Source organism: Streptomyces sp. NPDC000151, from assembly GCF_040301705.1.
Taxonomy (GTDB): Bacteria; Actinomycetota; Actinomycetes; order Streptomycetales; family Streptomycetaceae; genus Streptomyces.
The window spans coordinates 1-43,229 of sequence record NZ_JBEPFC010000050.1 but is presented as its reverse complement, the minus strand read 5'-3'; the positions used below and the strand labels follow the sequence as shown (position 1 = coordinate 43,229).

At 72.4% G+C, this 43,229-nt stretch carries 33 protein-coding genes and 1 pseudogene; 20 read left to right on the top strand and 14 right to left on the bottom strand.

The window, feature by feature from the left end; all coding sequences use genetic code 11:
- Positions 1-1,285, bottom strand: a pseudogene (locus tag ABT381_RS16645) (hypothetical protein); the annotation flags it as partial.
- A gap of 239 nt (positions 1,286-1,524) precedes the next feature.
- Between ABT381_RS16645 and ABT381_RS16640 the strand changes: the two are divergent.
- The 5 genes from ABT381_RS16640 to ABT381_RS16620 all read left to right on the top strand — a co-directional run bounded on the left by ABT381_RS16640 (position 1,525) and on the right by ABT381_RS16620 (position 7,945).
- Positions 1,525-2,286, top strand: coding sequence for a GOLPH3/VPS74 family protein (locus tag ABT381_RS16640; protein WP_351594014.1), 762 nt, complete (start codon positions 1,525-1,527; stop codon positions 2,284-2,286).
- An 834-nt stretch (positions 2,287-3,120) separates the two neighbouring features.
- On the top strand, positions 3,121-3,987 hold the full coding sequence (locus ABT381_RS16635; protein WP_030261813.1) for a helix-turn-helix domain-containing protein: 867 nt from the start codon (positions 3,121-3,123) through the stop codon (positions 3,985-3,987).
- 266 nt (positions 3,988-4,253) lie between these two features.
- Positions 4,254-4,463: a DUF397 domain-containing protein gene (locus ABT381_RS16630; protein WP_351594011.1), complete on the top strand. Its 210-nt coding sequence runs from the start codon at positions 4,254-4,256 to the stop codon at positions 4,461-4,463.
- Positions 4,464-4,816: 353 nt separating this feature from the next.
- Positions 4,817-6,034: an aminotransferase-like domain-containing protein gene (locus ABT381_RS16625; protein ID WP_351594009.1), complete on the top strand. Its 1,218-nt coding sequence runs from the start codon at positions 4,817-4,819 to the stop codon at positions 6,032-6,034.
- A 357-nt stretch (positions 6,035-6,391) separates the two neighbouring features.
- Positions 6,392-7,945 carry a sodium:solute symporter family protein gene (locus ABT381_RS16620; RefSeq protein WP_351594007.1) on the top strand — a complete coding sequence of 518 codons (1,554 nt, stop codon included), beginning with the start codon at positions 6,392-6,394 and terminating at the stop codon, positions 7,943-7,945.
- A 49-nt stretch (positions 7,946-7,994) separates the two neighbouring features.
- Here the strand turns inward: ABT381_RS16620 and ABT381_RS16615 are convergent, their stop codons facing one another.
- The gene (locus tag ABT381_RS16615) at positions 7,995-9,116 is read right to left on the bottom strand and encodes an ADP-ribosylglycohydrolase family protein (RefSeq protein WP_351594004.1); all 1,122 of its coding nucleotides are present in this window, start codon (positions 9,114-9,116) and stop codon (positions 7,995-7,997) included.
- A 235-nt stretch (positions 9,117-9,351) separates the two neighbouring features.
- Between ABT381_RS16615 and ABT381_RS16610 the strand changes: the two genes are divergently transcribed.
- Positions 9,352-9,609: a hypothetical protein gene (locus ABT381_RS16610; RefSeq protein ID WP_030261803.1), complete on the top strand. Its 258-nt coding sequence runs from the start codon at positions 9,352-9,354 to the stop codon at positions 9,607-9,609.
- A 56-nt stretch (positions 9,610-9,665) separates the two neighbouring features.
- Here the strand turns inward: ABT381_RS16610 and ABT381_RS16605 are convergent, their stop codons facing one another.
- Both ABT381_RS16605 and ABT381_RS16600 read right to left on the bottom strand, forming a co-directional pair.
- Positions 9,666-12,320, bottom strand: coding sequence for a bifunctional FO biosynthesis protein CofGH (locus ABT381_RS16605; protein ID WP_351594000.1), 2,655 nt, complete (start codon positions 12,318-12,320; stop codon positions 9,666-9,668).
- A 153-nt stretch (positions 12,321-12,473) separates the two neighbouring features.
- Positions 12,474-13,298, bottom strand: coding sequence for an LLM class F420-dependent oxidoreductase (locus ABT381_RS16600; protein ID WP_351593997.1), 825 nt, complete (start codon positions 13,296-13,298; stop codon positions 12,474-12,476).
- A gap of 163 nt (positions 13,299-13,461) precedes the next feature.
- On the opposite strand from ABT381_RS16600, the gene ABT381_RS16595 reads away from it, so the two are divergent.
- Complete coding sequence (locus ABT381_RS16595) at positions 13,462-14,985, top strand: CehA/McbA family metallohydrolase (RefSeq protein ID WP_351593994.1); 1,524 nt, start codon at positions 13,462-13,464, stop codon at positions 14,983-14,985.
- A gap of 174 nt (positions 14,986-15,159) precedes the next feature.
- On the opposite strand, the gene ABT381_RS16590 is transcribed toward ABT381_RS16595, so the two are convergent.
- From ABT381_RS16590 to ABT381_RS16560, 7 genes are all read right to left on the bottom strand, one after another.
- Positions 15,160-16,728 carry an APC family permease gene (locus ABT381_RS16590; protein ID WP_351593991.1) on the bottom strand — a complete coding sequence of 523 codons (1,569 nt, stop codon included), beginning with the start codon at positions 16,726-16,728 and terminating at the stop codon, positions 15,160-15,162.
- A gap of 247 nt (positions 16,729-16,975) precedes the next feature.
- On the bottom strand, positions 16,976-18,433 hold the full coding sequence (locus tag ABT381_RS16585) for an aldehyde dehydrogenase family protein (protein ID WP_351593988.1): 1,458 nt from the start codon (positions 18,431-18,433) through the stop codon (positions 16,976-16,978).
- A 59-nt stretch (positions 18,434-18,492) separates the two neighbouring features.
- Positions 18,493-20,232 (bottom strand): N-acyl-D-amino-acid deacylase family protein, encoded by a 1,740-nt coding sequence (locus tag ABT381_RS16580; protein ID WP_351593985.1) that lies wholly within the window; start codon positions 20,230-20,232, stop codon positions 18,493-18,495.
- Positions 20,233-20,291: 59 nt separating this feature from the next.
- The gene (locus ABT381_RS16575) at positions 20,292-21,416 is read right to left on the bottom strand and encodes an LLM class flavin-dependent oxidoreductase (RefSeq protein ID WP_351593982.1); all 1,125 of its coding nucleotides are present in this window, start codon (positions 21,414-21,416) and stop codon (positions 20,292-20,294) included.
- A gap of 119 nt (positions 21,417-21,535) precedes the next feature.
- Complete coding sequence (locus tag ABT381_RS16570; protein ID WP_351593980.1) at positions 21,536-22,321, bottom strand: SDR family NAD(P)-dependent oxidoreductase; 786 nt, start codon at positions 22,319-22,321, stop codon at positions 21,536-21,538.
- A gap of 30 nt (positions 22,322-22,351) precedes the next feature.
- Positions 22,352-23,302 (bottom strand): LLM class F420-dependent oxidoreductase, encoded by a 951-nt coding sequence (locus tag ABT381_RS16565; RefSeq protein ID WP_351593977.1) that lies wholly within the window; start codon positions 23,300-23,302, stop codon positions 22,352-22,354.
- On the bottom strand, positions 23,302-24,570 hold the full coding sequence (locus ABT381_RS16560; RefSeq protein ID WP_351594020.1) for an amidohydrolase family protein: 1,269 nt from the start codon (positions 24,568-24,570) through the stop codon (positions 23,302-23,304). The genes ABT381_RS16565 and ABT381_RS16560 overlap by 1 nt, the downstream gene beginning before the upstream one ends.
- A 197-nt stretch (positions 24,571-24,767) precedes the next feature.
- On the opposite strand from ABT381_RS16560, the gene afsR reads away from it, so the two are divergent.
- The 9 genes from afsR to ABT381_RS16515 all read left to right on the top strand — a co-directional run bounded on the left by afsR (position 24,768) and on the right by ABT381_RS16515 (position 35,723).
- Complete coding sequence (afsR, locus tag ABT381_RS16555; protein WP_351593974.1) at positions 24,768-27,713, top strand: SARP-family global regulator AfsR; 2,946 nt, start codon at positions 24,768-24,770, stop codon at positions 27,711-27,713.
- Positions 27,714-27,938: 225 nt separating this feature from the next.
- A complete protein-coding gene (locus tag ABT381_RS16550; protein ID WP_351593971.1) occupies positions 27,939-28,166 on the top strand; it encodes a hypothetical protein in 228 nt (75 codons plus the stop codon).
- Between the two features lie 220 nt (positions 28,167-28,386).
- Entirely contained in the window at positions 28,387-29,994 is a 1,608-nt protein-coding gene (locus ABT381_RS16545; RefSeq protein WP_351593968.1) for a class I adenylate-forming enzyme family protein, read from the top strand.
- Positions 29,995-30,185: 191 nt separating this feature from the next.
- Complete coding sequence (locus ABT381_RS16540) at positions 30,186-31,760, top strand: ATP-binding protein (RefSeq protein ID WP_351593965.1); 1,575 nt, start codon at positions 30,186-30,188, stop codon at positions 31,758-31,760.
- Complete coding sequence (locus ABT381_RS16535) at positions 31,757-32,185, top strand: roadblock/LC7 domain-containing protein (protein ID WP_351593962.1); 429 nt, start codon at positions 31,757-31,759, stop codon at positions 32,183-32,185. Before ABT381_RS16540 ends, ABT381_RS16535 begins: the two co-directional genes overlap by 4 nt.
- The gene (locus tag ABT381_RS16530; protein ID WP_351593959.1) at positions 32,182-32,541 is read left to right on the top strand and encodes a DUF742 domain-containing protein; all 360 of its coding nucleotides are present in this window, start codon (positions 32,182-32,184) and stop codon (positions 32,539-32,541) included. The genes ABT381_RS16535 and ABT381_RS16530 overlap by 4 nt, the downstream gene beginning before the upstream one ends.
- Before the next feature lie 70 nt (positions 32,542-32,611).
- Positions 32,612-33,184, top strand: coding sequence for a GTP-binding protein (locus ABT381_RS16525; protein ID WP_351593956.1), 573 nt, complete (start codon positions 32,612-32,614; stop codon positions 33,182-33,184).
- Positions 33,181-34,575 (top strand): cytochrome P450, encoded by a 1,395-nt coding sequence (locus ABT381_RS16520; protein ID WP_351593953.1) that lies wholly within the window; start codon positions 33,181-33,183, stop codon positions 34,573-34,575. Before ABT381_RS16525 ends, ABT381_RS16520 begins: the two co-directional genes overlap by 4 nt.
- Positions 34,500-35,723, top strand: a complete 1,224-nt coding sequence (locus tag ABT381_RS16515; RefSeq protein ID WP_351593950.1) for a cytochrome P450 family protein — start codon at positions 34,500-34,502, stop codon at positions 35,721-35,723. The genes ABT381_RS16520 and ABT381_RS16515 overlap by 76 nt, the downstream gene beginning before the upstream one ends.
- On the opposite strand, the gene ABT381_RS16510 is transcribed toward ABT381_RS16515, so the two are convergent.
- Complete coding sequence (locus ABT381_RS16510) at positions 35,710-37,416, bottom strand: FadD3 family acyl-CoA ligase (protein ID WP_351593947.1); 1,707 nt, start codon at positions 37,414-37,416, stop codon at positions 35,710-35,712. The two genes, ABT381_RS16515 and ABT381_RS16510, sit on opposite strands and share 14 nt — an antisense overlap.
- Before the next feature lie 309 nt (positions 37,417-37,725).
- Here ABT381_RS16510 and ABT381_RS16505 point away from each other — a divergent pair, with 309 nt between their 5' ends.
- From ABT381_RS16505 to ABT381_RS16495, 3 genes are all read left to right on the top strand, one after another.
- Positions 37,726-38,877, top strand: a complete 1,152-nt coding sequence (locus ABT381_RS16505) for a lipid-transfer protein (protein ID WP_351593944.1) — start codon at positions 37,726-37,728, stop codon at positions 38,875-38,877.
- A 111-nt stretch (positions 38,878-38,988) separates the two neighbouring features.
- On the top strand, positions 38,989-39,459 hold the full coding sequence (locus tag ABT381_RS16500) for a Zn-ribbon domain-containing OB-fold protein (RefSeq protein WP_351594017.1): 471 nt from the start codon (positions 38,989-38,991) through the stop codon (positions 39,457-39,459).
- On the top strand, positions 39,456-40,232 hold the full coding sequence (locus tag ABT381_RS16495) for an enoyl-CoA hydratase/isomerase family protein (RefSeq protein ID WP_351593941.1): 777 nt from the start codon (positions 39,456-39,458) through the stop codon (positions 40,230-40,232). Before ABT381_RS16500 ends, ABT381_RS16495 begins: the two co-directional genes overlap by 4 nt.
- Before the next feature lie 5 nt (positions 40,233-40,237).
- Here ABT381_RS16495 and ABT381_RS16490 read toward each other — a convergent pair whose 3' ends face one another.
- Positions 40,238-40,753: a hypothetical protein gene (locus ABT381_RS16490; RefSeq protein ID WP_351593938.1), complete on the bottom strand. Its 516-nt coding sequence runs from the start codon at positions 40,751-40,753 to the stop codon at positions 40,238-40,240.
- 127 nt (positions 40,754-40,880) lie between these two features.
- On the opposite strand from ABT381_RS16490, the gene ABT381_RS16485 reads away from it, so the two are divergent.
- Positions 40,881-41,723 carry a hypothetical protein gene (locus tag ABT381_RS16485; protein WP_351593935.1) on the top strand — a complete coding sequence of 281 codons (843 nt, stop codon included), beginning with the start codon at positions 40,881-40,883 and terminating at the stop codon, positions 41,721-41,723.
- A gap of 56 nt (positions 41,724-41,779) precedes the next feature.
- Here ABT381_RS16485 and ABT381_RS16480 read toward each other — a convergent pair.
- Positions 41,780-43,229, bottom strand: a 1,450-nt coding sequence (locus tag ABT381_RS16480; protein ID WP_351593932.1) for an outer membrane protein assembly factor BamB family protein, incomplete at its 5' end; no start/stop codon positions are given.

Sequence of the window (43,229 nt, the reverse complement as noted above, 5' to 3'; positions counted from 1 at the left end):
CGGCCGGCGGGAGCGGGGCGGACGCGGCGGCGGCGCCCGGGGCCTTGCCCGGGGCCTTGGGGATGTCCGAGGCGGCGCCGGGCTTACCGGCAGCCGGCTTCGGCGGCTTGACCGGCCGCTCGTCCGCCGACTTCAGCGCGACGAACTGACTGGTCCGCTCGGCGTCCCGCTCGGGGGCCGCCTTGCCGGACTTCTCGTCGTCCTTGGACTTCTCGGCGCCCTTGGCCTCCTCGGCGCCCTTGCTGTCCTTGCCGCCCTTGCCGCTCTTGCTGTCCTTGCTGTCCTTGCTGTCCTTGCTGCTCTCGGACGCCTTGCTGTCCTCGGCGTCCTTCTTGGCGCTCTCCCCGTCGCTCTTCTTGGCGCCGTCCTCCTTCTTGGCGCCGCCCTCGTCGCTCTTCTTCTCGTCCTTCGTGACGTCCTTCTGGGCGCTCTTCTGCGCGCCCTTCTCGGCGTCCTTCTCGTCCTCGCTGCCGCCGGGCTCGGCGTCCTTGGGCGTGGCGGCGGCTGCGGCCTTCTTCGCGGTCTCCGACCGCTTGGGGATGGCGGCAGCCGTGGCCTTCCGGGCCTCCGCGTCCTTCTCCGCGTCCTCCTTGGCGCCCTTCTCGGCGTCCTTGGTGGCGTCCTTGGCGGGAGCCTTCTCTTCACCCTTCGGCTTTACGGCAGCAAACACTCGGGTGGCGTCATCAGCGGGGGCCGACTTCGGGGTCACCGTGCCGAAGACGGCCGTCGGCTGGTCCGGCTGACCGGCGCCCTTCTTGGCCTTGCCGCCCGGCTTCCGTACGGGCAGCGCGGACTCCGCTTCGGCGTCGGCGTCGCCTTCGGCTTCGGTGTCGGCCTCGGCCGCGCCACCGGTCTCCGCGTCGGCCTCGCCCTCAGTCACGTCGCCCTCGACCTCGTCCTCGGCCACGTCGCCGCCCGCAGGGGCCTCCGAGGCGCCAGAAGGGGCCTCAGGGGCTTCCTCACCCGCCTCCACGCCCTGCGCGCCGTCCGTGGCGTCCTTGCCCGCCACCCAGGCGGCCACCGCCGCCTTGAGCCGGGCATCGCCGCCTTCGCCGTTCCCGGAACCGTCCTTCTCCCCGGCCGCCGCAACCGAATCCGGCTCCGCGGGCGTCTCCGTGGACGTTTCCGTGGATTCGTCCTCGGTGGCCTCCTCGGCTGCCTCCCCGGACGTCTCCGTATCCGTCGGTGCAGCACGGAAGACCGCGAGCCGCGGATCGCGTTCGCTCTCCGCCGTCTCCCCCGACGACTGCTTCTGCTCCGACCTGTCGGGGGACTCGCCCGCCACCGGTGTCTCCTTCATACGTCGCGCTGCTGATCTGCCCAGTGTTGCCAAGTGTCCTGTGTGCGAGAAGCGCGGCTGCGTCGCCGCGCGGTCCGGGGCTCGCGCCCCGCTCTCAGAGGCTGTCGCCCACGCGGTAGACGAGAACGACATACCTGCCGGTTCCCTGCCGAATCACCCACGCACTCTCGACAGATGAATGTGAGAGGGGTCACCCTGTCATTCATCCACGCGGGGAGGCATGGATGGGCAGGAGCCGCAGAACAATTCCGGAGGAGCTTCTGCTGCTCGCTTTGGACCCGGCCACGGGAACCACAGCGCAGCCGCAGTCGCTCGACCTCGGTCTTGCCGGGGCCCAGCTAGTGGAGCTGGCTCTGGCGGGACGGATAGCCCCTGACGGGGATCGTATCGCCGTGGTACTGCCACGGCCGACTGGAGATCCGACACTGGATTCGGCGCTCGAGTTGCTGCGACGGCGCGGCAGCCCGGTGCGCGCGGTCCACTGGATCGGCGGGCCCCGGCTGGGGCTGCGCCAGACCTACCTCACGCATCTGGAGCGGTGCGGCATGGTGCATGCCGTGGCGGGTCAGATGTGCGGGGTGCTGCCGACGACTCGCTACCAAGCGACGGACACGGCCATCAGCCGGGAAATCAGGACCCGGCTGGACAACGCGATCCGCACCGGCGTACCACCGGACCCGCGGACCGCGGCGCTCGCCGCACTGGCCCACGCGGTCGGCCTCGGCAAGCATCTCTACCCCGGGAACGAAGGGCGTTCATCGCGCTCCCGCCTCCGGGACCTCATCCGGCACGACCCCATGGGCGGGCTGGTCGCGCACGCCGTCATGGACGTGCAGAACGGCGCCGCGGTGCAGCCGAGGCGCGCAACGGCAGCGGGGCCGGGCCCCGGAGCCGGCCGACAGCCGGCCGCCCGGGCCACGGACGGGACGCCAGGCGTTCCGGCACAGCCACTGCGGGGCAGCATGGCCCGCGTCGGCGCCCGTTAGCCGGACGGACAGTACCCGGGCGGACAGCACCCCGGGACGGACAGGACCGGGACGGACAGGAACCGGACGCACTTCACAGGACGGGACAGCAGCAGGACGCCGCCGACCCCAGGGCGGCACCGGCAGGAGCAGCACTCGCGCGGCAGACAGCGCGCGACGGCTGCCTGACCGGACCCACCCCGTCCGCAGCAGCATCCCTCACGCACGACCGCAGTACCGACAACGTAGCGCCCGGTGACGAACCGGCTGCCGACAGGCAGTACCCGGCGGCCGAACAGCCGGCAACGCAGCACCCGGCGACACACCGCAGCACCGACCCCAGGTCCCGTCCGGGAGCCGCAGTAGGCGCGGGGTGGTGGATCTGCCGTTCTGGACGACGGCGGGCCCGCCACCCCGCGCCCCTTTTCCGGCCGCCCTCGGCCCGGGCCAGTTTCCCGGCCCTCGGCCGCCTGTCGGGCAGGTACCGGTACCGGTGCTCCGACGGCGCTCCGCGCCCCCAGCAGGCGCGCACGCCCGCGCGCCTGCTTCCGCTTACCGCCGGCGCCCGGCAGAGCCCGTACGCCCGCGTACAGGCCCGCACACCGCCTTCCAGGCCCCGGCCCGGGCGCGGGCGCACCGATCCCGGCACCGGGCGCGGGCGCCGGTTCCGCTTCCGTACGCGCTCCCGGTATCCGCCCGTACGTCGCAGCGGGCGCCGTCCGGCCCGCCGCATCCCGTAGGGCCTCTCGTACCCGTGCCCACCTTGTCCGGCCATTTCCCAGCGCGGCGCCGACCGGTGGTGGCAATCTGCTGAACAGGAAAAAACAGCAGTCCGGAGCCGGAGGTGCACGTCCCGTGGCGTCCAATGTGAATCCCACCGTCAGGCGACGCCGGTTGGGCCAGGAGCTGCGCAGGCTCCGGGAGCTCAAGGGCATGACCGCGGAGGAGGTCGCCGAGCGGCTGCTGGTCTCGCAATCGAAGATCAGCAGGCTCGAGAACGGCCGCCGCAGCATCAGCCAGCGCGACGTCCGCGATCTCTGCGGGGTGTACGAAGTCGAGGATCACCGCATCGTCGATTCGCTGATGCAGATGGCGAAGGACTCGCGCCAGCAGGGCTGGTGGCACGCCTTCGGCGACATCCCGTACAGCGTCTACATCGGCCTGGAGACCGAGGCCGCCTCGCTGCGGGTGTACGAATCGCTGCTCGTGCCGGGCCTGCTGCAGACGCCCGGGTACGCGGAGGCGGTGATCCCGGGGACCGTCCCGGAGCTGGCGCCGGACCAGCTGGAGAAGCGCATCCAGGTGCGTATGCGGCGGCAGGAGCGGGTCAGCGATCCGCACACCCCGCTGCGGCTGTGGGTCGTGCTGGACGAGAGCGCGCTGCGCCGCGTCGTCGGCAGCCACCTCATCATGCGCGAGCAGCTGGAACACCTCGTGGAGATCAGCAAGCTGCCGCACGTGACGGTCCAGGTGCTGCCGTACGACACGGGCGCGCACGCCGGGATGTCCGGCACGTTCTCGATCCTGGAGTTCGACGACGCGGCCGACTCCAGCGTGGTCTACATCGAGGGCGTCACGAGCGACCTGTACCTGGAGAAGACCAACGACGTGCACAAGTACACGATCATGTACGAGCATCTGCGGGCCCAGGCGCTCAACGCCGATCAGAGCCGGGAGTTCATCGCCGAGGCCGCCAAGCAGCACGCCGACAGCACGAGGTGAGACGCGGGCCGGGCGCCGGTCGAGCCGGCCGCCGGACTTGAGCTGCGGGGCTTCAGCTGGCGGGAAACGGCCCGTAAGGCGTCCGAATACCGAATTCCGGAAGGGAAGCGGGCACGGTACACCGGCGCCGGTTTCTTTGAAAAGGGATCAAGGAATATGCCATACGAATGAGTGACACCCCTCTGGCGTCGGTGATGTTGGCGCGTAGCGTCATGCATACCGAATCCGCGCCAAGTCGCGGCAACCCAGAGTGAGTCGGAGTAAACATGGCAACCCAGCCCAATTCCGCACTGTCCTGGACGAAGTCCTCGTACTCCGGTGGCAACGGCGCCTGCGTCGAGATCGCCGTGCCGACGACCGAAGCCATCGCGGTGCGCGACTCCAAGAACCCCGATGGCCCCCGTCTGACGTTCGACACCGCCGCCTGGAGCACGTTCGTGACGGAGGTCGGCGCCGGTACGTACGACGTGGCCTGAACGGCCCGTCGTCCAGCCCCTCAGAAGTCCGCGTTCTGCACCCACCAGAAAGCACCACCCGATTCCACAACTCCATATCCGCCGCTCCACAACTTCATTGCCTCACCACACCGCACCACCGCAACGAGCCCTCTCGACTGGATCGCCGTCCCGGCCGAGGGGGCTCGGCCTTCTGCCCATCCGGCGTCCCCCTCCCCCGACGCCGCCCTTCTGGAACAAGGCCGAGCGCGCGGAAGTGCCCACCATGCGGATAGCCGCGCGAGACGCACGTCCGGAGACATAAGCTCCATGCACCTTGCAGCTAACGTCGGTTAACGGCGTGAGCGCGAAATGAGCGATGGGAGCCAGCCGCCATGTCCGGAGCCGCGTCCGCCACTGTCACGACCGCCGTCCCCGCCCCCGTTCCCGGGCTCGCCGGGCGGGCGTCGCGGACCGGGGCCTCGCCCGTGCGGGAGATTCTGGCGCTGACCGCGCGGCCCGAGGTGATCTCGTTCGCCGGCGGGCTGCCCGCTCCGGAGCTGTTCGACGCGGACGGCATCGCCGACGCCTTCCGGCATGTACTGATGGACCGCCCGCGGCAGGTGCTGCAGTACTCGACCACCGAGGGCGACCCGGCGCTGCGCAGTATCGTCGCCGAGCGGGCCACCGCGCGCGGCCTGGCCACCGCCCCCGACGACCTGCTGATCACCACCGGCTCGCAGCAGGGCCTCACCCTGCTGTCGACCGCGCTGCTGGAGCCGGGCGACACGGTCGTGGTAGAGGCGCCCTGTTATCTCGCGGCGCTGCAGATCTTCTCGTTCGCGGGCGCCCGGGTGGTGCCCGTGCCGTGCGACGACGACGGGCTGGACCCCGAGGCGCTGGACGAGATCGTCGTGCGGGAGCGGCCGAAGCTGCTCTACACCGTGCCGACGTTCCAGAACCCGACCGGGCGCACGCTGCCCGCCGAGCGCCGGGCCGCGATCGGCGCGGTGGCGGCGCGCCGCGGGCTGTGGATCGTGGAGGACGACCCCTACGGCGAGCTGCGCTTCGAGGGCGAGCCGGTGCCGTGGGTGGCGACCTTCCCGGGCGCCGAGGACCGTACGGCGCTGCTCGGTTCGTTCTCCAAGATCATGGCGCCGGGGCTGCGGCTGGGCTGGCTGCGCGCGCCCGGCTCGCTGCGGCGCGCCTGCGTGATCGCCAAGCAGGCCGCCGACCTGCACACCTCGACCGTCGACCAGGCGGCCACGGCGCACTACCTGGCGCACGCCGACCTGGGCGCGCACCTGGACCGGGTGCGGGTCGCGTACCGCGAGCGGCGCGACGCGCTGCTCGCGGGGCTGGGCGACGCGCTCCCGGAGGGCTCGCGCTGGAACCGGCCCACGGGCGGCATGTTCGTGTGGGCGCAGCTGCCGGCCGGGTACGACGCGACGGAGCTGCTGCCGTCGGTGGTCGAGCACGACGTCGCGTACGTCCCGGGGGCGCCGTTCTTCGCGGGCCGGGCCGACGCGGCGACCATGCGGCTGTCCTTCGTGACGCACTCCCCGGAGGAGATCCGGGAAGGTCTGCGGCGGCTGGCCGCGGCCCTCCGCTGACGCCCTTCCGTATACGCCCCGTCGCACGAACTGTCATGTGACTCCGTATACGCCCTCCTCTCTGCACCGCACGGGATCCCGCTCCCGTGTGGTGCTTTTTTCTGTGCGGAGCCTGGCGAAGTGTCCGCTCATGGTGCGGGCGCCGTCGCGGGCACGACAACGAGGCGTGAGGTCAAGAGACAGTAAAATCGTTCGGTTAGGTGACTAGCGTTCACATCTGTGACCTACGAACCCTCTTGACCAGCCTCCGTACGAACGATTCAATCCCCGAAGTCCCCACTCCCGCACGGGGACACCGCCTGGGCGAAGTGCTGTTGCGTTCTTGCACGTTCACAAGGCGGACCCCTTGGAGGGGGCATGAACGGTCTCGACTGGACTGTGCTCATCGGATACTTCGGCGTCATGGTCGCCATCGGCGTGTGGTCGCACAAACGCGTCGACAACGTGAGCGACTTCTTCACCGCGGGCGGCCGGATGCCCTGGTGGCTGTCCGGCATCTCGCACCACATGTCCGGGTACAGCGCCGTGATGTTCACCGGGTACGCGGGCATCTCCTACCAGTACGGCATCACTTCGTACGTCACCTGGTCCTTCCCCATCGCGATCGGCATCGCGATCGGCGCCCGGCTGTTCGCGGGCCGGCTGAACCGGCTGCGCTCCCGGCTGCACGTCGCTTCGCCGCTCGAATACCTGAAGACCCGCTACAACCTGCCCACGCAGCAGGCGCTCGCCTGGTCCGGCGTACTGCTGAAGATCGTGGACGTGGGCGCCAAGTGGGCCGCGATCGCGACCCTGTTGTCCGTCTTCACCGGCGTGTCGCTCAACCAGGGCATCCTGATCACGGGCGTGGTCACGGCCGTGTACTGCACGGTCGGCGGGCTGTGGGCGGACGCCCTCACCGAGCTGGGGCAGTTCGTGATCCAGCTGCTGGCGGGCCTGGCGATGCTGGTGACCGTGCTGTCCGAACTGGGCGGGGTCAGCTCCCTGTGGACGGTGTGGGACCGGCTGCCGGCCACGCACACCCAGCCGACGGTCGGCCCGTACACGCTGACGTTCCTGCTGGCGTACCTGTTCATCAAGACCTTCGAGTACAGCGGCGGGATGTGGAACCAGGCGCAGCGCTACATGGCCACCAGCAGCGCCCGTGAGGCGCAGCGGTCGGCGCGACTGTCGGCCGTGCTGTGGTTCGTCTGGCCGGCGGTGCTGTTCTTCCCCATGTGGGTCGCGCCGCTGCTCGTGAAGGCGGAGAAGCCGGACGCGTCGGACTCGTACGCGCTGCTCACCGAACGCCTGCTGCCGCACGGGCTGCTGGGGCTGGTCATCGTGGGGTTCTTCTCGCACACGATGGCGATGTGCTCCTCGGACGCCAACGCCATTTCGGCGGTGTTCACACGGGACATCGCGCCGGCCGTCTCGGCGAAGGCACGCGGCTGGTCGCACCGGGCGGGCCTGGTGGCCGCGCGGCTGTCCACGCTGGCCTTCCTCGGCCTGTCGATGGCGATCGCGACGCAGGTCGACTCGCCGGCCTTCGCCGGCATCATCTCCGTGGTGATCAAGTGGGTGGCCGGGCTGGTCGGGCCGATCTCGATCCCGTTCCTGCTGGGCATGCTGCCGGTCTTCCGCCGGTCCGGGCCGGTCGCGGCGCTGGTGTCCTGGGCGGCGGGCCTGTTCGCCTTCTGGCTGACGAACTACGGGGTCACCGGCCTCTCGCTGCAGATCCAGATCGTCTCGCCGGTCGCCGTCTCGCTCGTCCTGTTCATGCTGATCGGGCTGGTGAAACCGGAGGACACGCCGGAGCGGGACGCGGTACTGGCCCGGATCAACTCCGACGGGGACGACGAAGGTCCCGGTGCGGCGGCGCTGACCGTCCCCGGGCAGTCCGCTCCGCAGGACCAGAAGAAGCCCGTGTAACCGCCGCACCCGGGAGGGGCCGCTGTGCCCGTAAGGGCAGCGCTACGACTCAGGCCCTCGGGTACCGCGCCAGCCACCCCGGTGCCGAGTTGCCGGGGCCGTGGAGCGCGGGCCCCTGGGTCATCTCCATGGCGAAGTCGTCGGCGAGCTGGAGGGTGGTGGCGCGTCCCTCCAGCTCGACCAGCCAGACCGGCGGCAGCGCCGTCTCGCCGTGCAGCGTGCCGAGGAGGTTGCCGCACATCGCGCCGGTGAGGTCGGAGGCACCGCCGTGGTTGATCGCGAGCAGCAGCCCGTGCCGGATGTCCTCGGCGACCAGCGCGCAGTACACGGCGATGGCCAGCGCGCTGCCGGCGTGTCCGGCCTCGCCCAGCGACTCGACCCGGGCGGGGGTCGGCATGCCCTGCCGTACGGCGCCCAGCGCCCGCTTGAGCGCGTCGGTGGTCTCGTCGTGGCCGGGACGGGTGGCCAGGTGCGCCAGCGCCTTCTGGACGGCGCTGTCGAGGTCCTCGCCGCGGGCGAGGGAGTGGGTGATGACGGCGAGCGCGCCGGCCGCGAGGTAGCCGGTGGGGTGGCCGTGGGTCTGCGCCGCGCATTCCACGGCGAGCTGGAAGACGAGCTGCGGCTCCCAGCCGACCAGCAGCCCGAAGGGGGCCGAGCGCATCACCGCGCCGCCCCCGTTCGCCTGCGGGTTGCGAGGCGCGTCCAGGGTGCCCATGACGCCGTCGCCGAGGCCGGCGAGGCACTCGCGGGCCGGGTCGCGGCGGGCGTACAGCCACTCCTCGCGGGCCAGCCAGCCGTCGTCGGTACGGCGCTCGTCGGGGCCCCAGTCGTGCTGCGTGACGGCCCAGCGCCGGTACGCGCGGTACAGGTCGGTGGGCGGGTGCCAGGCGCCGGTGTCGCGGCGCACCTGGGCCCGTATGAGGCCGTCGACGGTGAAGAGGGTGAGCTGGGTGGCGTCCGTGATGGCACCGCGCCGGCCGAAGACGACGGCGTAGTCCGTGAGCCCTTCGGTGCCGTGTGCCTGGCGGAGGTCGTCGAGCGAGGCGTGCGCGGCGCCCGCGCCGAGCGCGTCGCCGATCGCCCCGCCCAGCAGGCAGCCGCGCACCCGGCTGCGGAAGTCCTGCTGCTCGGCGCGGCCCCAGATGGCGTTCCCGCCGCCCGCTGCGCTCACTGTGTCCCTCCTGGCACTGTGCCCTCCTGGACCCGTGCTGCCGCTCCCGACGCCCTTCTGACGCTCGCTGACGCAGGGCACTGTAATCGACAGGGTTTCGGCCACTAGTGGGCAGGAAGGGAATGCGAAGAGGCGACCATGAGGCGGCTTTTGATCGTTACCGGAACTTTCCGGTCACCTGCGCAATATCGGCGCAGGAGTCATCCTCCGCCCCTGGTGTGGGCATGCTCCGACCATGTCCGAGTACGAGTGGGACCGCACGACCATGGCCGTCGTCGCGTGCGCGCTGGCGGGGGACAGCGAGGGGGCGGTGGAGCTGCTGCGCCCGCTCCCCCAGCGCGACACCTGCCACATCGCCGTACGGCTCGCGGCGATGGCCGCCGACGCGCTCATCACCGCGGCGGAGGACGCCGGGGGCGACCGGGCCGAGGCCCTCGCACGCTGGCAGCAGTGCATCCTCCAGCACGAAACGGAGCACAGCGGGGAGGGATGAGAACGGGCCGTCGGGGGCCTCCGGAGACGCTCCGGAGGCCCCGTACCGGCTCCGGGCTAGTCCAGTACCGGCAGCAGCTCCGGCAGGTGTCCGTCGGAGCGGCGGGCCGCGTCCTGGCGCTCCTGGGGCACCGCGCCGTACGTGGTGGTGCGCGCCCGGGCCGGCCGCCCGGCCTCCTCGGCGATGGCGACCAGGTCGCGCACCGACCGGTACGAGCCGTAGCTCGACCCCGCCATCCGGGAGATCGTCTCCTCCATGAGCGTGCCGCCCAGGTCGTTGGCGCCCGAGCGCAGCATCTCGGCCGCGCCCTCGGTGCCGAGCTTGACCCAGCTGGTCTGGATGTTCGGGATGTACGGGTGCAGCAGCAGCCGCGCCATCGCGGTCACCGCACGGTTGTCGCGTGAGGTCGGCCCCGGTCGGGCGATGCCGGCGAGATAAACCGGCGCGTTGGTGTGGATGAACGGCAGCGTCACGAACTCCGTGAACCCCTCGACGTTCTTCTCCAGCGCCGACCGCTGGATCTCGGCCAGCAGCCGCAGGTGGCCCAGCCAGTGCCGGGGCTGGTCCACGTGCCCGTACATCATCGTCGAGGACGAGCGGATGCCCAGCTCGTGGGCGGTCTTGACGACCTCCACCCAGGTGGCGGTGGGCAGCTTCCCCTTTGTCAGCACCCAGCGCACCTCGTCGTCGAGGATCTCGGCGGCCGTACCGGGAATGGTGTCCAGGCCCGCCTCCTTGGCGGCCGTCAGCCACTCGCGGATCGACATCCCCGTACGCGTCGCGCCGTTGACGACCTCCATGGGCGAGTACGCGTGCACGTGCATCCCCGGGACGCGCTCCTTCACCGCCCGCGCGATGTCGAAGTACGCGGTGCCGGGCAGGTCGGGGTGGATGCCGCCCTGCATGCACACCTCGGTGGCGCCCACCTCCCACGCCTGCTGCGCGCGGTCGGCCACCTGGTCCAGCGAGAGGGTGTACGCGTCGGCGTCCGTACGGCGCTGCGCGAAGGCGCAGAACCGGCAGCCGGTGTAGCAGACGTTGGTGAAGTTGATGTTGCGGGTGACGATGTACGTGACGTCGTCGCCGACCGTCGCCTTCCGGAGGTCGTCGGCGATGCCGCAGAGCGCGTCCAGGGCGGGCCCGTCGGCGTGCAGCAGGGCCAGCGCCTCGTCGTCCGTGAGCTTCGTCGGATCGTCGGCCGCCTGCCGCAGAGCGGCCCGTACGTCGGTGTCGATGCGCTGGGGCACCATCCCGGGGGCCGCCGCCTCGCGCAGCGCCTCCCAGTCGCCGTACACCTCGTCGAAGTCGTTCCTGCGGTCGCCGGTGCGGCCCTCGGTGTCGATCGTGCGGTGCAGGTCCGTCCGGCCCGAGCCGTGCAGCGAGAACTCCTCGTCCGGCTCCTGCCAGGGGTGCCCCTCGACCACCGCGTCCTCGCGCGCGAGGCCCGTCTCCGGGTCGGCGAGCGCCCGGACGTGCGGCAGCAGCCGCGGGTCCAGCCAGGGCTCGCCGCGCACCACGAACTCCGGGTAGACCGCGAGGCGTTCCTTCAGCTGGAAGCCGCACTCGGCGGACCGCTCGGCCAGCTCCTCGATCTGAGGCCAGGGGCGCTCGGGGTTGACGTGGTCCGGGGTGAGCGGCGAGACGCCGCCCCAGTCGTCGATGCCGGCCCCGATGAGCCGCCCGTACTCCGCGTCCACCAGGTTGGGCGGCGCCTGGAGGCAGGCGGACGGGCCCAGGATGTGCCGCGCGACGGCGACCGTGGCGACCAGGTCGTCCAGCTCCGCGTCCGGCATGCCGCGCATCGCGGTGTCCGGCTTGGCGCGGAAGTTCTGGATGATCAGCTCCTGGATGCCGTGGTACGCCCGGGAGACACGGCGCAGCGCGAACAGCGACTCCGCGCGCTCCTCGTAGTTCTCACCGATCCCGATGAGCAGCCCACTGGTGAACGGTACAGAGCTGCGCCCGGCGTCCTCCAGGACGCGCAGCCGTACGGCGGGCTCCTTGTCGGGCGACCCGTAGTGCGGACCGCCCGGCTCGCTCCACAGGCGCTCGGCGGTGGTCTCCAGCATCATGCCCATCGAGGGCGCGACCGGCTTGAGCCGCTGGAAGTCCGTCCAGGACATGACGCCCGGGTTCAGGTGCGGCAGCAGCCCGGTCTCCTCCAGGATGCGGATCGCCATCGCACGTACGTAGGCGAGCGTGTCGTCGTACCCCTCGGCCTCCAGCCACTCGCGCGCCTCGGGCCAGCGGTCCTCGGGCTTGTCCCCGAGGGTGATCAGGGCCTCCTTGCAGCCCAGTTCGGCGCCGCGGCGGGCGATGTCCAGGACCTCGTCCGGGGACATGAACATCCCGTGCCCCTCGCGGCGCAGCTTGCCGGGCACGGTGACGAAGGTGCAGTAGTGGCACTTGTCGCGGCACAGACGGGTGAGCGGGATGAAGACGCTCTTGGAGTACGTGATGACGCCGGGGCGGCCCGCGGCGTCGAGCCCCGCGTCCCGTACCCGGGCGGCGGAGGCACACAGATCGTCCAGGTCCTCGCCGCGCGCCTGGAGGAGGACGGCCGCCTCGGCCGCGTCCAGCGCCACGCCGTCCCGCGCGCGCCTCAGCGCCCGGCGCATGGCGTTCGCGGTCGGCGCGGGGCGCCGGTTTCCTTGCGGAGGCTGCTCGGGTCCCTGGGGCGGTTGCTCGGATCCCTGCGGGCTGGAAGTCATCCTCCGAGGATACGAGCGGGTGCCAGGGCGGCCGACGGGCCGCGGAGACCGTTTTGTGTGCGGATGATCACGCCATACGGAGGTTCCCTCCGACTACCGTCCGGGCAGACATCGGGCCACCCCTGCGTCGCCCACGCCTCACAGGTACTCCGCTCACAGGTACTCCGCGTACGCGTCGAGCGCCCGCAGTACCTCGCCCTCCCCCGCCGCCGGCAGTTGGACCACCACCTCGTCGATGCCCAGCTCCTGAAAGTGCGCCAGTTTCCCGGCCGAGGGCCGCACGCCGTACGGGACGACGACCGGCTCGCCCTCGCGCCCGGCCTCGGCCCACACCCGGCGCAGCTCCGGCAGTGCCTCCGTCAGCCCCCGCCCGCCGATCGGCAGCCACCCGTCCGCGTACTCCGCAGCGTGCGCGAACAGCGTGGGCCCGGCTCCGCCGCCCACCAAGATGCGCGGCGCGCCCTTCACCGGCTTGGGGTACGCCTGGCTCGCCCGCACGGATCCGAAGCGCCCCTCGTACGCGGTCGGTTCGTCCGCCCACAGCGCGCGCATCAGCGCGATGCGGTCCCGGGCGAGCGCCCGCCGCGACGACCACTCCACCCCGTGGTCGGCGGCCTCCTCCACGTTCCAGCCGAAGCCGACGCCCAGCGTGAACCGGCCGCCGGAGAGGAAGTCCAGCGTGGCGACCTGCTTCGCGAGGCCGATCGGGTCGTGCTGGGCGACCAGCGTGATGCCCGTGCCGAGCGCCAGCCGTTCGGTGACGGCGGCGGCCTGGCCGAGCGCGACGAACGGGTCGAGGGTGCGGCCGTACTCGCGCGGCAGCGGCTCGCCCATCGGCGCCGGGGTGTCGCGGGAGGCCGGGATGTGGGTGTGCTCGGGCAGGTACAGGCCGGCGAACCCGCGCTGTTCCAGCTCGCGGGCCAGCCGCACCGGCCGGATCGTCTCGTCGGTGAGGAAGATCGTGGTCGCGATCCGCATGGCGGCGTCCCTCCGCGTCGGCTGTCCCGTTCAAGGGCGTGTGGGCGCATGTTGCCGCACCGTCGCCGAGTTATCCACAGGCCTTTCGCGTCGTGTCACACACGCGTACAACAGTTTTCACATGACGCGAAAAACGTCCGGAGACACTGGCGGAGGAGGGGCGATGGACCGGCGTGACATCTTGAGACTCGGCGCCGTCGCGGGCGCGGCGGGAGCCCTTACGCTCGGCCCCGTGAGCTTCGCGGGCGCCGAGGGGCGCACGGACGGGCCGGGCGGGTCGGGCGGACCGGCGGACGAGAGCCGGACCGTCTCCGGCCATCTCCCGACCGGCGCCCCCGACTTCGTGTACGTCCCCGTGGAAGTCCCGCCCGGCGTCCGCGAGATCGCCGTTTCGTACACGTACGACAAGCCGCCCGTGCCCGAGGGGACCAACGGCAACGCCTGCGACATCGGCATCTTCGACCAGCGCGGCACGGAGCTGGGCGGCGCCGGCTTCCGCGGCTGGTCGGGCGGCGCACGTTCGGAGTTCTTCCTCCGCGCCGACGCCGCGACGCCCGGCTATCTCCCCGGCCCGGTCCGGCCCGGCACCTGGCACATCGCCCTCGGCCCGTACACGGTCGCTCCCCAGGGCCTGCGGTACGAGATCACGGTCACCTTGCGGTACGGCGCGTCCGGAGAGACCCCGAAGCCGGTGTACCCACCGCAGCGCGCCAAGGGCCGCGGACGGGCCTGGTACAGAGGCGACAACCACCTCCACAGCATCCACTCCGACGGCAGGCGCACTCCTGCCGAGATCGCCTCGCTCGCCCGCGCGGCGGGACTGGACTTCCTCACCACGACCGAGCACAACACCACCTCCTCGCACGGCGCGTGGGAGGGCCTGTGGGGCGACGACCTGCTCATCCTCACCGGCGAGGAGATCACCACGCGCAACGGCCACGTCGTCGCGATGGGCACCGACCCGGGCGTCTTCCTCGACTGGCGGTACCGCGCCCGGGACAACGCCTTCGGGAAGTACGCCCGCGCGGCGCGCCGGGCCGGCGGCCTGGTCATCCCGGCCCACCCGCACGCCACATGCATCGGCTGCAACTGGAAGTTCGGGCTGAACGAGGCCGACGCGGTGGAGGTGTGGAACGGCCCGTACACCCCCGATGACGAGGTCACCCTCGCCGAGTGGGACAACACCCTGGTCGCGCACGCCCAGGGCCGCGGCGCCTGGCTCCCGGCCGTCGGCCACAGCGACGCCCACCGCGACCCGGACGTCGTGGGCCTGCCGCAGACGGTCGTCCTCGCCGAGGACCTCTCCCGCCAGGCGATCCTGTCGGGCATACGCGCGGGCCGCGTCTGGATCGCCGAGTCGGCGCGGGTCGGCCTCACCTTCTCCGTCACCGGCGAAAGCGGCGCGCACGCCGGCATAGGTGAACGCCTCCGCGTGGGCCGCACATCCCCGGTGACCGCCCGCCTGGAGGTCACCGGCGCCCCCGGCTGCACGGTCTCCTTCGTCACGGACCAGGGCACACGCCGCACGGCCCCCCTGCCGCCCTCCGGCTCCGGCACGCTCACCTGGCGCACCACCCCGGACAACGCCGCCTACATCCGCGCAGAGGTCCGCCACCCAGCCACCACACAGGCCTGGCCGGGCCCGATGGCGGCGATGACGAATCCGGTGTTCTTGGGGGGGGATTGAGGGGCGATTGAGGGGTGACTGAAAGGCGACTGGGGAGCGGCTGAGGGACGGCTGAGAGACGTTCGACAGGCGGAGGGTGGAGGGGCGGGGGGGGGGAGGGGGAGGGCCCCCGGGGAGGAGCAAGGGGGAAGGGGAAGGGGAAGGGGAAGGGGAAGGGGAAAGGGCTCCCCGGGGTCAGTCTTCGACTATGAGGGCCGGGGTGCTTCGCGTGAGGATCTCGCCGCGGAAGAATGCCGGGCTGCGGCGTTGCATGACCAGCATGAGGATCAGGCCGAGGACGAGGAGGCCGACGCCGATGACGAAGACCGAGCCGATGCCGAAGACGGAGCTGCCGGTGCCGTAGGCCGGGTTCCAGATGTCGACGAGCGTCTTCACGAAGACGCCGGTCAGCAGCAGGCCGCCGAGCGCCGGGAAGATGCCCTTGAAGATCAGGTCGCGGGCGGAGTTGCGCAGGTCGGCGCGGAAGTACCAGGCGCAGGCGAAGGCCGTGATCGCGTAGTAGAAGCAGATCATGAGGCCGAGCGCGTAGATCGTGTCGACGAGGACGTTCTCGCTGAGGAAGGTCATCACGGCGTAGAAGACGCCGGTGGCGACGCCCGCCGCGATGGTGGCCCGGCCCGGGGACTGGAAGCGCGGGTGGATGCGGGCGAAGGAGGCAGGCAGCGCCTCGTACGTGGACATCGCCAGGACCGTGCGGGCGACCGGGATGAACGTGGTCTGCAGCGAGGCGGCGGCCGAGGCGAGTACGGCGACGAAGAGCAGCACGCCGAGGGCCGAGCCCATGACGGGTCCGGCGAGGGTCGCGAAGACGTTGTCGGAGGTGGCGGGGTTGCCCAGGCCCAGGCCCTTGGTGCCGACGCCGGAGAACATCTGCGCGGCCACCGCGGTGGTCAGGTAGGAGCCGATGAGCACGACCATGGCCAGCATCGCGGCGCGGCCCGGGGTCTTCTCGCTGCCGGAGGTCTCCTCGTTCACGGTGAGGCAGGTGTCCCAGCCCCAGAACATGAAGATCGAGAGGGAGAGCCCCGCGGTGAAGGATCCGAAGGACTTGACCTCGAAGGGGTTCATCCAGGACCAGTGGAAGTCGATGGAGCCGGCGAAGTCGCCGGCCTTGGCCTTCACGATCGCCATCGCGACGAAGACGACCAGCACGGCGAGTTGCAGACCCACCAGCGCGTACTGCAGGCCCTTGGTGGTGGTCACGCCGCGGTAGCTGATCGCGGTGGCGATGGCGACGAAGGCCAGACAGGTCAGGACGTGGACGGGTTTGTTGCCGTCCAGCGCGGCGATGGAGTCGCTGCCCGTGAGCTGTCCGAGGAGGAGGTAGAAGAAGGAGGTGGCGACGCCGGCGAGGTTCGAGAGCACGATGATCGTCGCGATCACCAGTCCCCAGCCGCACATCCAGCCGACGCGGGGCCCGAACGCCTTCACCGTCCAGGTGAAGGAGGTACCGCAGTCCGGTACGGCCTTGTTCAGCTCGCGGTACGCGAAGGCGACCAGCAGCATCGGCAGGAAGCCCGCGAGGAAGACGGCGGGCATCTGGAGGCCGACCTCGCCCACGGTGGGGCCGAGGGTCGAGGTCAGGCAGTAGACGGGGCCGACGGTGGACACACCGATGACGGCGCTGCCGAGCAGGCCGACGGAATTACCGCTGAGGCCCTTGCTGCGGGTTTCGCCCGATGCGTCGCCATTGACGCTCGTCACCGTGTCTCCGGCCGGGGGCCGGGGGTCTACCTGAACCATGAACAGGACGTTAAGCCCTGCTGTATTCGTATCCGGATGATCGGACTCCGCGGCTTGAACCTTGCTTATGGAGGGAGATTGATCTTCCTCCCTCTCATTCGATGGGACTTGGAGCTCAGTACCACGGAACAGCAAGGTCCAATTGTTGAATTCCGCATTACGAGAACCGCAGCCATGTCCGTTTTGTTGAGGTTCAAAATTTTCCCTTGGGTGTCCGCTATTCGGACTCGGCGAGTCGGCTTACGGGTCATCCCGGCCAGACGAGCGACTGGAGTTCGCCGTACGCGCGCAGGGCGTAGGAGCCGACGTCGCGGCCCACGCCACTCTGTTTGAAGCCGCCGAAGGGGGCCTCCATATTGCGGCCGACGGTGTTGATGCCGACGCCGCCCGCGCGCAGCCGGCGCGCGACCCGGAAGGCGCGGGCCACGTCGCCGGACCAGACGTAGTCGATCAGTCCGTACTCGCTGTCGTCGGCGAGCGCGATGCCTTCCTCCTCGTCGTCGAAGGGGAGGACGGAGACGACCGGGCCGAAGATCTCCTCCCGGACGACGCGCATGTCGGGGGTGCAGTCGGCGAAGAGGGTGGGGGCGACGTACCAGCCGCGGTCGAGAGCCGGCCGCTCGCCGCCCGTGACCAGCCGGGCGCCTTCCTTGCGGCCGAGCGCGACGTACGCCTCGACGCGGTCCCGGTGGGCCGCCGAGATGACCGGCCCGACGACCGTGTCCTTCGCGCGCGGGTCGCCGACCTTCAGGGCCCCGGCGTACCGCGCGAGCCCGTCGACCAGTCGCTCGTACACGCCACGCTGGGCGAGCACCCGGGTGGGCGCGGTGCAGATCTGGCCGCTGTAGAAGGAGAAGGTGGTGCCGATGCCGGCGACGGCCGCCGCCAGGTCGGCGTCGTCGAAGACCAGCGCGGCGCCCTTGCCGCCCAGCTCCATGAGCCGGCGTTTCATGCCGCGGCCGCACGCCTCCGCGATGGCCCGGCCGACCGCCGTACTGCCGGTGAAGCTGACCATGTCGACGTCCGGCGCCTCGACCGCGGCCTCGCCCGCCTCGGGGCGCGAGCCGGTCACCACGTTCACCACGCCCGGCGGCGCTCCGGCCTCCGCGAGCGCCTCCGCCATCCGGAAGACCGACAGCGGGTCCTGCGGCGCGGGCTTGACGACGACGGTGTTGCCCATGGCGAGGGCGGGGGCGATCTTGCCCGCCGGGTTGGCCCAGGGGTTGTTGTACGAGGTGATGCAGGTGACGACGCCGACCGGCCGGCGGACGGCGAGCGCGCCGAGCACCCCGGCCTTCCCCATCGGCCCGGCCTCGTTGATCTGCGGCGGCAGGGCCTCCTCGACCGGCTCCAGGGCGCCGCGCGCGTACCGCTCGAAGCGCGCGGCGCCCACCGCGACCTGCATGCCGCGTGCGGTGGCGGTGGTGGCGCCGGACTCGGCGCGGGCGAGTTCGGCGTACGGCCCGGCGTGCGCCCGGATGATCTCGGCGGTGCGGGCCAGGACGCGGGCGCGCTCTTCGGGGGCGGTGCGCGACCAGGCGTCGAACGCCTCGCGGGCCGCCGCGGCCGCCGCGTACACCTGTTCCCGGCTCGCCTCGGGGGCGAGCCCCACGACCTCCTCGGTGGCCGGGTCGATCACCTCGTAGTGACCGAGCTCGGGCGCCACCCACCGGCCCCCGATGAACAGCCGCTCGTCACGCGTCACAGGATGCTCACCGCTGAACGGCCGCTCCCCGCCCGTCACCGAGTGCTCACCGTCTCCGTTCACCGGGTGCTCACCGTCTCCGTGTCCCGTCCCGAGCGCAGTACCGTGCCGGGCACGGCGCCCGTCAGCGCGTCGTCGCGGAGGGTCTGCACGCCGTTGACGCGTACGCTCACCACGCCCAGTGCGCGGGAGTCGAGCCGGGGGCTGTCGCCGGGCAGGTCGTGTACGAGGGTGGCGGGCCCCGCGTCGATGCGTTCGGGGTCGAAGAGGACCAGGTCGGCGTGGTACCCCTCGGCGATCCGGCCGCGGTCGCGCAGCCCGAAGAGGCGCGCCTGGTCGTCGGTGAGCATCTTCACGGCCCGCTCCAGGCCGACGAGCCGGCGGCCGCGCAGGCAGTCGCCGAGGAAGCGGGTGGTGTACGGCGCGCCGCACATCCGGTCCAGGTGGGCGCCCGCGTCGGAGCCGCCGAGCAGGACGTCCTCGTGTTCCCAGGTCTCGCGGCGCAGCTCCCAGCTGGCCGGGTCGTTGTCGGTGGGCATGGGCCACAGGACGGTACGGAGGTCGTCGGCGGCGCAGATCTCGACGAGGCAAGTGAAGGGGTCCTGGCCGCGTTCGGCGGCGATGTCCCGCACCACTCGCCCGGTGAGGCCCTCGTTCTCCGCCGAGTAGGTGTCGCCGATGACGTACCGCCCGAAGTCCGCCAGCCGCCGGAAGACCCCTGCCTCCTTGCTCTGCGCGCGGCGCAGCATCTGCTCGCGTACGGCCGGGTCGCGCAGCTCGGCGATCCGTTCGTCCAGCGGGAGTCCCAGGATCTCGCCCCAGCCGGGGATGAGGTTGAGGGCGCAGAAGGTGCCCAGGGACATGTTCATGGGGGTGAGGATGGGCATGGTGAGGGCGACGATCCGGCCGCCTTCCTTGCGCGCCCGTTCACTGGCGAGGAGCTGGCGCGGCACCCGTTCCGGTACGGCGGCGTCGATGGTGAGGACGTTCCAGTTCAGCGGCCGCCCCGCCGCCGCGGACATGGCCACGAAGAGGTCGATCTCGGCGTCCGAGAACTGGTCGAGGCAGCCGGCGACGATGGCCTCCAGCTGGGTGCCTTCGTGGTCGGCGACCGCGCGGGAGAGGGCGAGCAGTTCGTCGGGGCCTGCGTGCCGGGAGGCGACGGGCGCGCCGTCGCCGTCGGAGTGCGAGGAGGACTGGGTGGTCGACAGGCCCCAGGCGCCCGCCTCCATCGCCTCGTGGAAGAGCCGCAGCATCTCCTGGAGCTGTTCGGGGGTGGGCTGCCCGCCGATCGCATCGGCGCCCATGACGTGGCGGCGCAGCGCGCAGTGGCCGACCATGAAGCCGGCGTTGACGGCGGTCCGGCCGTCCAGGGCGTCGAGGTACTCCCCGAAGGTGTGCCAGTCCCAGGGCGCGCCCTCCTCCAGCGCGACCAGCGACATGCCCTCGACCCTGCTCATCATCCGCCGGGTGTAGTCGGCGTCCTCGGGCCGGCCGGGGTGCAGGGGCGCGAGGGTGAAGCCGCAGTTGCCGCCGACGACCGTCGTGACGCCGTGGTGCATGGACGGGGTGGCGTAGGGGTCCCAGAAGAGCTGCGCGTCGTAGTGCGTGTGCGGGTCGATGAAACCGGGGGCGAGGACGAGGCCTTCGGCGTCCTCGGTCGTACGGGCCGGTTCGGCGACCGCGCCCGGTTCGGCGAGTACGGCGATCCGGCCGTCCCGGATGCCGACGTCCGCGGCGTACGAGGGCGCGCCCGTGCCGTCCACGACGGTCGCGCCCTTGATCAGGTGGTCGAGCATGGTGCCGGTCCTCCTTTCAGAGACGGGCTTTCAGAGACGGGCGTTCAGGGACGGGCTCGTCAGCCGGCCGCCCGGCGGAAGCGCGTGGTGCGGTGCACGGGGTCCGTGTCGATCTTCGGGATCACGTGCCCGCCGATCAGCTTGATCGTGTTCTTCGTGTCCTCGGGCGAGATCCCGATGGGCAGCCCGAACGACAGCTGGTCGGCGCCCGCCTGCTCCCAGCGCTTGCACTGCCGCAGCACCTCGTCCGGGTCGCCGCAGATCATCAGCTCCTCGGCGATCAGCAGCTCGATGAGCTCCTCGGTGTACTCGGGGAGGAGTTCGGGCCACTCCGGTATGCCCTCGGGCCGCGGGAAGGTGTCGTGGTAGCGGAAGAGCAGGGACTGGAGGTAGTTGAGGCCGCCGCCCAGCGCGATCTCGACGGCTTTCTGGTGCGTCTCGGCGCAGATCGCCGTCGACGTCACCATCACGTTGTCGTTGACGAACGCGCCGACCGGCTCGGCGTCCTTGATCGCCGACTTGTAGGACTCCAGGACCCACTCCATGTCGGCGACCTTCTGCACGCTGAAGCCGAGGACGCCGAGGCCCTTCTTGGCGGCCATCGCGTACGAGGAGGGGGAGCCCGCCGCGTACCACATGGGCGGGTGGCCCTTGCCGTACGGCTTGGGCAGGACCTTGCGGGGCGGCAGTTCCCAGTGCTTGCCCTTGAAGCCCACGTACTCGTCCTGGAGCCACATCTTGGGGAACTCCGCGATGGTCTCTTCCCAGAGCTCCTTGGTGTGGTTCATGTCGGTGACGCCCGGCATGAAGCCCAGGATCTCGTGGCTGCCCGCGCCGCGCCCGGAGCCGAACTCGAAGCGGCCCCCGGAGAGGTGGTCGAGCATGGCGACCTTCTCGGCGACCTTGACGGGGTGGTTGACCGGGGCGAGCGGGTTGAAGATGCCGGAGCCGAGGTGGATGCGCTCGGTGGCGTGCGCGAGGTAGCCGAGGAAGACGTCGTTGGCGGAGAGGTGGGAGTACTCCTCCAGGAAGTGGTGTTCGGAGGCCCAGGCGTACTTGAAGCCGGAGCGGTCCGCCTGGATGACGTACTCGGTCTCCTCGATCAGCGCCTTGTGCTCCGCCTCGGGGTCGGCCTTGGCGCGCGCCGCCGGGACGTATCCCTGTACAAAGAGCCCGAATTCCAAGGGGTCTGCCCTCCCTGAGTTTCTGACGCACGTTTTCTGACGTACTGTCAGATTCGATGGGTCGACTGTTCCACCGGCGCCCGGCCGGGTCAATACCTGACTGACCGTCAGTCAGCGCGTCAGAAGAGGCTCACGCCCGCCAGCCAGCCGCCGTCGACGACGAACGGCTGGCCGGTGATGTACGAGGAGTCGGCGCAGGACAGGAAGAGCGCCAGGGCCGCGACCTCCTCGGGCCGGCCGGCGCGGCCCAGGGGCACGAGCTTCCGGTAGAGCGCGTCCACCGCCTGCTGGGAGGCGACCGGGTCGGCGGCCGGGTCGAGCGCGGCCGGGTTGGTCATGGGAGTGTCCACGGCGCCCGGGCACACGGCGTTCACCCGGATGTTCCGGGGCGCAAGCTCCAGCGCGGCGACCCGGGTCAGCCCGAGGACGGCGTGCTTGCTCGCGGCGTAGGCGCCGACGAGCGCCATGCCGGTGAGTCCGGTGTACGAGGCGGTGTTGACGATCGTGCCGCCGCCGGCCGCCGCGATCTCCGGCGCGACGGTCCGTATGCCCAGGAAGCAGCCGACCTGATTGACCTGGATCACCTGCTGGAATTCGGCCAGCGGCGTCGAGACCAGTGCGTTGAAGCGGAGGATGCCGGCGTTGTTGACCAGCCCGTCGATCCCGCCGAAGGCGTCCTTGGCGGCGGCCACGGCGGCCGTCCAGTCCTCCTCCCGGGTCACGTCCAGGTGCACGTACCGCGCGGCGTCCCGGCCCAGCTCGTCGGCCAGCGCCCGCCCCTGCTCGTCCAGTACGTCCCCGAGGACGACCCGGGCGCCCTCGGCCGCGAACAGCCGCGCCTCCTGTTCGCCCTGTCCGCGCGCCGCCCCGGTGATCACGACGACCCGCCCGTCGAGCTTGCCCATGCCTGCACTCCTCGGTACGCCTCGGCCGGGTCAACCGGTGAGCAGTGGGGCGACGTCCGCCCCGAACGCCGCCATCTGGTCCGTGAGCTCCGCGCGGCTGCGGCTGCGGAAGCGCACCTGGATCTGGTGTACGCCGATGGCCGCGTACTCCCGCAGCGAGTCGGCGATGCGGTCGGGGGAACCGGTGAGCGTCCACTTGCCGGTGTCCCAGCCGGGCTCGCCCACGTACAGCGGCTCGACGATCGCCCCGATCACCAGCGGCTCGCGCACGCCCGCCTTCTCGCGCAGCGCCCGCAGCTTGGCGATCTGCCCGGGCAGCCGGTCCCTGCGGTCGCCCTGCGGGAGCCAGCCGTCGCCGCGCTCGGCGGCCCGGCGCACGGCGGCGGGCGAGGAACCGCCGACCCACAGCGGCGGGCGGGGCGTCTGTACGGGCCGCGGGGCCTGGCCCAGCCCCTCGAAGGAGAACCGTTCCCCCGCGAACACCGGGAACTCCTCGGGTCCGAGGGCCGTTTTCAGAGCGTCCACCGTCTCGTCCAGTACGGCTCCCCGCCCCTCGAAGTCCACCCCCAGCGCCTCGAACTCCTCCTGTACGTGCCCGGCCCCCACGCCGAGGATCAGCCGCCCGCCGGAGAGCCGGTCCAAGGTGGCGTACTGCTTCGCCGTGAGCAGCGGGTGCCGCAGCCCGACCACGGCGACATGGCTCAGCAGCCGTACGTGCTCGGTCACGGCCGCGAGGTGCGCGAGCGTGGCCACCGGGTCGTACCAGACCGTGCTCATCGCCCCGGCCAGCCGGCGCGGGATCGCGACGTGCTCGCAGCAGGCCACATACGCGAAGCCGTGCCGGTCGGCAGCCATGGCGATCTCCACCAGGTCGCGCGGCCCGGCCCCCGCCTCCCAGGGCTCGGCGTACAGCGTGCTCTGGGACTGGACGGGCAGCTGCATGCCGTACACGAGCCGGCCCGCCTCCGGCGCCCACACCATCAGGCGCCCGCCCCGGCCCACAGGCCGTCCGCCGTCAGGCCCAGCAGCTCGATGGCGTTGCCGCGGACGATCCGGTCGATCACGTCCGGAGCCAGGTGCCCCATCTGCGCCTCGCCGACCTCCCTGGACTTCGGCCAGGTGGAGTCGGAGTGCGGGTAGTCCGTCTCGTACAGGACGTTGCCCACCCCGATGGCGTCGAGGTTCTTCAGGCCGAACGCGTCGTCGAAGAAGCAGCCGTAGACGTGCTCGGCGAAGAGTTCGGAGGGCGGGCGGTGGACCTTGTCGGCGACGCCGCCCCAGGCGCGGTTCTCCTCCCAGACCACGTCGGCGCGCTCCAGGATGTACGGGATCCAGCCGATCTGGCCCTCCGCGTACATGATCCGCAGGTTCGGGAAGCGGTCGAACTTGCCGCTCATGAGCCAGTCGGTCATCGAGAAGCAGCAGTTGGCGAAGGTGATCGTGGAGCCGACGGCGGGCGGCGCGTCCGCCGAGGTGGACGGCATCTTCGAGGACGAGCCGATGTGCATGGCGATGACCGTGCCGGTCTCGTCGCAGGCCCGCAGGAAGGGGTCCCAGTAATCGGTGTGGACGCTGGGCAGTCCGAGGTGCGGCGGGATCTCGCTGAAGCAGACCGCGCGGACGCCGCGGGCAGCGTTGCGCCGCACTTCCTGGGCGGCGAGCTCCGCGTCCCACAGGGGGACGAGGGTGAGCGGTATGAGACGGCCGCGCGCCTCGGGGCCGCACCACTCCTCCACCATCCAGTCGTTGTACGCACGCACCCCGAGCAGCCCCAGTTCGCGGTCCTTGGCCTCGGTGAACGTCTGGCCGCAGAAGCGCGGGAAGGTGGGGAAGCACAGGGCCGACTGGACGTGGTTGAGGTCCATGTCCGCCAGCCGCTCCGGGACGCGGTACGAACCGGGGCGCATCTGTTCGTACGTGATCCCCTCCAGCCTGATCTCGTCCCGCGGGTAGCCGACCGCGGTGTCCAGGCGGGTCAGCGGGCGGTGCAGGTCCTCGTAGATCCACCAGTCGGCGAGCGGGCCGTCCTCGCCCGGTGCGCCCATCTTCGGGGCGAACTTCCCGCCCACGAAGGTCATCTCCTTCAGGGGCGCGCGCACGATGCGCGGCCCGGTGTCGTGGTACTTCGCGGGCAGCCGGTCCCGCCAGACGTGCGGCGGCTCCACCGTGTGGTCGTCCACCGAGATGATCCTGGGGAAGGTCTCCGCCGTGCCCGGTGCCTCCGGCGGCTGCGCGGTCTCCGTGTCCATCGCCATGCGCCTTACGGTAGCGCTGATCTGACGACCCGTCAGCAACGCGGAAGCGGACGATTATCCTCCGGCGCCGCCGTCCGGGCCGCCGGATCACAAGAGGAGGGATTGTGCACAGACCTGGCCCCTACTGACGCAGGGGCCGCCGACAAGGCAGACTGGCCGGTGCGAATGAGTTGCACAGGCAGGGGGACACCATGGACGAGAGTCCGGGGCAGGGGCAGCAGCAGCTCCGCTTCACCGTGCTCGGTCCCGTACGGGCCTGGCGGGGCGGCACGCCGCTCGCGGCCGGCACCCCGCAGCAGCGTGCCCTGCTCGCCGCCCTGCTGCTGCGCGGCGGCCGCACCGCCACCGCCGCCGAACTGGTCGACGCCATCTGGGGCGACGAGCCCCCGCACGCCGCGCTCGCGGCCCTGCGGACCTACGCCTCCCGGCTGCGCAAGGCGCTCGGCGACGACGCGGACGCGCTGGTCAGCGAGTCCGGCGGCTACGCCCTGCGGTCCGAGCGGCCGGACGCGCTCGACCTCGACCTGGACCGCGCCGAGGCACTCGCGGCCGAGGCCGAGAAGGCCCGCGCGAGCGGCGACCGCTGCCGCGCCCGCGGCATGCTGGACTCCGCCCTCGCCGTGTGGAACGGCGAACCGCTGGCGAACGTTCCGGGACCGTACGCGGAGAACCAGCGCACCCGCCTGGAGGAATGGCGGCTCTCCCTCACCGAGACCCGCCTCGACCTCGACCTGGACCTCGGCCACCACGCCGAGGCGGTCTCCGAGCTGACCGCCCTCACGGCCGCCCACCCGTTGCGCGAACGGCTCCGCGAGCTCCTCATGCTCGCGCTGTACCGCTCTGGACGGCAGGCCGAGGCGCTGGCCGTCTATGCCGATACCCGCCGTCTGCTCGCCGCCGAGCTGGGCGTCGACCCGTGCGCCTCGCTCGCCGACCTGCACCAGCGCATCCTGCGGGCCGACGCCGGCCTGGAGGCCCCGAGTCCGCCGCCGGAGGAGGAGCACGCCGGCGCGGGCCCCGCCGTCCTGCGCCCCCAGCAGCTCCCGGCCACCGTCGCGGACTTCACCGGGCGCGCCGCGTTCGTCGCGGACCTCGGCGAGCAGCTCGCCACGGCGGAGGGCAGCGTCATGGCGGTCTCCGCGCTCACCGGCATCGGCGGCGTCGGCAAGACCACGCTGGCCGTCCATGTGGCGCACGCGGCACGCGAGCACTTCCCCGACGGCCAGCTCTACGTCGACCTCCAGGGCGCGGGCCACACCCCGGCCGAGCCGGAGGCCGTGCTCGGCGCCTTCCTCCGCGCGCTGGGCACGCCGGACTCCTCCATCCCCGACGGCACGGACGAGCGGGCCGCGCTGTACCGCTCCACGCTCGCCGGGCGCCGGGTGCTGGCGCTGCTGGACAACGCGCGGGACGCCGCGCAGGTACGGCCGCTGCTGCCCGGTACGGAGGGCTGCGCCGCGCTGATCACCAGCCGCGCCCGCATGATCGACCTGGCCGGCGCGCACCTCATCGACCTCGACGTGATGAGCCCCGAGGAAGCCCTCACCCTCTTCACGCGCATCGTCGGCGAGGAGCGGGTCGGCGCCGAGCGCAAGGCCGCCATGGACGTCGTCGGCGCCTGCGGCTTCCTGCCGCTGGCCATCCGCATCGCCGCGTCCCGCCTCGCCTCGCGCCGCACGTGGACCGTGTCCGTACTGGCCCGGAAGCTCGCCGACGAGCGCCGCAGGCTGGACGAGCTGCGCGCCGGCGACCTGGCCGTGAAGGCCACCTTCGAGCTGGGGTACGGGCAGCTGGAGCCGCTCCAGGCCCGCGCGTTCCGGCTGCTGGGGCTGGCCGACGGGCCCGACATCTCGCTCGCCGCGGCCGCCGCGCTGCTGGACATGGACGTCGACGCCGCCGAAGAGCTGATCGAGTCCCTGGTCGACGCCTCGCTCCTCGAATCGGCGGCCCCCGGCCGCTACCGCTTCCACGACCTGGTCCGGCTCTACGTGCGTGCCTGCGCCGAGCGCGACGAGCACCCGCCCTCCGAGCGCGCCGCCGCCCTCTCCCGCCTGCTGGACTTCTACCTGTCCTCGGCGGCCCGCATGTACGCCCTGGAGCGCCCGGGCGACCGGCTGGTCGACCACATGGAGAGCACGCGCTATCCGGGCCTGGCGTTCGAGGACCGGTCGGTGGCACTGGAGTGGCTGTTCAGCGAGGCGGGCTGCCTGCTGGCCTGCGCCCAGCAGTCCACCGGCGCCGACACCGTGCGCCGCGCCGCCGACCTGCTCCTGCTCACCAAGGACCTGGCCGAGTCCGGCGCCGACGCGCGCCAGCACGACCAGGCCAACACGACGGTGCTCGCCGCCGCCCGCGCCCTCGGCGACCAGCACGCCGAGGCCCGTATCCACACCTCGCTCGCCTACATCCGCACCCTGGCCGGGCGGCTGGACGACGCCGACGAGCACGCCAGGTCGGCGATGCTCCTCGGCCTCGCGACGGACGACCCGATCTCCTCGTCCTACGCGCCCAACGACCGCGGCATCATCGCGGGCGCCCAGGGGCGGCACGCGGACGCCGAGGCGTACCTCAGCCAGGCGCTGGTCGCCTTCCGCGACGACCGCAACCAGCAGTCCGAGGCCAGCGCGCTGTGCAACCTCTCGCGGGTCCACCTGGACACCGGCCGCGTGGACAGCGCCATCGGGCTGGCCGAGGAAGGCGTCGCGATCTACCGCAGCATCGGTGCCACCCGGCGGCTGGCCAACGGGATGTACGCGCTGGCGCTCGCCTTCACCGCGGCCGGGCGCCTGGAGGACGCGGCGCAGCAGCTGAACGCCGCGCTCACCATCTTCCAGGACAGCCGGCAGCCGTTCTGGGAGGGCATGACGTACTTCCGGCTGGCCGAGGTCGATCTCGCGGGGCAGCGGCCCGCGCGCGCCGCCAACCACGCCGAGCAGGCGCTGACCGCGCTGCGCGGCGTCGGCGGCGAGCTCTGGCGCGCCAACGCGCTGACCACGCTGGGGCGTGCGCTGAGCCAGGTCGGGCACACCGGGCGGGCCCGGGTGTGCTGGCAGGAGGCGCTGTCCAGCTACGAGCGTCTCGGAGCGGCGGAGAGCGCCCAGGTGCAGCAGCTCCTGACGCCGGCCGCCGTCGCCTGAAGCCGGCCGCCGTCGCCGCAGGTCGGCCAGGTAATCGTCGCCGTTTATCGATCGTTCATCGCGGCGCGTCACTCTTCTGCGTACCGAACCGCCGCCTCGGGGGGCAAGCGGCTCGGTGACGCGGCCCCACCGAATGGTGTTCGGCCCTGGTTCACCCGTCCGGCGACCCACGGGGGAGTCGCCGGGCGGTGGACCGCAAGCGCCCATACACAGGAGTTGATCACTGTGAGCACCGAGAAGAAGGCTCCGCAGACCGACGACAAGGACATCATCAAGCCGCTCGACAGCCACCGGCCGATCATCGGTGACGAGATCGTCGCCATGGACAGCCACCGGCCCGTCATCGGCGACGAGGTCCTGGCGCAGGACGGCCAGCGTCCGGTTCCGGGCGACGGCACGATCGCGCCCCAGGACAGCCACCGGCCCATCGCCGAGCCGAAGCTGGAGCACTGAGCCCTGAGCACGCGCACGGCCCGCTGAGCCACCACCCGGGGGATCGCAGGGGCCGGCCTCGACGGCAAGGAGGGGATGCCGTCGAAGCCGGTCCCTGCGGCGTTTTCGGGGGCGGGATCGGATCACTCCGGGCAGCTGACGCTCCGTCAGTTACGGTGCTACAGTCGCGCCACACCCCGTTCCGTTCCATCCCGTCCCGCCCATTGCCGGGAGGCGCGCCGTGTATGAGTCCGGTCGGATACGTACGCTCTGGGAGCTGGTCGAGTACCGGGCCGCCGCGTCGGCGGACGCGCCGATGTTCTACGAGCCGGACGGGCGGACCGTCACCTTCGGGGAGGCGCGGGAGCGGGCGCTGCGCGCGGCGGCCGGCTTCCGGGAGCTGGGCATCGGGGCCGGGACGCGGGTCGCGTGGCAGCTGCCGACCCGCGTCGACACGGTGCTCGCCTCGCTCGCGCTGGCCCGGCTGGGCGCCGTGCAGATACCGGTCGTCCATCTGCACCGGGAGCGCGAGGTCGGGTACGTACTCGCCGCTTCGGAGGCGGAGTTCGTACTGGTACCGGGGGTGTGGCGGGACGTCGACTTCACGGCGATGGCCCGCAAGGTGGCGCCGGACGGGACGCGGGTGGTCACCGTGGGCGGCGAGGCGGGGCTCCCGGACGGCGACCCGGGCACGCTGCCGGAGTTCACGCCGGGGCACGCACGGGAGCGGGACGGCGGGCGCGAGCGGGGGCGCGCGCCTGAGCGTACTTCGTGGATCTACTACACCTCCGGGACCACGGCCGCCCCGAAGGGCGTGCGGCACACGGACGCCTCGCTGATCGCGGGCGGCGTGGGCCTGGCGACCGCGCTGGAGATGTCTGCGGCGGACATCGGGTCGATCGCCTTCCCGTACGCGCACATCGCCGGGCCCGACTACGTCATCGCGATGCTGGTGAGCGGCTTTCCCGCGGTGGTGCTGGAGACGTTCGCGCCGGGCTCGGCCGCGGACACGTACGCGCGGCTCGGCGTCACCATGGCGGGCGGCAGCACCGCCTTCTACCAGGCGTTCCTGGAGGAGTCGCGGCGGCGGGCAAGCGGCGGGAAGCTGATCCCCGCCCTGCGGCTGCTGTCCGGCGGCGGCGCGCCACTGCCGCCCGAGCTGTACTTCGAAGCGGGGCGCGAGCTGGGGTGCGCCCTGCTCCACGGGTACGGCATGACCGAGTGCCCGATGATCGCGATGGGCACCCCGTACGACAGCGACGAGCAGCTGTCGCGGACGGTGGGGCGGCCGGTGGCCGGCGCCGAGGTGCGGATCGCCGGGCCGGACGGGCGGGCGCTGCCGACCGGGGAGCCGGGCGAGGTGACGCTCAAGGGGCCGATGGTCTGCCAGGGGTACACGGACCCGGAGCTGACGGCCGCCTCGTTCGACGCGGACGGCTGGTTCCACACCGGCGACCTGGGGTTCCTGCGCGCGGACGGCCATCTCGTACTGACCGGGCGGCTGAAGGACATCATCATCCGCAAGGGCGAGAACATCTCGGCCCAGGAGGTCGAAGACCTGGTGCGAGAGCACCCGGCCGTGGCGGAGGCGGCGGTCATCGGGCTGCCGGACCGGGAGCGCGGGGAGCGGGTGTGCGCGGTGGTCACGCTCGCGGACAGCGGTGAACAGACGCTCACGCTGCGGGAGTTGACGGGTCATCTGCGGCAGGCCGGGCTGATGACGCAGAAGCTGCCGGAGCAGCTGGAGATCGCGGCCGAGCTGCCGCGCGGCGGCCCGCTGGGCAAGGTACTGAAGGGCGCGCTGCGGGAGCGATACACGCGCCCGGCGGACCAACTCGCGGCTGAGTAAGGGCAGTTCACAACTGGGGCAGGACATTCCGGGTGTATCCGACGTGACCGCCGGTAAATCGGAGTGATCTTGTCCACACGGAATGCCGCTTTCCCACTTAGCCGTGCGAAAGGTCACTTCGTGGGTAACATCGCGGCGGCGATCACGTGTTCGTTCGCCGTCGCCAAGCCACCCCCCACACGAGGACCTCGATGACTTCCATACCGGCGACACTGTTGTGGTGCCTGAGCGCGGGAACGGCCGCCGCGGTGGTGATGATCTTCTTCCTGGTCCGCACCCGGCAGGGCAGCCAGGCCCTGCGCCGGCACCTGGCCACGGCCGAGGCCCGCACCTCCGCCGCCGAGCGCGGCCACGCCGAGCTCGCCGCCCAGCTGCGCGCCACGGAGGACGAACTCCGCCACCTCGCCGAGGCCCGGCTCCCCGAGCTCGCCACCTCGCTGGCCCACCCGCACGTCGCCGTCCGCGGCCTGCGCGACCCGCGCTTCACGGGAACCGACGTGGACCGGTCGCTGACCTCGGCCATGGACCAGCTCGCGCAGGCGGTCGCCAAGGAACGGGCCCGGGTCGACGAGGCCGCGCAGGCCGCGATGCGCGGCGCCACGACTACCATCCAGGCGCTGCTGTACCGGCTGCAGACGCTGCTGCAGGAGATGCAGCACCGGTACGACGACCAGGCCGTGGCCCAGGACCTGCTGCAGGCCGACTTCCTCAACGAGCAGGCGCTGCGCCGGGTGCAGACCACCGGCGTGGTCTGCGGCGCCTGGCCGGGGCTGACCCGCGACGACTCGCACCTCGCCGACCTCGTGGTCGGCGCGATGTCGCGGCTGCGCGGGTACGAGCGCATCCAGGTCAGCAACCTGCTGCGGGACCCGGTGGGCGTGGTCGCGCGCGCCGTCGAGCCGGTCGCCATCGCGCTCACCGAACTGCTGGCCAACGCGCTGCACCACTCCCACCACGAACTGCCCGTCGCCGTCACGCTCCAGCAGGGCAACCGCGGCGCGTCCGTCATCGTCGACGACTACGGCATCGGCATGCACGCCGACGAGATCGCGCGTGCGACGCGGCTGCTGGGCGGCGGGGAGCAGGTGCTGATCACGGAGCTGGGCGACCCGCCGCGGTCCGGATTCGCCGCCGTCGGGCAGCTGGTGCGCCAGTACGGCTTCACGGTGCACGTCGAGTCCTCGCCGTACGGCGGCGTCCGGGCCGTCGTGTACATCCCGGGCGACCCGCTGCTTACGCTGATGGACGAGACGGCCCAGCCGATGTCGGCCATGGCCCCGCTGCCGCCGCAGATGATGCACGCGCACTCGACGCCGCTGGGGGTACCGCAGGCCATGTCGCAGGGTATGCCGCAGGCCATGCCGCTGACGGAGCCCGTGGCGGGGGCGCAGGTGGGGGCGCAGGCGGGGGCGTCGGCCGCGCCCGCGGCCGGCTCCGCGCCTGCGCCTGCGCCTGCGCCGGAGCACATGCCCGCTCGCGCGCCCGAGGCCGAGCCGGTCCGTACGCCGGAGGCCGGGACCGCGCAGGCGCCGGAGGCCGATGCCGCGTACGCGCCGGAGGCCGGGGTCGACACCGAGCTGCCGCGCCGCCGCAGGCGCCGGCCCGCCGGTGAGCCCGAGCGCCCCCTCCCCCGTACAGAACCCGTCGCCGAGCGCAGCCCGCAGGAGTCCGCCACCCGCTGGGCCGCCCTGCAGAGCGGCACCCTCTCCGGGCGGGCCGAAGCCGAGTACCGAATTCCGCGCTCCGAAGGGAACGACCGAGCATGAGCACCCCCGTCCGCCGCCGCGTCACACAGGACCAGTCCTGGGTGCTGGCACCGTTGCTGGAGCTGCCGCACGTCCTGCACGCGGCCGTCATCTCCGGTGACGGCTTCATCGAAGGCTCCTCCCCCGGCCTCGCCCGCGAGGCCGCCGAGGGCGTGGCCGCCATGATGTCGGCGCTGCAGGGCGCGGGCCGCGCCGTGACCGCCGCGTTCACCGGCCAGGACGACGCCCGGCTGCGGCAGACCGTCGTGGAGTCGGAGGAGGGCTGGGTGATCGCCATCCCGGCCGGCGAGAACACCTGCCTCGCGGTCTTCGCAGGCCCCGAGGTCAACATGGGCGTGGTCTCGCACCAGATGCAGGTCCAGGTCGCCACGCTGGGCGCGAAGGCGATGAGCTCGCCGCCGCGGGACGCGGGTTCGCCCGCATGACGCCCCGCCAGAGCAACCGGCGTCTCGTACCGGCCTATCTGGCGACCGGCGGCCGCGCCCGCCCCAGCCGCAACACCCTGGACCGGCTCACCGTGCTGTACGGCGCGACCGTCACCGCGCCCGCCGGGCTGCGTCCCGAGGCGCTCCGCCTCCTCACGCTGCTGCGGCCGGGCGCGCTGACCGTCGCCGAGACCGCGTCCCACCTGCGACTGCCGGTCAGTGTCGTGAAGGTACTGGTGGCCGACCTCGTCGACGCCGGACACCTGCACGCCCGTTCCCCCATCCCCGAAGCCGAGCAGATCGACCGGCAGATTCTGGAGAGGGTCCTCGATGGACTCCGCACTCTCAAGTCCTAGCGCAGCGCTCTCGGGCCCCGGCGCGGCGGGCGGCGCCGACAGCGCGGCCGACGGCTCGGGGCAGGGCGCCATGTACCTGTCCGGTACCGACCAGACCCTGGTGAAGCTGCTGGTCGCGGGGCCCTTCGGGGTCGGCAAGACCACGTTCATCCGGGCCCTGTCGGAGACCCCGCCGCTGCACACCGAAGAGGTGATGACGCAGACCGGCGCGTTCGTCGACGACCTCGCCGGGGTCCGCGAGAAGACCACGACCACCGTCGCCATCGACTTCGGGCGGATCACGCTCGCGGGCGACCTCGTCCTGTACCTCTTCGGCACGCCGGGCCAGAAGCGGTTCCGGCCGCTGTGGCAGGACATCGCGCGCGGCGCGGTCGGCGCGCTGGTACTGGCCGACACCCGCCGCCTGGCCGACTCCTTCGAGGTCATGGACATGATCGAGGAGGCCGGGCTGCGCTACGCGGTGGCGGTCAACACCTTCCCCGACGCCCCCGACCACTCCGTCGAGACCCTGCGCGACCACCTCGACCTGCACGAGGACACCCCGCTGGTGCTGTGCGACGCCCGCGACCGCGACCAGTCGCTCGACGCGCTGATCGCCCTCGTCCGGCACGTCCTGGACCACACGCCCATGGAGAACCCGTGACCTCCCCCCACCCGCCCGGGGCCACGCCGCCCCCGGGCTGCCCCGCCCACGCACGTCCGGCCGCCGAACCGGCCCCTCCGGCGTCCCCGCACTCCGCGCCCTATGCCACGGCGCAGGACGCCGTGCGCCTGTACGGACCCGACTTCGCGGCCGATCCGCACGGCATCTACGCCCAACTGCGGCGGCAGGGGCCGGTCGCACAGGTCGAGATCGCGCCGGGCGTCCCCGCGATGCTGGTCACCGACTACCGCGCCGCGCTGGAACTGCTGCACGACGACGCCACCTGGTCCAAGGACTCCCGTCCCTGGATGCCGACCGTGCGCCCGGACTCGCAGGTCATGCCGATGCTCACCTGGCGGCCCAACGTGTTCTTCAGCGACGGCGAGGCGCACGACCGCTACCGCAAGGTGATCACCGACAGCTTCGCCCTGCTGGAGCCGTACGAGCTGCGCGGATACGTGCATGGTGCGGCCGACACGCTGATCAGCCGGTTCGGCGCCGAGGGCCGGGCCGACCTGATCACCCAGTACGCGCGCGTGCTGCCGCTGATGATCTTCAATCGGGTCTTCGGGCTCCCCGACTCCTACAGCGACCGGCTGATCTCCGCCCTCGCCGGGATGCTGGAGGGCCGCAACCCCGAAGAGGCCGCGCGGGCCAACGCGGAGTACGAGCGGTACATCATGGAGCTGGTCGCCACCAAGAAGGAGCGCCGCGGCCCCGACCTCACCTCCTGGTTCATGGACCACCCCGCCGGGCTCACCGACGAGGAACTGATCCACCAGATCGTCCTCACCATGGGCGCCGGGCACGAGCCGACGACCAACCTCATCGGCAACGCGCTCGCCCGCATGCTCTCCGACGACCGTTACTACAGCACCCTGTCCGGCGGCGCACTCACCGCCCGCGACGCCATCAACGACGTGCTGTGGAACGACCCGCCGCTCGGCAACTACTCCGCGCACTTCCCCCGCCGGGACGTCTTCTTCCACGGCACCTGGATCCGCGCGGGCCAGCTCACGATGGTCTCGTACGCCGCGGCCAACGCGCAGTTCGGCACCGTTCCGCTGGAGCAGCCCGGCGCGGGCGGCGGCGCGCACCTGTCCTGGGCCGCGGGGCCGCACGCCTGCCCCGTACGCACCACCGCGCTGCTCATCGCGACCACCGCCATCGAACGGCTCACCGCCTGGCTCTCCGACATCGAACTCACCGTCCCCTTCGACCAATTGGAGTGGCGAGTCGGCGCCTTCCACCGTGCGCTGGCCGCGCTCCCGGCCCGCTTCACCCCCCTCACCCCCGATCAGGCAGGAGCCACCCCATGGGACAGCAGCCCGTCGCCATCGACCCGGCCGGCACCGACCTCCCCGGCGAGGCCGCCCGCCTCCGCGCGATAGGCCCCGCCGCGCTCATCGAGCTGCCCGGCGGCATACGGGCCTGGTCGGTCGGCGGGCACGCCCTGCTCAAGCGGCTGCTGGCCGACGACCGGGTGAGCAAGGACCCGCGGCAGCACTGGCCCGCCTGGCGGAACGGCGAACACCACGACAGCTGGCTGCAGTCCTGGGTCGGCGTCACGAACATGTTCACCGCCTACGGCACCGACCACCGCAGGCTGCGCAAGCTCGTGGCACCGGCGTTCACCGGGCGGCGCACCGAGGCGATGGCCCCGCGCGTCGAGCGGATCACCAAGGAGCTGCTGGCGGACCTGGAGGCGGCGCCCGCCGGCGAGCCGGTCGATCTGATCTCTTCCTATGCGCACCCCCTTCCGATGCGGATGATCTGCGAACTCTTCGGTATCCCCGAGGACTCCCGGGTCGAGGTGGGGAAGGTCATCGACGAGATCATGGACACCTCCGCCACCCCCGAGCAGGCGTCCGCGACCGCGGCGAAGGTCGCCGCCGTACTGGGCGACCTGATCGCCCTGAAGCGGCGGGAGCCCGGCGACGACATGACCAGCGTGCTGGTCTCCACCCGGGACGACGACGGCTCCCGCCTGGAGGAGCGGGAACTGCTCGACACCCTCCTGCTGGTGATCGGCGCCGGTTACGAGACCACCGTCAACCTCATCGGCAACGCCGTCCACGCCCTGCTCACCCACCCCGAGCAGCGCGCCCTGCTGGCCTCCGGGCAGGCCGGCTGGGACGACGTCATCGAGGAGACGCTGCGCTGGGCGCCCAGCATCGCCAACCTGCCGCTGCGGTACGCCGTCGAGGACATCCCGCTGGCGGACGGCACGGTCATCCGCCAGGGCGACCCGATCCTCGCCGCCTACGCCGCGGCCGGCCGGGACCCCGAGCGGCACGGAGCGGACGCCGACTCCTTCGAGCTGCGCCGCGCCGACCGGGAGCACCTCGCCTTCGGGCACGGCGTGCACTTCTGCCTGGGCGCGCCGCTGGCCCGCATGGAGGCCCGCACCGCGCTGCCCGCGCTCTTCGACCATTTCCCCGGCCTGGAGCTCGCCGTGTCCCCCGAAACGCTGCGGGCCACCGGCTCGTTCATCGGCAACGGGCTGCAGTCCCTTCCGGTTCACCTCAACCGGGGGTGACGGGGCTGCCGGTGGCCGGGGGCTCGGTGGACGGGGGCTGGGTGGACGGGGGCTCGGTGGACGGGGTGGCGCCGGCGCCCACCGCGCGCAGGCTCGCCTTCAGGACCTTGCCACTGGCGTTCCGCGGCAGCTCGGGCAGGAACATCACCTCCCTGGGCACCTTGTAGTTGGCCATCTCCCGGCGCGACCAGACGAGCACTTCGTCCGCCGACACCGTCGCGCCGGGACGCCGCACCACGTACGCCCGGCCGACCTCGCCCAGCCGGGCGTCCGGTATCCCGATCACGGCGGCGTCGGCGATGTCCGGGTGCCGGAGCAGCAGTTGCTCGATCTCGGCGGGGTAGGCGTTGAACCCGCCGACGATGAACATGTCTTTGATCCGGTCGGTGATCCGCAGATTGCCCGCCTCGTCCAGCACCCCCACGTCCCCCGTGCACAGCCAGCCGTCCGGGGTGACGGCGCGGGCGGTGCCCTCGGGATCCTCGAAGTAGCCCGTCATGACGTGATAGCCGCGCACCCGTACCTCGCCGGGCCGGCCCGGCGGCACCGCGCGGCCCTCGGCGTCGACCACCCGTACCTCGGTGTCCGGTATCGCCCGGCCCGACGTGCCCGCGATCACCTCGGGCGGGTCGCCGCGGCGGCACATCGTGACCACCCCCGAGCTCTCCGACAGGCCGTACGCGGTCAGTACCGTGGCGATCCCCAGCTCCCCGCGCAGCCGCTCGACCAGCCGCAGCGGCACCACCGCGGCGCCGGTCACCACCAGCCGCAGCGTCGAGAGGTCGTGCCGGCCGCGCGCGGGGTGGTCCAGCAGCTGCTGGTGCAGCGAGGGCGGCCCCGGCAGCACGGTGATCCGCTCGGCGGCGATGTTGGCAAGCGCGGTGTCGGCGCTGAACACCGGCTGCGGGACCATCGTCGCGCCGCGCAACAGGCAGGCCAGCACGCCCGCCTTGTAGCCGAAGGTGTGGAAGAACGGGTTGACGATCAGATAGCGGTCCCCCTCGCGCAGCCCCGCCAGCTCGCTCCAGACGCCGTACGCGCGCAGCGACCGGGCGTGGGTGATCACGGCGCCCTTGGGCCGCCCCGTGGTGCCCGAGGTGAACACGATGTCCGACGGGTCCTCCGGCGCGACGGCGTCCGCGCGCTCCCGCACCTCCGCCGCCGGCACCCGGGCGCCCCCGGCCAGGAACTCCCGCCAGGTGCGGAAGCCGACCGGCGCGTCGTCGGCCAGCACGACCGCGTCCCGCAGATCCGGCAGGCCCGGCAGCGGTCCGCGCCCCGTGCCCTCCGCGGTGGCCCTGCGCAGCGAGGCGACGTACGACGTGCCGAGGAAGGTGCCGGTGACGAAGAGCAGCCGGGCGCGGGTGCGGCGCAGGACGTATGCGGCCTCGGCGCCCTTGAAGCGGGTGTTGACCGGCACCAGGACGGCGCCCGCGGACACCGCGCCGAGCGCGGAGACGATCCAGTCCGCGGTGTTCGGCGCCCAGACCGCCACCCGGTCGCCGGGCGCGACGCCGGCGGCGATGCAGGCCGCGGCCGCGCGCTCGACCCGCGCGCCGAGCTCGGCGTACGAGACCCGGGCCCGCCCCTCGACCACCGCCTCGCGCCCGCCGTGCCGAGCGGCCGCCGCCCGCACCAACCGCGGAATGGACCCGAACTCCAGGTCAGCGCGCGGGTCCCGCGGCTCACCCACCGCAGCCGGTTCGCCCACCTCAATCGCAGCGCGGAACGCCCGCGGCCCGTCCGTGTCCCCGAGTCCCTGCGGGGCGCCGGCGCCCTCGTCGCCCCTCTGCCGCTCCCCGTCGCCGGGCATCGCGCCTGCCTTTCTCCCCCGGCGCCTGCGCGGGCCGTACGGGGTGTCCGGGAGCCCTCCCGGGGGCCGTGCGGCGTGTACCGGCCGGGAGAACCCTGTGCCAGTTAGCTGACTGGTCGTCAGATTAGCGGTAGCCTCCTCGGCTGTCAGTACGGACGACCTGCCGGACGACCGACCACGGAGGTGGCGATGGGGGCGACCCTCAAGGACGCTACGGCGATAGCCGGCATCGGACAGACACCCTTCGCCAGGCACCTTCCCGAATCCGAGAAGACGCTGGCCTGCCGCGCGATCACGGCCGCCCTGGCCGATGCCGGGATCGCCCCCGCGGAGGTCGACGCCTTCGCCTCCTACACCATGGAGGAGACCGACGAGGTCGAGGTCGCCAAGGCCATCGGCGCGGGCGACGTCACCTTCTTCTCCAAGGTCGGCTACGGCGGCGGCGGTTCCTGCGCCACCGTGGCGCACCTGGCCGCCGCCATCGCCACCGGCCAGGCCACCGTCGGCGTCGCCTGGCGGTCGCGCAAGCGCGGCTCCGGGCCCCGCCCCTGGACGAACACTGCCGTTCAACTCCCCACCCCCGCTCAATGGACCCGCCCCTTCGGCCTGCTGCGCCCGGCCGACGAGATCGGGATGCTCGCCCGTCGCTACATGCATCAGTACGGAGCCACCCGCGACCACTTCTTCAACGTCGCGCTGGCCTGCCGCAACCGCGCCAATCAGAACCCCGCGGCGGTCATGTACGACCGTCCGCTGACCCGCGAGATGTACATGACCGCGCGCTGGATCAGCGAGCCGCTCTGCCTCTTCGACAACTGCCTGGAGACCGACGGCGCGCTGGCGTGCGTCCTGGTCTCCGCCGAGCGCGCCCGCGACTGCCGCCGCACCCCCGTCTACGTCCACGCCGCCGCCCAGGGCCTGCCCGCCCAGCACCACGGCATGGTCAACTACTGGAACGACGACCCGCTCACCGGGCCCGCCTGGACCGCCGCCCGACACCTGTGGAAGTCCGCCGACTTCGGCCCGCAGGACGTGGACGTCGCGCAGATCTACGACGCCTTCACCCCGCTCATACCGCTCTCCCTGGAGGGCTACGGCTTCTGCGGGCGCGGCGAGGGCGCGGCCTTCACCGAGAAGGGCGCCCTGGAGATCGGCGGCCGGCTCCCGCTGAACACCGGCGGCGGTGGCCTCTCCGAGGCATACGTCCACGGTTTCAACCTGATCACCGAGGGCGTCAAGCAGCTGCGCGGCACCAGCACCGCGCAGGTGCCGGACGCCGCGACCTGCCTCGTCACCGCGGGCGAGGGCGTCCCGACTTCCGCGCTTTTGCTGAGGAGTTGACCGTCAGTGAAATTCATGAAACCGAGTGTGACAGCCGCCACTGACAGCCGCACCGCGTCCGCCACGCCTGTGGATAACTCCGCCGCAGCCGGCGCGACCGACGCAGCCGGCGTGGCCGGCGCGGCCGACGCGCACAGCGTCACCGCCGACGGCTTCCTGCTCCCCGTCCCCGACGACGACGGCGCGCCGTTCTGGGCGTACGCGGCCCGTGGCGAACTGCGCGTCCAAGCCTGCGCCGACTGCGGCGAACCGCGGTTCCCGCCCCGTCCCTGCTGCCCGCACTGCCAGTCCTTCGCGAGCGAGTGGCGGCGGATGTCCGGCCGCGGCCGGATCTGGTCCTACGTCCTGCCGCACCCGCCGCTGCTGCCCGCGTACGCCGCCCTCGCGCCGTACAACGCCGTCGTCGTCGAGCTGGCCGAGGCGCCGCGCATCCGGCTGGTCGGCAACCTCGTCAGCGCGCCGGACGCCACGCTGAACTCCGTGCCCGCGCACAAGCTGCGCATCGGCGCGGCGGTGAAGGTGACCTTCCACGAGATGGCGGACGGCGTGACCGTGCCGCGCTGGCTGCTGGAGCGCCCATGACCGTACGCGTCGACACCCGGGCCGGCGCGGGCGTCGCCCTGGTCACCCTCGACCGGCCCGGCCGCCTCAACGCCATCGACCTGGCGACCGCCGAGGAACTGGCGGGCGCCTGGCGCGCCCTGCGCTTCGACGACACCGTGCGCGCCGCGGTCGTCACCGGCGCCGGCGGCCGCGCCTTCTGCACCGGCGTCGACCGCTCGGTACGCGTGCCGCAGCCCGCCTCCCCGTACTCCCTCGACGACCCGCTGCTCCGCATCGGCCCCAAGGCGGCCGACCTGTGGAAGCCGGTGATCGCCGCGGTCGACGGCATGGCCTGCGGCGGCGCGTTCTACCTGCTGGGCGAGTGCGAGTTCATCGTGGCCGCCGAGACCGCGACGTTCTTCGACCCGCACACGACCTACGGGATGGTCAGCGCGTACGAGTCGGTCCTCATGGCGCAGCGGATGCCGTACGGGGAGATCGCCCGGCTCGCCCTGATGGGCACCGCCGAGCGGCTCGGCGCCCGGCGCGCCCACGAGGTGGGCCTGGTCTCCGAACTGACGGCCGCCGGTGAGGCGCTGCCGGCCGCCCTGCGCGCGGCGGAGACGGTCGCGGCACAGCCCACGGAGGCCGTGCAGGGCACCGTACGGGCCCTGTGGGCGGCGAAGGAGGCGGCCCGCACCCAGGCGCTGGCACACGCCCCGCACCTTGTAGCGCTCGGCAACCTGCCCCCGGAGCGGCAGACGGAGCTCTTCGAGGAGCGGCGGAAGGGGGGTGCCCCTCGGGTGCGGTGAGCCCGTTAGCCGACGTCGTCGAGGAGGCAGTTGGCGACCTTGTCGGCGCGGTCGGGATGCGCCATCGGGACCTGGACCTCCGGGTTGTCGGTGGTCTCGTCGGCGTCGTAGTCGTCCTCGTACGGATTGAGCTTCACCTTGGCGGTGTCCACGACGGTCGCGTCCGCGCCGAGGAATCGCACCGTGACGGTCACGTCGGTGTGCGGATCCCCGACGACGAGCCTGACCAGCGCATGCGGCGTGGCCTCATCCGGGTCGACGCACGCGATGATCGTGCCGCTCGGCGCCTGCGTCGCGGTGGGCTCCGGACTGCTGTCCGACCCGCTGCCGCCCGAGTAGTCGTCATCGTCGTAGTCGTCGTCATCGTCGTAGTGGTGGCTGCTGTGGTAGCCGCTGCTGCTGGAGTGGGCGCTGCAGCCGCCGCCACCGCTGTCACTCCCGTGGCCGTGCGGCCGGAAGCCGGTGAGCGAGAGCAGAACGAAGGCCACGACGGCCGTGAGCCGTAAGTGACGCTGTGCCATGAGATCCCCCGAATGTTTGACGAGCGCACGTCACGATACCGGGACCGGATTGCCGTGGCGGCCCGCGGCGGCACGGCGTAGCGTCGGCTGTGGAGGCGTCAGGACGAAGCGAAGCGAGGCGACGCTTGTGGTGCGCAACGTAATCGGCTCCCTGATCGCCCTCATCGGAGCGGCGGCCGCCGTATGGAGCCCCTTCCGTCCTTGGTACGACGGCCGTCACGGTGCGGACATCCGGATCGCGGACCTCTTCAACGGGATCACCGGCAGCGGCGCCGATGTCATGCGCTCACTCCTGCTGCCGATGCTGGTCGCGGCCGTGCTGACGCTGATCGGCGTGGTGCTGCGGTCCCGCTTGACGGTCACGCTCGCGGGGCTGGTCGTGCTCGGCTTCACCATCCTGTGGATGGTCCGGCAGGGCCAGGCGGCCGGCAGCCTCACCGCGGGGAACGGGGGCCGGGGTCTGGGCCTGGGAGTCGCGGTGGCGCTGGGCGGCGGCGTCCTGCTGTTGCTGGCCGCGCTGCTGATGAGCGGCCGCCGGGCCGTACGCGCCCGTCGCCGCCGGAAGGCGCGGGAGCGCGACGAGGAGTACGCGCCCGCACCGTACGGAGCAGAGCCCGACGACCGGTACGCGTACGAAGGCGAGCCCGGGGGCGCGCCGTACGCCTATGAGGGACAGCCGGATCAGCCCCCGTATGCGGCGACGCAGCCGGACGTCCCCTACGGAGGACCGCGGCCTGACACCCCTTACGAACAGCAGCCTGTCCAGCAGCCCGTCCAATGGCCGGGCGCCGGCGGGTCCTCGGCCGCCGGGCCCGCACAAGAGCCGTGGCCCGCGGCGACGCACGACGGCACGACCCCGCCGGCCGGTACGCCGACGGCCGCGCCGGCCGACCCTACGCAGCCGTTGCCGCGCATCCACGGCGACCAGGAGACACAGCCCGGACAGGGCCGCCCGCCCGAGGAGCGCTAGCCGGACCCCTTCCAGGTCCGCGCAGCCACAGGGCAGTACAGGCCCGCGCGGCGCCCCTAGGAGCGCCGCGCCTGCCCCGTGCCCTTCGCGGCGTCCAGCGCGTACACGCAGCGGTCCTTGCTGCAGGCGTAGACGACGCCCGCGGCGGCCACCGGGGTGCCGGTGATCTCGCCGCCGGTCGCCAGCTTCCAGCGCAGCTGGCCGCCCATCGCGTCCAGCGTGTACAGGCAGTGGTCGGCGGACCCGAAGTGCACCCGGCCGTCCGCGGCCACCGGTGCCCCGATGACCTCACCGCCCGCCTGGAAGCGCCAGCGGGGCGTGCCCGTGACCGCGTCCAGCGTGTACAGGGCGTTGCCGCTGCCCAGGTGCACCGCGCCGTCGGCGACCAGTACCGGCTCGGTCGACTGGCGCGCCTCGGTGGCGATCCGCCAGCGGTCCCGGCCGTCGTTCGCGTCCAGCGCGTAGACCGTGCCGAGGTAGTCCGCGAGGTAGATGCCGCCGCCGGTGACGGCGGGCCCGGGGGCGTACGCGGGCGGCGCCAGGAAGACGGCCGGTGCCTCGAAGTGCCAGCGGACGTCGCCGCGGTTGCTGTCGATGGCCAGGACGCGCGTGCCGGCCACGACGTAGACCACGCCGTCCGGGGCGGTCAGCAGCCGCACGGGCACCCCGCCGCAGGACGCCGCGTCCCCGACCGGGTACGACCAGCGCTCGGCGCCCGTACGGGCCTCCAGCGCCTTCAGGCGCGCTTCCGCCCAGACGTACACCGTGCCCTCGTGCACGACGGGGCCGGACTCGGCGGTCTCGAAGTCGGTCTGCGCGCCGCCGATCTCCCACAGCAGCTCGCCGTTGGCCGCCTCCCACGCCTGCACGCCGCCGCCACGGGTGCCGGTGACGACCGTGCCGCGGTCGACCCCCAGGCTGTAGACCCAGCCCTCGGTGTTCAGCCGCCACAGCTCGGAGCCGTCGGTGGCGTCCAGCGCGTACAGGCTCGGGCCGTCCGACGCGTGGATCCGGCCGTCCGAGACGGCCATCGCCCAGGCGACCTCGCGGGTCTTGAACTGGCGCCGCCCGCTGGCCACGTCGAGCGCGTGCACCTCGAAGGAGGTGACGTACAGCAGGTCACCGGAGACGACCGGGGTGCCCCACACGTCGTTGGACATGCGGAAGCGCCAGGGGCGCCAGCGGCCGTGGCCGCCCTGCGCCGCGGGGTCGCCCGGCCGGCCGCTCGCGGGCGCGCCGTGGCCGCCCTGCGGGCCCGGCGCGGGCTGCGGAGGCACCGCGGGCGGCGGGCCCGCGGGCCCCGGGGCTTGCACTCCGGCCGGCGGCCGTACCCAGTTCGTCGTCGGGCCGGGCTGCGCCTGGGGGGCGTGGCCGTCCGCCGGCCGGGGGCCGGGCCCTATCGGGGCCACCGAACCGCCGAGCCGTACGGAGCCGTCCGGGCCCTCCACCTCCTGGGGCGGCGCGGGGAGGCAATTGCCGCACCCGTATGCACGCACTCCGGCCGGA

What these genes read in the sequence shown, in the direction of transcription:
- ABT381_RS16595 (WP_351593994.1), top strand. Translation starts at nt 13,462, where the DNA reads ATGGACCGGCGTGACATCTTGAGACTCGGCGCCGTCGCGGGCGCGGCG.
- ABT381_RS16600 (WP_351593997.1), bottom strand. Translation starts at nt 13,298, where the DNA reads ATGCGGATCGCGACCACGATCTTCCTCACCGACGAGACGATCCGGCCG.
- ABT381_RS16565 (WP_351593977.1), bottom strand. Translation starts at nt 23,302, where the DNA reads ATGGTGTGGGCGCCGGAGGCGGGCCGGCTCGTGTACGGCATGCAGCTG.
- ABT381_RS16640 (WP_351594014.1), top strand. Translation starts at nt 1,525, where the DNA reads ATGGGCAGGAGCCGCAGAACAATTCCGGAGGAGCTTCTGCTGCTCGCT.
- ABT381_RS16570 (WP_351593980.1), bottom strand. Translation starts at nt 22,321, where the DNA reads ATGGGCAAGCTCGACGGGCGGGTCGTCGTGATCACCGGGGCGGCGCGC.
- ABT381_RS16515 (WP_351593950.1), top strand. Translation starts at nt 34,500, where the DNA reads ATGGGACAGCAGCCCGTCGCCATCGACCCGGCCGGCACCGACCTCCCC.
- afsR (WP_351593974.1), top strand. Translation starts at nt 24,768, where the DNA reads ATGGACGAGAGTCCGGGGCAGGGGCAGCAGCAGCTCCGCTTCACCGTG.
- ABT381_RS16620 (WP_351594007.1), top strand. Translation starts at nt 6,392, where the DNA reads ATGAACGGTCTCGACTGGACTGTGCTCATCGGATACTTCGGCGTCATG.
- ABT381_RS16605 (WP_351594000.1), bottom strand. Translation starts at nt 12,320, where the DNA reads ATGACTTCCAGCCCGCAGGGATCCGAGCAACCGCCCCAGGGACCCGAG.
- ABT381_RS16495 (WP_351593941.1), top strand. Translation starts at nt 39,456, where the DNA reads ATGACCGTACGCGTCGACACCCGGGCCGGCGCGGGCGTCGCCCTGGTC.
- ABT381_RS16625 (WP_351594009.1), top strand. Translation starts at nt 4,817, where the DNA reads ATGTCCGGAGCCGCGTCCGCCACTGTCACGACCGCCGTCCCCGCCCCC.
- ABT381_RS16580 (WP_351593985.1), bottom strand. Translation starts at nt 20,232, where the DNA reads ATGCTCGACCACCTGATCAAGGGCGCGACCGTCGTGGACGGCACGGGC.
- ABT381_RS16630 (WP_351594011.1), top strand. Translation starts at nt 4,254, where the DNA reads ATGGCAACCCAGCCCAATTCCGCACTGTCCTGGACGAAGTCCTCGTAC.
- ABT381_RS16530 (WP_351593959.1), top strand. Translation starts at nt 32,182, where the DNA reads ATGACGCCCCGCCAGAGCAACCGGCGTCTCGTACCGGCCTATCTGGCG.
- ABT381_RS16560 (WP_351594020.1), bottom strand. Translation starts at nt 24,570, where the DNA reads ATGGACACGGAGACCGCGCAGCCGCCGGAGGCACCGGGCACGGCGGAG.
- ABT381_RS16525 (WP_351593956.1), top strand. Translation starts at nt 32,612, where the DNA reads ATGTACCTGTCCGGTACCGACCAGACCCTGGTGAAGCTGCTGGTCGCG.
- ABT381_RS16590 (WP_351593991.1), bottom strand. Translation starts at nt 16,728, where the DNA reads ATGGTTCAGGTAGACCCCCGGCCCCCGGCCGGAGACACGGTGACGAGC.
- ABT381_RS16540 (WP_351593965.1), top strand. Translation starts at nt 30,186, where the DNA reads ATGACTTCCATACCGGCGACACTGTTGTGGTGCCTGAGCGCGGGAACG.
- ABT381_RS16505 (WP_351593944.1), top strand. Translation starts at nt 37,726, where the DNA reads ATGGGGGCGACCCTCAAGGACGCTACGGCGATAGCCGGCATCGGACAG.
- ABT381_RS16535 (WP_351593962.1), top strand. Translation starts at nt 31,757, where the DNA reads ATGAGCACCCCCGTCCGCCGCCGCGTCACACAGGACCAGTCCTGGGTG.
- ABT381_RS16610 (WP_030261803.1), top strand. Translation starts at nt 9,352, where the DNA reads ATGTCCGAGTACGAGTGGGACCGCACGACCATGGCCGTCGTCGCGTGC.
- ABT381_RS16490 (WP_351593938.1), bottom strand. Translation starts at nt 40,753, where the DNA reads ATGGCACAGCGTCACTTACGGCTCACGGCCGTCGTGGCCTTCGTTCTG.